This is a genomic window from Priestia endophytica DSM 13796, assembly GCF_900115845.1.
Taxonomy (GTDB): Bacteria; Bacillota; Bacilli; order Bacillales; family Bacillaceae_H; genus Bacillus_I; species Bacillus_I endophytica.
In genome coordinates, this window is sequence record NZ_FOXX01000001.1 from 634,386 (window position 1) to 692,056 (window position 57,671).

Genomic DNA, 57,671 nt, shown 5'->3' on the forward strand with positions numbered 1-57,671 from the left:
GCCATATGTATGAAATGACGGGAATAAGCTCTATTACCTTTAGCCTTGAGCTGCATGAAGGACAGCTTGACGATGGATAAATCAAGGATTTTCCAAGAGGAAGTCTTAATCCAACAACATTAAAAAAAGAGCCTAAAACTAAACCTGAACAAAATAGATAAATCGTAATGATTGTCATTTTTCGATCATCCCATCTAAAGATTTTTAATCTTTCAAATGGAAACCTCATCCGTTTTTCTATTAATTTGAAAACCATTCTCCAATGCTCGGAATTAGAAATGATGCAAATATTGCAAGAATGAAAACAATCACAATAATCCCGAAAAGAGAAAAACCTTGCTCTGTTTTTAAACTCAAACGCTTAAATTTATTCATAAAAAGCATACTCCTTTTTCTTTCTAGTATGCTCTTGTCCACAGCGAGAATTCACAAGAAGAGGAGATTTTATTCAGTATTGTTTACATCCCTCTCTTCTTTTGGACCTCTAACTTCTTTAGAAAAAACAGGAGGGTAATAATCATTGTTCATCACTTCAACAACCTGATCTTCTTTGCCATTTGTTATGTATCGTGCAACTTCAATACTCTCCCCTGGTTTTCCTGTTCGCTCAATACGGGTTTCATTAACATTCAAAAGTGGATCATACTCTACAATTGTTCGAGGAGGATATGTCTCTTTCCTTCTCTCTTTCACTTCAATTTTCTTGTTTAATTGTTTTCCACTTACTGTTGTAATAAGCTTATTATCCACAACTTTAACAGTGATAACATAGGAAGTTGAATGAGGATTTTCGAAGGTTAAGTCTTCTTTCCCAAGTGAAACATAAGCTTCATATCCAAGAGGAACATGATTCTGCCTTGTAGTGCTTATATGTCGTTCTGTGATTGCAAAATCGGTATGTAACATAGCTTCGTAGAGAGAGGAAGTGAGCACTTCCCTACTTTCTTGTAAAAAGCTTTCCTCATATTGAGTCAGAACTGCATAATTAAATGAAAATTCGTCTTTGCTGCCAACTGTCCATGAAGAAGAAGATCCAAATAGTTCCGAAAGATTTTCTTTACTTTCTTTTGATAATGGTCGTTCAACTTCAGCTACTACGGTCTCTTCTAAAGGTTCTGTTTCTTTTATATAGGATTGCAACACAAATAACGTCTTTGTTGCTAAACGTTGGCTTTGATCCGCTATAGTTTTCTCAAGACTTTTTTTATTTACTTTCTTTTGATCTTCAGCTGTGACCTGATTATAAAGCTCTCCATATAACTTATCCTTGTTGATATTAACAATTAAAGACTCATTCTTTTGAGTTTCAGCACGTTTCAGTGATTCTTTAAGATGAAAAACAACGACTGATCGGTCGAGCAGCACTTCTTCCTTATCATATGAAAAAGTAAGATGGCCACTTTGTTGCCACTCCTTAACTTTATTATCAACCTTTTCATATGCTTTCTCATAAGAAAGACCACCAATTGAGATACCTGCTAATTTTGTCCCTTTTGCAAACGATGTGTTTGAACCAGTAATTTTTTCATAAGCCCATACACTTCCCTGTGAAATAACGATGCCCGAAAGAACAAAAAGCAATAAAAATAAAAAGATTTTCCTTCTCTTTTTAGTGAATCTCACTAGAACACCTACCTCTGCCCTATCTCTTTCTTTTTTCAGAATCATTAGTTTTTTCTACATTCACCATGTTGCTCTTTATACATATCTAACAACGTGCATGTAAACCAACAATGCTCCTTACAGCAAAAAGGTCTTTAGACCTAGTTCTATATAACTTGTTTTTTTCCTTTATAACCAAGGCTTCACACCTCCTATTTTATACTAAGCTAGTAAATTTTGAAAGACTCCGATGTAAGTTAATACATAAAAAAAAGAGAGCTCTAAGAAAGAGCTCTCTTTTTTTCCTTATGATAGAAGATAGTTTCGAACTTCTGAAATAAAATAAAGGGAACCTGTTATAAGAAGAAGATCTTTCTCTTTTGTAAGATTTTGTTTCCCTTTTTCAATCGCTTTTTTAAAATCCATTTCTATCACTTTTGAACTATGTTGACTAACAGCCGCTACATGTTCAGGGTTATCTGCTCTTGGAAAATCAAATGTCGTAAATATAATGCTTGTTGCGATTTCCTCAAGTCTTGTAACAAGTTCTATAGCTTCTTTATCTTTTAAACATGAAAACACAACGTGAACATTATATTCCTTATAATGACGTTTCACTGTTGAAACAAGACTCTCAATCCCTTGAATGTTATGAGCACCATCTAGAAAAATAAGTGGATTTTGGCTTATTTGTTCAAAACGTCCAAGCCATGCTGTTCTTTTTAATCCTTCATATATCTTGTTAACTTCTATATTTAAAAGTCCTGCTTGCTTTAAATAGAGAAGTGCCGCAAGGGCTAAAGCTGCATTTTTCACTTGATGAGCACCAAGCATTGACAGCTTAACGTTTGAAAGAACAATATCAAATCCAGAAAATTGAAATCTTTCACTTAACTCTTCAGCTTCTAGAGCAGAAGTGCAAAAATCTCTTTCAAGCACGTAAACAGGTGCATGTTCAACTTTGGCCTTCTGTTGGATGACATCAAGCGCACCTTTTTGCTCAACAGCAGTAAAGAGCGGGATATTTTTTTTAATAATACCTGCTTTTTCTCCTGCAATTTCTTCGATTGTGTTTCCTAAAATATTCATATGATCGAATCCAATGTTTGTAATAATAGTAGCAATCGGATTCACTACATTTGTAGAATCAAGACGTCCCCCAAGACCTGTTTCAAAAATAACAAAGTCTTGTTTATTCACTTTTCCAAAATAGTAAAAAGCCATCACTGTAATAACTTCAAATTCTGTAGCTTCTCCAAAATTTGTCTCATTTAAGCTCTCTACTACATCTTTTACCTCATTTACAAGATGAACAAGCTCTTCGTCTCGTATTGGCTTGCCGTTTACGCTAATCCGTTCATTGAAGGTCTCAATGTATGGAGAAGTGAATGTTCCAACAGTATATCCTCCTGCACAAAGCATCTCACGCAAATAAGAAAGCGTAGAGCCTTTTCCATTTGTACCTGCAATATGCATTGCCTTCAGGTGCTTATGAGGGCTTCCTAGCTTTTCTAACATCCAGCTCATTCTCTCTAAGCCAGGCTTAATGCCAAACTGAAGTCTTCCATGAATCCAGCTCCGTGCTTCATCATATGTAGAAATCATTCTCTTCTGTCCTTTCATGTATAGGAAAGACGAATCTTAAAAAAGATTCGTCTTCTGATTATCCCTTAATTTCTTCAATACGTTTTTTCACAATTTCTCTTTTCTCTACATAGTCTTTCTCTTTTTGGCGTTCTTCTTCTACAACTTGTTCTGGCGCCTTGCTCACGAAACGCTCATTGCTTAATTTCTTTTGAACGCGATCTACTTCTTTATTAAGCTTTTCTAGCTCTTTTTCTAAACGAGCAATTTCTTCTTCAATGTTAATAAGTCCTTCAAGCGGCAAAATAAGCTCTGCCCCTGTCACAACAGCTGTCATTGCTTTATCAGGAGCTGTTAAGTCTACATCAATTGTAAGCTCACTTGGGTTACAGAAACGCTCAATATACGCCTTATTTTTTGAAAGTTTCTCTTTAACGTCTGCACTATTTGCTTTAATAAGCAGCTTAATTTGTTTGCTCATTGGCGTATTTACTTCAGCACGGATATTACGAACAGAACGAATAATATCAACAAGAAGATTCATTTCCCCAGCAGCTTCTTTGTTTGTTAACTCCTCTTTTACTGTAGGCCAGCTTGCTGTTGTAATTGATTCGCCTTCATGCGGCAAGTTCTGCCAAATTTCCTCGGTAATAAACGGCATAAACGGATGAAGAAGGCGCATTGTTTGATCTAATACATACGCTAAAACAGAACGAGTTGTTTTCTTAGCCTCTTCATCTTCTCCGTAAAGCGGAAGCTTCGCCATTTCAATATACCAATCACAGAAATCATCCCAAATAAAGTTATATAATGCACGGCCAACTTCACCAAATTCGTAGCGATCAGCAAGGTTTGTCACACTCTCAATTGTTTCATTTAAGCGTGTTAAGATCCATTTATCCGCTACTGATTTTTCGCCTGATAAATCCAGTTCTTCATATTTAATTCCGTTCATATTCATTAGAGCAAAACGTGATGCATTCCAAATTTTATTTGCAAAGTTCCACGTTGATTCTACTTTTTCAAAGCTAAAACGTAAGTCTTGGCCAGGGGAACTTCCTGTTGAAAGGAAGAAGCGAAGTGAATCTGCTCCGTATTTCGCAATAACGTCCATTGGATCAACGCCATTACCTAATGACTTACTCATTTTGCGCCCTTCAGCATCACGTACAAGACCGTGAATAAGAACATCTTTAAATGGACGCTCGCCTGTGAACTCTACACCTTGGAAAATCATACGAGATACCCAGAAGAAAATAATATCATAGCCCGTTACAAGCGCTGCTGTTGGATAGTAACGCTTAAAGTCCTCTGTTTCTTCTGGCCAACCCATTGTTGAGAAAGGCCAAAGAGCAGAAGAAAACCATGTATCTAATACGTCGTTATCTTGTTCCCAGTTTTCAATATCTGCTGGAGCTTCTTCTCCAACATATACTTCGCCTGTTTCTTTATGATACCAAGCTGGAATGCGGTGTCCCCACCAAAGCTGACGTGAAATACACCAATCACGAATATTTTCCATCCAGCGTAAATATGTTTTTTCAAAACGGTTTGGCACAAAGTTTACTTTGTTTTCTTTCTCTTGAAGTTCTACAGCTGCATCTGCTAAAGGCTGCATTTTTACAAACCATTGTGTTGAAAGATATGGTTCAACAACTGCTCCACTTCTTTCACTATGACCTACAGAGTGAAGATGCTCTTCAATTTCAAATAGAACGCCTTCTTCTTGGAGATCTTTTACGATTGCTTTTCGACACTCAAAGCGGTCCATTCCTTCATACTTCAAAGCTTTCTCATTCATCGTACCATCTTGATTCATAACAAGAATGCGTTCAAGATTATGACGGTTTCCAATTTCAAAGTCGTTCGGATCGTGTGCAGGTGTAATTTTAACAGCTCCTGAACCAAACTCCATGTCAACATAATCATCGCCAACAATTTCAATCTCACGGCCTACAATTGGTAGAATCGCTTTTTTACCAATAAGATGCTTATAGCGTTCGTCTTCAGGATGAACAGCAATTGCTGTATCACCAAGCATTGTTTCCGGACGAGTTGTTGCAATTTCAATATGCCCAGAACCATCTGCAAGAGGATAACGCATATGATAAAACGCACCTTGTACATCTTTATAAATGACTTCAATATCTGAAAGAGCCGTTTTTGTTGCAGGATCCCAGTTGATAATATATTCCCCGCGGTAAATAAGTCCTTTATTATAAAGGCTAACAAACACTTGACGAACAGCTTTTGATAAACCTTCATCTAATGTAAATCGCTCTTTAGAGTAGTCTAAACCAAGCCCTAATTTTGACCATTGTGTACGAATATGTGTTGCGTATTCTTCCTTCCATTTCCACGTTTCTTCTACGAATTTCTCACGTCCTAAATCATAGCGAGACTTGCCTTCTTCACGTAGCTTCGCTTCCACTTTAGCTTGTGTCGCAATTCCGGCATGGTCCATCCCTGGAAGCCATAGCACATCATAACCTTGCATTCTTTTCATACGTGTTAAAATATCTTGTAATGTTGTATCCCATGCATGACCTAAATGAAGCTTTCCTGTTACGTTTGGCGGTGGAATGACAATTGTGTATGGTGGCTTATTCTTGTCATCTTTTGCTTCAAAAAACTTTCCTTCTAACCAGTATTGATAACGGCCTTCTTCGATCTTTTGCGGATCATACTTTGTCGGCATCGTGTTTTCTTGTTCTGACATCTTATTCCCTCCAGCTAAAGTAAAATAAATAGTATGCAAAAATGCATACAAAAAACTCCTTCCATCTTGAAAAGGACGAAAGGAGTGAAGTTCGCGGTACCACCTTTTTTCAAAAAACGCCACACTTTGGGCGCTTTTGCACTTGAAAAGATAACGGCTTTTCGCCGACTTTTTCTAATAGGACAGAGCCGTTCAAAAAAGCAACTTGCAGGTGACTTTCTAACGCGATTGCTTAAGAAACTTCTCAGCATATAGTCTCTCTCTCTTGAAGCATCTTTCGTTATACTCTTCCTGCGCACTGTATTAGCATTAATTTCGTTTACTTCTATATACTATACAAAAAAATTATAAATCGTCAATAAGCTTCTCCATCTTTTTTCACTTTTATTCCTCATTTTTCACTTTTCTTCTTTAGGCACATTGCCTAAGTGTTCAACATATAGTGTAAAAACATATGTTATCGTAAGGAGATGAGAAATTTGAAGCAGCGTTTCAATTCTTATTCATTAAAGAAATGGGCCCAGAATGCAGGAGCTGTTTGCTCTCAATTTATTATTCCACTCACTGTTTTTCAAGCAGTACGTACAATTGTTTTTCCATCTATCCTAGACGTTTTTCTTCTGCTGATTTTCATAGCTATTCTATTATCCATTTATTTTGAATGGATTTAAAAAAGAACTAGCCCTCTTGTTCAGAGGCTAGTTCTGCCATTTCTTTTTGTTTTTCAACTTCTACAATCTTTGTGACAAGTGTTTCAACATTTTTCATATGCCAGTAGCTTTCCATAAGCATCTTGACGTGATATTGCTCATTATTACTGTTCTGCTGATACCTTTCAAATGCTTTGTAGAAACGTTCAGGGAAAGCTAAATATGCACAAAATAGCCGTTTTTCTGTCTCATTTAAAGGAAAGTGATTTTCATAGTTTTCAAACCACTCATAAACATCTAAATTTTGAAGAGGATATGTTTTTAAAGAGCGATAATAGAAATCTGCTAAATCATACACAGGTGATCCTTCTCTCGCTTCTTCAAAGTTAATAAAATAACCATTTTCATTCTCATCATAAACAAAATGTTTTGTAGAAACCTTACCATGATTAATTACTAAACGGGTTTTTTCTTCCTCTTTTGCGGTCTCATACCATTTCTCAAATTGTTCTTTTGCAAATGTAAGCGACCTTGTCATTTCGTAGTAAAAGGTACAAAAATACAGCTGAAAAGGAGACATGTATACTTCCTTTTCACTTTGTTCTACATATGTTGCCATAGCTGTTTCTCTTTCGTTCCATCGTGAGACAAGCTCTTCATAATGTTTTTCTTTTTCTTTTATATCGATTTTCTCTTCATAAGATGAAAAGGCATGAAGCTCAGCAAGCTCTCGAAACAGCTTATATGGCAATGAATCCTGTTCTTCTCTCCGTTCGTTCAGAAACCAATGTGTCAAATAAAACTGTTCCGACACTCCTTTGGAAAAGTACTGGCCTTCTAACGTTGGATAAACAGGCACAAGCTTTGTAAACCCATTTTTGTATAGCTTTTTCATCTTCTGAACAAAATGGGGATTACGCCAAGAGGAGGATAGCCTTTTAAGCGCAAATACTCCTTTTGGCGTAAATACTTTTTTCACTTTGCCATAGTCTTCAATATAGTTTGCCTGTAAGCCATATTGCTGTAGAAGGGGCCCATATGCTCTTAGACTATTTTCCATTCTTGCCCCACTCTCTTTCCTCCTTTAATTCACTCAGACAGGAATTGTTAAAACCTGACCTTCTGTTACGTCTTGTTCATCTTCTAGATTGTTTGCCTGTACAAGCTGATGAACAGGCAGATCGTAACGCCCTGCAATTTGCTCAAGTGAATCTCCTTCTTGAACAATACACATTTTAACGCACGTTTTCGTTTCCTGCTCTTCTCTGTCAAACAGCTCTGTTAAATAAAGCGTATTTTCTTTCCGGTGAGCTTTCTGTTCTTTTGTCTCATCTTCTTCCATTGCAGATGTAACAACCGTCGGTGAACTACTTTCAACAACTTCCTTCTCTTCCACTTTCTCAAATGAAACCGATTCTGAAAGTGGTCTTTCTTCATCTAGGTCTGCTAAGTGCAACGCATTGTCCTTACGATGAGTTTCCGGCTCTTTCTTCTCAACTTCTTCCCTTGCAGATGTAACAGCCACTGGTGAACTACTTTCAATGTTTTCGGTTTCCTTCTTCTCTTCCACCTTTTCAGAGGAAACCGGTTCTGAAGAGGAAGCTGGTCTTTCTTGATCAGGTTCCTCTTCAGAAGGGGAATCTTCTTTGTTCAACTGCAAAGGCTCAAATACAGGAGCTTCTTCTTTTTCCTCTGTTTTTTCTCTCTTTACTTCTACTTCAAATGGTTCCTCAATTTCACTTATATCTTCTTCCTCTTCTTCTCGTTCATCTTCTGGAATTTGATAAGGATTCTGAATAGATCGTGAGCTATTTGTAATTCTCTCTGTCCATTCATCCTCTTCTTTTTCTACTTCCTCTTCGCTTGGAGCAGCACGGTACATTGGCTCATATACAAGCTCATCATCTAATTTGCTCTCCTCCTCCAAACTCCCCTCATCTTGCAGAGCTGACTGCTGTGGTTCTTCCGCGGCATCCTCAATGCCTATAATGCAAATATCGGCTGTTAGCTTTAAAGAACGTTGATCAAACAAATCATAATCAAAACTTTCAACATCAACATAAAGCTCTTCTAAGCTCGATATTCTATCTCGTGGAATCGTAATGTCAATTGGAAAACGATGAGCAAATGTTGTAATGCCATCTTCTCTTAACTCAATGGCTTCAATTATTCGCCCTTCTGCTTGGTCACGAATAGAGCTTTCCCCTTCTTTTTGTACATATTCTCCTACAAGCATTAGTGCTCCGTAAATGGATACTTGATCTCCAAGTTCATTAGTTGCTACATCAGGAGATAAGGAAATAGATAAAAGCTGATCTACTTCCTGATCAGAACGAAAATAAACAGATTCCTCTACAGAAAAACGTAGGCAAGACAGATTGTCCTTTGACAATGTCTGTTCCTCCTTTCAATTCCCCATTCAATAAGATAAAAGCCATACGGCTCGTTTCACCATTTGATACTTTCCTTGTTGCTATTTCACGCTTCTTAGCGCATAAGATGAAAATCATTTGTCTTTATAGATGTATGAGTAAAAGGTATATTTATGACTAAAAGATACCCCTCACCCTTCCGCTGCTCTTTTTTCACATAAAAAGAAGCCCTTTTCGTAATGAAAACGGCTCTAGTTAAGTTCATGGAAGGTTTTAAGAAATAGGTTGTACATCATAACTGTTCCCGCTTGTCCTCTTTTTAAACATCACAGATCGGAATCCCGTATATTTTCAAAATTCTCTTTTTCATTTCTTTTTCGGTAATCAACCCTATCATTCTGGCATGAATCAAATCCTTTTCTCTTTCGGTTAGTTCATTGTTTTTTATGTTAAATTCTTTCTTCAATTCAATTATTATATTTTCTATTTTTTGTTTGTCCATTTCGATCACCCTTTATAAAAAATTTACGTATAGACTTGATTTATCCTTTACTTTTGTTTAACATTCACATGACGTTTTCTTTTAATGACATAGTTTAAGATTAAGAAGATAATAGTTATCACTGGTCGTATCCGTTTAGAATACTCCTTTGATCTTAGTAATTTTACCCTTATCGGGAGAAACTAACCTAAAAAAAGAAGGGAGTGTTTTATGATGTGGGCAGAATTTAAAAAGTTCGCTTTAAAAGGAAATGTACTAGACCTAGCTGTTGCTGTTGTAATTGGAGCTGCTTTTGGGAAGATTGTTTCTTCTCTTGTAGATAGCATTATTATGCCACTTGTAGGAATCGTCTTGGGCGGCTATGACTTTAAAGGGTTAAGTGTAAAGATTGGTGATGCCACTGTAGCCTATGGGGTATTTATTCAAAATGTTGTAGATTTCTTTATTGTTGCGTTTGCTATTTTTCTTTTTGTTAAAGGTATTGAGCGGTTTAAAAAGAAAAAGGAGGAAGAGCCTGCTCCTGCTCCAGAGCCTGACAGAAAAGAAGAGCTCTTACAAGAAATTCTCATTACACTGCAAAAATCAAAACAAAAGGACAGCCTATAAGGCCGTCCTTTTGTCTTTTATCCACGAATGCGTGAAAATGCTTTTTCTGCTGCTTCAATTGTTTTTTCAATGTCTCCATCGCTATGTGCTGTTGATAAAAACATTCCTTCGAACTGAGAAGGAGGAAGGAAGACACCTTCATTTGCCATTTCTCTATAATATGTTGCAAAATACTCAAGATTAGACGTTTTAGCCGTTTCGTAGTTAATAACTTCTTCATTTGTGAAGAAAAAGCCAATCATTGAGCCTGCACGGTTTGCTGTAAAAGGAATGTCATACTTTTTAGCAGCGCTCACAAGACCTTCTTCAAGACGATCTGCTTTGCGATTAAATTGTTCATATGAAAGAGGAGTAAGCTGTGTTAAAGTTTCATAACCACCTGTCATAGCTAATGGATTTCCTGAAAGTGTTCCTGCTTGATAGATTGGACCGCTCGGAGCTACTCTTTCCATAATCTCAGCTTTCCCACCATATGCACCAACAGGCAGACCTCCGCCAATTACTTTTCCAAGACAAGTCAAATCAGGTGTTACACCATAATACCCTTGAGCACAATTATAATCAACCCGGAATCCTGTCATAACTTCATCAAAAATTAAAAGGGAGCTATATTCATTTGTAATATTACGAAGCCCTTCTAAAAAGCCTTCAACAGGAGGAACAACGCCCATATTTCCTGCTACAGGTTCAACAATTACCCCTGCAATATCCTCTCCAAACTGTTCAAATGCATAACGAACGCTTTCTATATCATTATATGGAACAGTGATTGTATTTTGGGCAATACCTTCTGGAACACCAGGACTGTCTGGTAAACCTAACGTTGCTACACCTGAACCTGCTTTAATTAAAAGAGAGTCTCCATGGCCATGATAACAACCTTCAAACTTTAAAATCTTATTTCGATTTGTGTAACCACGTGCTAGACGAAGTGCACTCATTGTTGCTTCTGTTCCTGAACTCACCATACGCACAATTTCAATCGATGGCACGCGCTCAATCACAACTTTTGCAAGCTCATTTTCCACAAGCGTTGGTGCACCAAAGCTTGTCCCTGCTTCAGTTACTTTCTTTAAAGCTTCAATAACACGATCGTTTGAATGACCATGAATTAAAGGCCCCCATGATAACACATAATCAATATATTCGTTACCATCAATATCATAAATTTTCGAGCCTTTTCCACGTTCTATAAAAATCGGATCCATGTTTACTGATTTAAACGCACGTACAGGACTGTTCACCCCGCCAGGCATAAGTTGCTGAGCTTCTAAAAATGCAGCTTTTGATTTTTCATAACTTCTCATTTAATGTGCTCTCCCTTCAATTCACTAGTTTTTTTCACGCAACCATTTTGATGCATCTTTTGCATGATACGTAACAATTAAGTCTGCTCCTGCTCGCTTCATACTAATCAGCTTTTCAAGTACAATATCGCGTTCATTTACCCAGCCGTTTGCAGCAGCAGCTTTGACCATTGAGTACTCACCGCTTACATTGTACGCTACAACAGGTACGTTAAATCTTTCTCTTACATCACGGACAATATCTAAGTAAGATAACGCTGGCTTAACAATAAGGAAATCTGCATCCTCATCAACATCTGACTGAGCTTCACGAATAGCTTCTGTACGATTTGCTGGATCCATTTGATATGTTTTACGGTCGCCAAATTGTGGTGTAGAATGCGCCGCATCACGGAATGGACCGTAAAAAGCAGAAGAGTATTTTACAGCATATGACATGATTGGCACATCTTCAAATCCTTCTTCATCAAGGCCATGGCGGATTGCTGCTACAAATCCGTCCATCATATTTGATGGTGCAATAATATCTGCTCCTGCTTTTGCTTGGCTAACAGCCGTTCTTGCTAAAAGATCAAGCGTTGGATCATTTAAAATTTTCCCGCCTTCAATAACGCCACAATGTCCGTGATCTGTATATTGACAAAGACAAGTATCTGCAATAACAACCATTTCAGGGAAGTTTTCTTTAATTTGAGAAATAGCTTTTTGAACAATTCCGTGCTCATCATATGCTTGTGAGCCAACTTCATCTTTATGAGCTGGAACTCCAAAAACCATTACAGATAAAACACCAAGTTCAACAAGTTCCTCTATTTCTTTGTTTAAATGATCAAGAGAAACATGGTACACGTCAGGCATTGAAGAAACTTCACTTCTAATGTTTTCTCCTTCTACAACAAAAATGGGATAAATAAAATCTTCTGGACGAAGATGATTTTCACGAACTAAAGCTCGCATATTTTCTGAACTACGTAAACGACGATGACGATCAAACATAAGCTGTTCCACGTCTAGTCACTCCTTTTTTTTGAAAAATAGTGTATTAATACTTTCATCATACCATCTACAGAAGCCCTGTGCGCAATATGGCGCTCAGAAAAACCGCATGCTTCTGCTCTTTTCCCTGTTACATCTCCAACACACACAAGCGGCAGGTTCCGTCCGTTTTCCTTTTGTGAATATGGAACCAATTCACAAAACGCGTTGACGGCTGATGGGCTCATAAAAGTAATAGCATCCATTTGCTCCTCTTTCACAAGAAAATCAAGCTCTTTCTGCTTGTCCTTGTCAGCCACTGTTTCATATACTGTTATGGTCTCTACTTCTAATCCTTGCTCTTTTAGTCCTTTAGGGATAGTGTCTTTCGCTAGATTTCCGCGAACAAAGAGAATTTTCTCTTCCTTTGGCACAACTTTTAAAAGTTCTTCTAAAAGAGCTTCTCCTGTAAACACAGAAGGTTTTAAAATGGAAGAATATCCATGTTCTTTTAGTACCTTTTCTGTCTTGTCTCCAACTACCGCTATCTTTGCTGTACTCTTTACTTTTTTGTTAACAGATGGATCTTTTAACAAATCAAAAAAAATGGAGACTCCATTTTGGCTTGTAAAAACAAGCCATTGATATTCATGTACATGTCTTAGCGTTTCTTTTACTTTTTCTTTATTTCTTACATGGCGAATTTTTAAAAGAGGCACTACAAGTGGTGTTCCCCCATATTGTTCAATTAACCGAACAAATGAAGTACTCTGCTCTTTTGGGCGCGTAATTAAAATACGTTTACCAAAAAGAGGAGCTGAGTCCATCACGACTCACTAAGCTCCTCTTTGACTTTATCAATTAACTTTTTGGCACCTTGACTTGATAAAATGCGAGCAGCTTCATGTCCTACCTCTGTTGGATTATTACCGACAACACGCTCTTTATACATTTGTTTTCCGTCTGGTGAAGCAACAAGAGCTGTTAATACAACTTCTTCGCCTTCAAGTATAGCGTAACCTGCAATCGGAACTTGACAGCCGCCTTCCATCTTATGAAGAAAAGCACGCTCTGCTGTAACTGTTACACTTGTTTTATAATCATCTAGCTTGTGAAGGAGATCCATTAGTTCTTGATCATCTTCTCGACATTCAATCGCTAAAGCACCTTGACCAATTGCCGGAACACAAACTTCCTCATCCATATATTCACTTACAACATCATCAGACCAACCCATACGCTTTAATCCTGCTGCAGCAAGCACAATTGCATCATAGTCTTCACTTTCTAGCTTTCCTAACCGCGTATCAATATTTCCGCGAATCCATTTAATTTCAAGGTCTGGACGATATGATAAAATTTGGGCTCCGCGTCTTAAGCTACTTGTGCCGATGATAGCTTTTTCTTTAATATTTGCTAGTCCTTCGCCAGTTTTTGAAATGAATGCATCACGATGGTCTTCACGAACCGGAATGCAGCCAATTGTAAGTCCATCTGGGAGAACAGCTGGCATGTCCTTCATACTATGAACAGCAAAATCAATTTCTTTATTTAACATTGATTGCTCAATTTCTTTCACAAAAAGACCTTTTCCACCTACTTTAGATAATGTTACATCTAAAATTTGGTCACCTCGTGTTACAATCTCTTTAATTTCAAAGTCATAGTTTCCACCAAGCTTTTTCAGCTGTTCAATCACCCATTTTGTTTGTGTTAATGCTAATTTACTTTTTCTTGAGCCAACAACAATTTTCCGCATAAAATCCTCCTACTACGAGTTCCAAAAATGAAAGTTAGATAAACTTCCAAATAAAAAGAAGTTTATTAGTAAAATTAAAAATGAAGCCATATTCCAAAAGGCCATTGATTTTCCTTGCTGTCCCCTACTTATTCTTACATAAAGATAGACACTATAGACAATAAGTACAAGAAAAGAACCAAGTACTTTTACGTCATACCAATGAAACTGATCAAGTTTCATATAGGCCCACATAACGCCTAAAAGAAGAGAGAGGAGCAAGAGCGGAAGAGCGACAACATTTAAAAGATAAGAGAGATAATCAAGTCTTGATAAATCTCCAAGTCTTATTAGCCGTTTCCCCCACTTTTTCTTTTTCAAGAGATGATATTGCAGAACATAAAGTGATGAAAAAACAAAAGAAATCGAGAATGCCCCATACGACAAAATTGCCATTGTAATATGAAAAATTAATAACTCAGAAACTAGGCGTTCTCCTTGAACAGTAGAATAGTCTTGCATAGGTACAAAAGTATGTAATGCCATCACAAAAAAACCAATTACATTTGTGAAGAACACAAGAAAATCCACCCTCAAAAAGCGATTGATAAGAAGAGAGAGTGTAATAAGTACCCACGCATAAAAATAGATCCCTTCAAATATCGTTAAGATGGGAAATCTTCCTGTTTCTATCATTCTGAACAGGAGAAAAAACGTTTGTAATACCCAGACAATAGCAAGCAACCAGAAGGCAGTTCGATTCGCCTTCCGGTTGTTAAGTAAAAAATCGATAAAATATAATAGCACGCTTATAGCATAAAGTACGACAACAAGCTCATAAATTCTTGTTAAATTGATTTCTACCATTTAACAATCCTTTCTTATGACGGATGTACAATTTCATGAGCAAGGGGCGTTTTTTCTACCTTCTTTTCAATAGTACGTTCATCTCGTACCATATGTTCAATATCAAAAATCTTCATAAATAACTGAAGTGATTGTTCTGCATCTTTCTGACCAGCAAGCTCTTTCGCACTTAAAATGGGATCTTTCAGCAGTTGGTTAATAATGCTTTTTGTATGTTTATTTAATACTTTTCGTTCACGTTCTGTCAAATTTGGAAGCTTTCGCTCAATGCTTTTCATTGTTTCATTTTGAATATTAAGCGCTTTTTGACGAAGTGCTGAAATGACAGGAACAACACCAAGCGTTCCAATCCATGTTTTAAATTCTACAACAGCTGCTTCAATCATAATCTCAATTGTCTCAGCTGCCTTCTGACGTTCTTGTAGATTTGCTTCCACAATTCCTTCTAAATCATCAATATCATATAAGAAAACGGTTTCTAGTTCACTAAGAGATGGATCTAAATCACGCGGAACAGCAATATCTACCATAAAAATTGGTCGACCTTTGCGCAACTTTTCTACTTCTTTCATCGTCTCTTTAGTAATAACATATTCTGTTGCTGATGTTGAACTAATGACGATATCCGCTTCAAGCAAGGCACCTGCAAGGTCTTCAAAACTTCTTGCATTTCCTTCAAAACGCTGTGCTAAGGCTTCTGCTTTTTCCTTTGTACGATTAATAACTGTCACATTGCCAACCCCACTGCCAGATAAGTTTTTAGCAGCAAGCTCGCCCATTTTACCAGCACCTAAAATAAGGACGTGCTTTTGTGACAGATTACCAAATATCTTTTTCCCAAGTTCAACAGCTGCATAACTAACAGACACAGCATTTGCACCGATATCTGTGTAGTGATGTGCTCGTTTTGCAAGTGTCACAGCTTCTTTAAAAAGCTGATTAAATACCGTTCCTGTTGCTCCCTGTCCTTGAGCTGTTAAAAAGCTTGAACGAACTTGACCAAGAATTTGAGTTTCACCTAATACCATTGAATCTAACCCGCTAACAACACGATATAAATGCTCAATCGCAGCATCATGCTCGTATATTGTTAAATATGGAGAAAGTTCCTCTTTACTTATATTAAACCATTCAGCTAAAAAAGCTTTTACATAATAACGCCCTGTATGCAACTGATCAACAACTGCATAGATTTCTGTCCGATTGCATGTTGAAACAATTACGTTTTCTAAAACGCTCTTTTGCTCTTTAAGAACACGCATCGCTTCAGACAGTTCACTATCGTTAAAACTTACCTTTTCGCGAATTTCAACAGGGGCTGTTCGATAATTTAAGCCGATCGCAATAATGTGCATTCTTTTCTGTACCCCCTTAACGTAATGCTCGTATTATCCTTTACTTATTATAACATGTTTCCTTTAGCTCTTTTCATACAAAATGTGAACATTATTTAAAATGATTATAAAGTAATATTTCTTATTATGTAATTAGTTTAGCACACTTTCTTAAATTCTCAACTTTTTTGATTGTTAATAGAAAGCGCTAGCATTTATGAGAAGCTTCGTTACTATCTTCTTCGCCTAGCATTATTTTTCCTTTTTCTTTATTGTTTTACAAAAGAAAAAAATTATACAAGAGACCCTTTAATTTTCTAAAGGGTCTCTTGTATAATATAAAATTTCATCACATAATATGCTTGTTTTCTCGTAAAAGCAGACGGTTTTATAGAAAGCTTTTAATAGCATTCCAAGCCGTGTCTTTTCCTTGAGCCGTTTCCGAAGAGAATAAAATCATTTCATCGCCCTCTTCAAGCTCCAACGTTTCTTTTACGATTTTTAAATGCTTTTGCCACTTTCCTTTTGGTATCTTATCAGCTTTTGTAGCAATGATAATAACGGAAAGTCCAAAATGCTTTAGAAAATCATACATCATAATATCATCTTGAGTTGGCTTGTGACGTACATCTACGATAAGTACAACAGCTTTAAGTTGTTCTCGGTTTGTTAGATACGTTTCAATCATTTTGCCCCATGCTGCGCGCTCTGTTTTCGAAACGCGAGCATATCCATAACCTGGCACATCTACAAAATGTAGAATGTCATCAATATTATAGAAATTTAACGTTTGAGTTTTACCTGGCTTTGAAGACGTACGCGCTAAATTTTTGCGATTCAGCATTTTATTGATAAAAGATGATTTCCCCACATTTGAACGCCCTGCAAGTGCAATCTCAGGAAGATGACCAACGGGGTACTGTGCTGGTTTTACAGCACTTATCACAATCTCTGCGTTTTTTACTTTCATAAACTCTCTCCTACTAATGCGTGCTTTAGCACCTCATCCAAATGAGAAACTGGAACAATTTCAAGGTGCTCCCGCACGCTTTCTGGAATTTCCTCAATGTCCTTCTCATTATCACGTGGAATCAATACTTTTGTCAAACCGGCTCTATGGGCACTGAGCGTTTTTTCCTTTAAACCTCCGATTGGAAGTACGCGTCCTCGAAGTGTAATCTCACCTGTCATTCCTACTTCTTTTCTAACAGGATTGTCTGTTAAAGCTGAAATGAGAGCAGTAGCCATCGTAATACCTGCTGAAGGACCATCCTTTGGCACAGCTCCTTCTGGAACGTGAACATGAATATCTAATTTTTCATGAAATGAAGGGTCAACTCCTAGCTCGTCTGCTCGTGAGCGAATGTAGCTAAAAGCAGCTTGTGCCGATTCTTTCATTACATCGCCAAGCTTCCCTGTTAAAATTAATTTTCCTTTACCAGGAGCAACACTTACTTCAATAGAAAGTGTATCTCCGCCAACCGTTGTGTAAGCAAGACCTGTTGCAACGCCAACTTGGTCTTCTTCTTCAATCTGTCCATAGCGGAAACGTGGTTTTCCTAAGAAATCCTCAAGCGTTTTTGACGTAACCGTAATTCTTTTTCTTTCTTCTCCAACAATTTGTTTTGCTGCTTTTCGGCAAATAGAGGCTAATGTTCGCTCAAGACTACGAACTCCCGCTTCTCTCGTATACATACGAATAATTTTTAGAAAAGCTTCATCTTTTATATTAAGCTGGGTTTTTCCTAATCCGTGCTCTTTTAGTTGTTTTGGGAAGAGATGACGCTTCGCAATTTCTAACTTTTCTAACTCTGTATAACCAGCAATATCAATAATTTCCATTCGATCACGAAGCGGACCTGGAATTGTTGCTAAATTATTTGCTGTAGCAATGAAAAGGACATTAGATAAATCATAAGTTTCCTCAATATAGTGATCACTGAACGTATTATTTTGCTCAGGATCCAGTACTTCTAAAAGAGCTGATGAAGGATCGCCACGGAAGTCATTCGACATTTTGTCAATTTCATCGAGCAAGAAAACCGGGTTAATTGTTCCTGCTTTCTTCATCCCTTGAATAATACGACCAGGCATTGCTCCAACATATGTGCGACGATGACCCCTAATTTCTGACTCATCACGTACACCGCCAAGAGAGGCTCTAACAAACTGACGGTTAAGAGAAGTAGCGATTGATCTAGCAAGCGATGTTTTCCCAACTCCAGGCGGTCCTGATAAGCAAAGAATTGGACCTCTTAATGATTTTGTCAATTGCTGAACAGCCAAGTATTCCAGCACGCGTTCTTTCACTTTTTCAAGTCCATAATGCTCGTCATCTAATATTTTTTCTGCTCGTTTGATATTTAAAATATCTTCTGTTTCTTTTGTCCAAGGTAGCGAAATGAGCCATTCAATATAGTTTCTAATCACAGAGCTTTCAGCAGAACTTGCAGGTACTTTTTCATATCGATCAAGCTCTTTTAAAGCAACCTCTTTAATATGATCTGTCATACCGGCTTTTTCAATTTTCTCAAGCAGTGAAGACACTTCAGCCGTCTTGCCGTCCTTATCTCCAAGTTCCTTTTGAATTGCCTTCATTTGTTCTCGAAGATAATATTCCTTTTGAGTACGCTCCATTGATTTTTTAACACGCTGACTAATTTTCTTCTCTAGCTGCAAAACTTCTTGTTCATTATTAATATATTCAATGACTTTTTCTAACCGTTCTTTAACGTCAAGCATTTCTAGAATTTCCTGTTTTTGCTCAACTTTAACAGGAAGATGTGACGTGATAATATCAGCAAGACGTCCAGGTTCATCAATATCTGTTACTGTTGCAAGTGTTTCCTGAGATACTTTTTTGGACAATTTTATGTATTGCTCAAAATACTGTAGCAATGTTCTCATTAAAGCTTCGTCTTCTGAAGTTTTTTCATGCTCCTCAGTGTACTGCTCAATATCTACAGAAAACATCTTTTCTTCTTGCTTAAAAGACACAATTTTCGCTCTGTTTAATCCTTCTACGAGAACGCGCATCGTTCCATTTGGGAGTTTTAACATTTGCTTAATTTTTGCTAGTGTTCCTGTATGATAAAAATCTTCTTCTGTTGGTTCATCAATACCCATTTCCTTTTGTGAAACAAGAAAAATGAGGTGATCTTCTATCATTGCTGTTTCTAAAGCTTGCACAGATTTATCTCGACCTACATCTAAATGCAGAACCATTGTTGGATATACAAGCAAGCCTCTTAGTGGCAGAAGCGGAACTGTTGTTGTTTGTTTGATTGCCACTTTTCTACACCTCCATCTAAGCTATTCGGTTAAAGGGGAGTCTTGTATTATAGGAAGAAAGCCTTCACTTTATTCCACTATTTACTACATTATTGTAATAAAAAATATTTTTTCTCCATAAAATTAACCGAAAATTCAATACGTATAGTCTTTCAACAATTCTATCTTATTTAAAAAACATTGTCTAATCTAAAACATTGTCTCTTCCTTATTGTGAGCCTTTCTTATAGAGAACATGTAAAAACATCTTCTCTTATTTTCAGAAAAACAGGCTTTATCCTTTTAGGGACAAAGCCTGTTTTTTTACATTGATTCACGTTTTGGAAGTGACACATCTTCTTCACGATTCAAAAGAGGGTGAGCCGTTTTAACTAATGTTAGAGCTAGAACTTCTTTAATGTGGGTAACAGGGATAATTTCAATCCCCTTTATTTCTTCTAAAAGTGAGTTCATGTTTTCCTTTGGAATAATGACTGTTTCGACTCCTGCCTGCTTTGCGGCTTTCACTTTTGCTACAACGCCACCAATTGGCTTTACTTTCCCGTGAAGACCAATTTCTCCTGTCATTGCTATCGTATGCTTAACAGGGACATTGTAAATGGCCGAATAGATTCCCGTAGCCATCGCAATACCAGCTGAAGGACCATCAATAGGAATTCCTCCCGGAAAGTTTACATGAATATCGTATTCACTTTCTTCCATACCCATTGTACGGAGAACAGTAATAACATTTTCAATGGAACTTCTCGCCATACTTTTGCGACGGATCGATTTTCCGCTTCCCCCAATGCTTTCTTCTTCTACAATTCCTGTAATATTGATTTTTCCTTTATCTTTGCTTTTTAGTGCCGTCACTTCAATGTCTAACAAAGCACCAGAATTTGGACCGTACACTGCAAGTCCATTCACAATTCCAACTTGCTCTTTTTGCCCTATCTTTGGATCAAGGCGTGGGGACATTTGACTTGAATGAATAACCCATTCCATATCGCTATCTTCAATTTCTTTCTTATCAGCAGAAATAGCCACCCCTGCTGCAATTTGAATCATATTAACAGCTTCACGCCCGTTTCTTGCATATGTAGCTAGTAGCGATAAGGAATATTCACTAATTGGCATCCCAACTTTATCTGCGGCCTTTTTGGCTACAGTTTCAACTTCACTTTTTTCAAGTTCTCTAAAGAAAATCTCTAAACAGCGAGAACGTATTGCCGGAGGAATCTCATCAGGAGTTCTAGTTGTTGCTCCAACTAGACGAAAGTCAGCCGGTAATCCATTTTGAAAGATATCATGGATATGTGTTGGAATTTGATTATTTTCTTCACTATAATACGCACTTTCTAAAAAGACTTTTCGATCTTCCAGCACTTTTAGCATTTTATTCATTTGAATTGAATGAAGTTCCCCAATCTCATCAATGAACAACATACCTCCGTGAGCGTGTGTAACGGCTCCTTGTTTTGGTTGAGGAATCCCCGCTTGTCCCATCGCCCCTGCTCCTTGATAAATGGGGTCATGAACAGAACCAATAAGAGGATCTGCAATTCCCCGCTCGTCAAAACGTGCTGTTGTGGCATCAAGTTCAACGAAAACAGCATCTTGCTTGAACGGTGACTTTATATTCTTTTTTGCTTCTTCTAATACGAGACGAGCCGCAGCCGTTTTCCCCACTCCAGGAGGACCATATATAATAACATGCTGTGGATTTGGACCGCATAGTGCAGCTTTCAGTGAACGAATGCCGTCTTCTTGACCAACAATGTCTTTAAAAGTAGCAGGTCTTACTCGTTCTGCTAGCGGTTCTGTTAAAGAAATAGAGCGGAGTCTCCTTAACTGTTCCATTTCTTTTTTGGATTCCCGATCAATGGACACTTTTTGTGTACGTTGATTGCGCAATAAGCTCCAAAAGTACAGCCCAATAATAATGCCAAAAAACAGCTGTACAAGGATAATGATATTTGTCCAACTCATAAAGTGACCTCCTGCATGTTTTGTAAGTTTACATGCTAGTATCTCCTTGTCAAAGTTGGAATAAACCGTTTAAATTGAAAAAAAGAAGAGGAATTCCAAATGAGTTGGAATTCCTCTTCTTCGTTTTAGAACAGAAAAGTAAGCTAAAAAGCTTTCTTCTCTTTATTAAGCTGATGTTTTGCTACCTTTTTGAACTGTTGAACCATCCTTTAAAACAAGTTTTGGCTCAGCTTCTTCACGAACAGCTTCACCTGTAATGACACATTTATCAATGTCTTCACGTGAAGGAAGGTCAAACATTACATCAAGCATTAAGCCTTCAATAATTGAACGAAGTCCACGAGCACCTGTTTTACGTTCAATTGCTTTGCGAGCAATTTCTTTCAATGCTTCATCTTCGAACTCAAGGTTAACATGATCAAGTTCAAGCATTTTTTGATACTGCTTAACAAGAGCATTTTTCGGCTTTGTTAAAATTTCAACTAGCGCGCCTTCATCAAGTTGTTCAAGACTTGCAATAACTGGAAGACGACCGATAAATTCTGGAATTAATCCAAATTTCAGTAAATCTTCTGGCAATACGCTTGTTAGAAGATCTTTTTGTTCTGCTTCAGGTTTTTTCGCTTCAGAACCGAATCCAATAACTTTCTTGCCTAAACGACGCTTAATAATTGGTTCAATTCCGTCAAATGCACCACCACAGATGAAAAGGATATTTGTTGTATCAATTTGAATGAACTCTTGGTGTGGATGCTTACGGCCACCTTGTGGTGGAACGCTCGCAACTGTGCCTTCTAAGATTTTAAGAAGAGCTTGTTGTACACCTTCACCAGATACGTCCCGTGTAATTGATGGATTTTCTGATTTACGAGCTACTTTATCAATTTCATCGATATAGATGATTCCTTTTTCAGCACGCTCAACGTCATAGTCAGCTGCTTGGATAAGTTTTAGTAAGATGTTTTCTACATCTTCCCCTACATATCCAGCTTCTGTTAATGATGTTGCATCAGCAATTGCAAATGGAACATTTAAAATACGAGCAAGCGTTTGTGCTAGAAGTGTTTTACCACTTCCTGTTGGACCAATCATTGCAATATTACTTTTAGCAAGTTCGATGTCATCAATCTTGCTATTTGAATTTACTCGTTTATAGTGATTGTAAACGGCTACAGATAAAGAACGTTTCGCAGCATCTTGGCCGATTACATATTCGTCTAAAATATCGCAAATCTCTTTCGGTTTTGGAACATCTTTGAACTCTACTTCTTCTTCCGTGCCTAGCTCTTCTTCCACGATTTCAGTACAAAGTTCAATACATTCGTCACAAATGTAAACTCCAGGACCTGCAACAAGCTTACGAACTTGGTCTTGTGTTTTACCACAGAAAGAGCATTTTAGTTGTCCCTTTTCTTCGTTAAACTTAAACATCGTGTCACCCCTTATATTGTTTAATAAACACACCTTCCAGCTTCCGAGCCTTCTGCGCTATGTACGCACTGTAACACACGTGTGAGTAAAATGCGAGAAATAAGTTTTAAGAAGCCTAAAGAACAAACAGAAGGATAAACCCATTTCTTAGCTGACTAAAAGACAACTTTTGCTGCTAGTGAGAGTTTTTACTGCATTTTACCATAAAACTCTGCAGTTTGAATACAAAAACACTCGTTATGTAAGTAATTATTAGACTTTCCTAATCAGACCTCTGATATGTAGCATGTTGATAATTTTGTTAACGTTATGATATGCGTATGGATTCCTTCTTATTGCTAAAAGTTCTTTAAAAGGGTCTTTATTTTTATAAAGCAAGGCACGAGAAAATCGTGCCTTGCTTTTACTTACTTCTTATTATGCAACAGTTTTGCTGTTTTCTACAAGGAAATCGATCGCTTTACGGATTTGAAGATCTTGTTTTAAACCTTCAGTTGATCCACCAAGCATGTTTTTGATGTTTTCAGCAGGCATGTTGTAGCTTTCAGCCATTGTATTGATTTCTTTTTCTACTTCTTCGTCTGATACTTCAAGGTTTTCAGCTTTTGCGATTGCTTCTAATGTTAAGTTCATTTTTACGCGTTTTTCAGCATCAGCTTTCATTTGCTCACGAAGAGCTTGTTCATCTTGACCAGAGAATTGGTAGTAAAGGTCAAGGTTTAAACCTTGCATTTGAAGACGTTGTTCGAATTCTTGCATCATGCGACCAAGTTCTGTTTCGAACATTGCTTCTGGAATGTCAACTTCTGCATTGTCTGCAGCTTTTTCTACTAACGTATCACGAACAGTTGCTTCTGCTTCGTTTTTCTTTTGCTCAGCAAGATTTTCTTTTGTTTTGTCTTTAAGTTGTTGAAGTGATTCAACTTCTTCATCAACGTCTTTAGCAAACTCATCATCAAGCTCTGGAAGTTCTTTTGCTTTGATTTCGTGAACTTTCACTTTGAAAGTTGCTTCTTTACCAGCTAAATCTTCAGCATGGTACTCTTCTGGGAACGTTACTTTAACGTCTTTTTCTGCTCCAGCTTCAAGACCAACTAATTGCTCTTCAAAGCCAGGAATGAATGAACCAGAACCGATTTCAAGTGAATAGTTTTCACCTTTTCCACCTTCAAATGCTTCGTCATTAACGAAACCTTCGAAATCGATAACAGCTGTATCGCCTTCTTCAATTTTTCCTTCTTCTTTCACTACAAGCTCAGCTTGGCGTTCTTGAAGAGTTTTGATTTCAGCATCTACATCTTCATCAGTAACTTCTGTATCCACTTTTTCTACTTCAAGACCTTTGTAGTCTCCAAGTTTCACTTCTGGTTTTACAGTTACGTTTGCTTTAAAGATTAATGCTTGACCTTTACCAATTTGGTCAACATCGATTTCTGGGCGATCTACAGGCTCAATTCCTGTTTCTTCGATCGCGCTTCCGTATGCTTCTGGTAAAATGATATCTAAAGCATCTTGATAAAGAGATTCAACACCAAAGCGTTGTTCGAAAAGACTACGAGGTACTTTTCCTTTACGGAATCCAGGAATGTTTACCTGTTTCACAACTTTTTGGAATGCTTTATCAAGTGCAGCATTGAATTGGTCAGCTTCAACTTCAACAGTTAAAACTCCTAGATTTCCTTCTTGTTTTTCCCATTTTGCAGACATGTATGTTTCCCTCCAAAGCTTATTTTCATTTCATTAAAGTAGACAGTAGGCTGTCTATTCCTCACTGTCTAGCGAATATCCTACAGAATGTATGGTAGGAACTTTCAAAAGTTTAAATCTATACGTTAAATAGATGTACACTTTACGACCACTATATTATACCATAGGATATTATGGTTTCAACATTATTCTACCGTTGTGTAGGTTTCCACTTCTTTCAAATGATTCATAATCTTTTTCAAGTCCAGTTCATTTACATTATAAAGCTCCATTACTTCTTCCTTTGCGGTCTCAACGTTGCCAATCTCTAGAAGAAGCAAATGAAGGCCACATGCCCAGAGATCTTCTTTATCTGTCGGAATAAACGGAAAAACCACAAAAAGATATCGTTTCCAGACATCTGTAACCATCTGATACAATGTCGGATTATGGTGAAAAAGTTCATCTTCAAGTCTCTTTTCTACTTCTCCAATAAAAGGATGACGGAGCAAGTTCTCTAAATCTTTTGTATCATATGTATTTTGATGTGAAAACTTTTGTACCTTCCACTTTCCTTGAACCTTTTGATTCACAATTTCATTTAACAAAGCACTTTTCACATATGGATGAACACTGCTGTGTATTAAAGCTTCATTAAGCTCTTTTTCAAAGTAGGCAAGGTTCATTCCTTTAATCTCTTGAAGAAGCAAAAGTTGTTTTTCTTCCTTATATAATGAAAGGTTTGGGAAAACTTCAGATTGTGCAGTATTTGTCGTTGTCTCTGCGCCGTTCATTTGAGCCTCACAAAACGACATTAAATGTTTGAAGTGTTGGGCATATGGGGTAGGAACATCCTGTTCTTGTAAAAGAGCTTCAACAAAAGAAAAAGCTTCTGCATAGTCACTTTGTTGAACAAGGATTGTTAAATAAATTTGTAAAACTTCATAATAATTGTCCGTAGCTCCATGAAGAAGCTTCTTACAATATGACTTAGCTTCTGTTAAGTTCCCCATTTCAAAAAAGCATACAACTGCACCGTACTGCATTTGCTCATTCTCTTCTTCAAGTTCTAATCCTTGCAAGAAAAGCGATAGCGCAGCTTGAAAATCTTCTTCCTTCATTAAAGAAGTGGCTTTTTCAATTAATCGCTCTGTTAAATTAGGAAACAAAATCATTTTGTCTTCATCAGGTGATTTCATGGATCTATCCATTCCTCGCTTTATAAAATTTATTCCGTTACATAGAAGTGATAAGCAGTTGCTTATCACTTCATTTAAGCTAGTTCTACTTTTTGTTTATTTTACAGTAGAAAGCGTTACTTTATGTAACAGTGTAGCAAGGAACAATAAAAAGAACAAATGAAAGCTGTTTAACGACTTTCTTCAAAAGCTGAAATTTTCTCTTCAAGTAAAAGCGTATGGTCAATCTCATCCCAACCGTTAATCAACATCTTCTTCCAGTGAGAGTCAATGTCAAACGCTGCTTTAAACCCTTTATTATCGTAGATTGTTTGCTGTTCTAAATCAACTGTACACGTATAGTCCGCATTGTTAGATTCCTCAAGTAAATACTCTGTTTCTTCTACTGTAAGTGGAATTGGTACAATACCGTTTTTTAAACAGTTTTGATAAAAGATATCAGCAAAAGACGGGGCTACGACTACTTTATATCCATAATCAAGAAGGGCCCATGGTGCGTGCTCACGGGAAGATCCGCATCCAAAGTTTTCATGAGAAACTAAAATGCTTGTTCCTTCATTATGTGGCTGGTTAAGCTCAAAGTCTGGATTTAAAGAACCGTCTCGGTTGTAACGCCAGTCAAAGAAAGCAAACTGTCCAAAACCACTGCGTTCAATACGTTTTAAAAATTGTTTAGGAATAATTTGATCTGTATCAACGTTTGCTCGATTAAGACCAGCTACTTTTCCTTCATGTGTTGTAAATGGGTTCATCGTTTTCTCCTCCTTATACTAATGCTTCTTCTCTTAGATTTCTCACGTCAACAAAACGACCATGAAGAGCTGCGGCAGCTGCCATTTCAGGGCTGACTAAGTGTGTTCTTGCATTCTTACCTTGACGACCTTCAAAGTTACGGTTTGATGTTGAAGCACAGTGCTCTCCTTCTGGAACAAGGTCTGGGTTCATACCTAAGCACATGCTACAGCCTGACTCTCTCCATTCAAAACCTGCCTCTTTAAAAACCTTATCTAATCCCTCTTGTTCTGCTGCTTCCTTTACTTTTTGTGATCCAGGGACAACAATTGCCGTAACCTGATCAGACACTTTCTTTCCTTTAATAAGGTTTGCAGCCTGTCTTAAATCTGACAAGCGAGAGTTCGTACAGGAGCCGATAAAAACGTGCTGAACCGGAATATCTGTAATTGGCATACCTGGTGTTAATCCCATATATTCAAGAGCTCTTCTTAAGTTTTCACGTTCATTTTCATTTGCAACCTCTTCAAGCTTCGGTACGTTGCCTGTTACAAACGAGCTCATTGCTGGGTTTGTTCCCCATGTTACAACAGGTTCAAGGCTTGGTGCATCAAGCTCAATTGTGTCATCATATACTGCTCCTTCATCAGAAGCTAATGAAAGCCACTCTTCGGCTACCTTTTCAAACTCTTCTCCTTCTGGGCAATATGGACGTCCACGAAGATATTCAACCGTTGTTTCATCAGGACTAATTAAACCTGCTTTTGCTCCAGCTTCAATGGACATATTGCAGATTGTCATACGCTCTTCCATTGAAAGCCCCTTAATTGCTTCTCCAGTGAATTCAATAATATAACCTGTACCAAAACGAACGCCGTATTTTTGAATAATAGCTAAAATAATATCTTTTGCAGATACAGCTGCTGGTTTTGGTCCTTTCACATGGACGTTAAGCGTTTTAGGTTTCTTTTGCCATAAAGATTGGGTTGCTAAAACGTGCTCAACTTCACTTGTTCCAATACCAAAGGCAAGAGCTCCAAATGCTCCATGTGTTGAGGTATGACTATCTCCACATACAATTGTTTTACCTGGCTGTGTTAAGCCAAGCTCTGGACCAATAACGTGAACAATTCCTTGGTCTTTACTTTTTAAATCGGCAAGACGAATACCGAACTCTTTACAGTTAGAAGCTAGCGTATCAATTTGCTTTTTCGCAATTTCATCTGTAATGTTGAAACGATTGACAGTTGGGACATTATGATCCATTGTGGCAAATGTTCGCTCAGGGCGACGCACCTTGCGTCCTGTTAATCTTAATCCCTCAAAAGCTTGTGGGGAAGTAACTTCGTGGATTAAATGTAGATCGATATAAAGAAGAGCTGGATTGTTTCCTTCTTGATGTACAACATGGTTATTCCAAACTTTATCAATAATCGTTTGTGGTGTCATAATTTTCATCTCCTTAACATCTTTTTGAAAAACGTTTCCTACTATAATGGTAGGAAACGTTTTATAAAAGATTATTCTTTTTAATTTGCTACTGGGGCTTGAATTGCCTCAATAATGACTTCGACCATTTTGTCTGTTGAGACACTTTCTTCACCATCTGCAATATCAGATGTTCGATAGCCTTGTGCTAACACGCTCTCAACAGCATCTTCAATTTTGTCTGCTTCTTGATGAAGGTCAAATGAATGACGAAGAAGCATTGCTGCAGATAAAATAGCGGCAATTGGATTTGCTTTATTTTGGCCTGCAATATCAGGAGCTGAACCATGGACAGGTTCATAAATTGAAGCTCCATCACTCGAAAGACTAGCTGATGGTAACATTCCTAGTGAACCAGCAAGCATTGAAGCTTCATCACTCAAAATGTCGCCAAACAGATTTTCTGTTACAAGAACATCAAAATGTTTTGGATTACGAATAAGCTGCATTGCTGCTGCATCGACAAGCATATGTTCAAGCTTTACATCTTCATAATCTTTTGCGACCTCTTCTGCGACTTCTCTCCACAAACGACTTGATTCAAGCACGTTTGCTTTATCCACTGATGTTACACGACCATTTCTCTTTTGAGCCATTTCAAAAGCACTGCGTAAAATACGCTCAATTTCGCTACGTTTATAAAAGAGCGTATCAACTACTGCTTCTTCTCCATCTCGCTCAACTCTTTCACTCGGACGGCCAAAGTATAAGCCACCTGTTAGCTCTCTTACAATCATGCAGTCTACGCCTTCTACGTACTCACGCTTCAATGGTGAGCTGTCTGCTAGAGCCCCTTGAACTGTCACAGGACGAAGATTTGCATAAACATCAAGCTCTTTTCTAATTTTTAACAACCCTTGTTCAGGACGAAGATGGCGTGGAATACTGTTCCACTTTTCGCCCCCAACTGCGCCTAGCAAAATAGCATCAGAGTTTTTACAAAGAGTAATTGTCTCATCTGGAAGTGGAACACCTTGTTGATCAATAGCTTCCCCTCCGATTAGCCCGTATTCAAAGTGAAACTCATGATCAAACCGATCAGCAATCACCTTTAATACATTTACTGCTCCTGCTGTTACTTCTTTTCCAACACCGTCTCCTTGCAAAACAGCGATTGTCTTTTTCACGGCAGTTCCTCCCTTCCTGTTCCTACATTACTTCTTGTTTTGTTTCTTTTCGATATTCTTGAATCGCAATCATGCGATTAATTGCATTTAAGTAAGCTTTTGCAGATGATTCTAATACGTCATATGCAAGACCACGTCCGCTTGCTTCAACACCGTTTCCTTCAATTTTAACGAAAACTTCTGCAAGAGCATCAGGTCCGCCATTGATAGATTGAAGACGATAGTCAAGCAGTTTTAATTCACTATCAATACATCGGTTAAGAGTATTATAGATGGCTTCAACACTTCCGCTTCCTGTTGCAGCTTCCTGAACAGATTCCCCATCATTCTTCGTCAGCGTAATCGTAGCTGTTGGGATGTTGTGGCTTCCATATTGTACTTGCAGTGAATCTAGTTTATAAAGTTCATCACTGTTCACTGTTTTTTGTAGTACAAGAGAGAACAAGTCATCATCTGTTACATCTTTCTTCTTATCCGCTAAGTCTTTGAACTTTTCGAACAAGCTATCAATCTGGTTATCTTGTAGCGTAAAGCCAAGATCCATCAGATGTGTTCTAAATGCATGACGGCCAGAATGTTTGCCAAGTACTACTTCTTTTTGCTGTACGCCAACAAGCTCTGGAGAAATAATCTCGTACGTTGAACGATTTTTCAAGAAGCCATCTTGGTGAATACCAGATTCATGTGCAAAAGCATTTCGACCAACAACAGCTTTGTTAGCAGGAATAGCCATCCCTGTCAGCTTACTTACCAAATCACTTGTGCGTTTCGTCTCAGAAAGCGTAATATTAGTATAAGATTGATAGAAATCTTTACGTGTATGAAGAGCAACTGCTACTTCTTCAATTGCTGCATTTCCAGCTCTTTCACCAATCCCATTAATTGCTCCCTCAATTTGTGTAGCACCATTCTCAACGGCAGCTAATGAATTGGCAACTGCCATTCCTAAATCATCGTGACAGTGTGTTGAAAGATCTACTTTATGGATGTTTGGTACGTTTTCTTTTAAATATGAAAACATTGCTCCATATTCTTTCGGTGTTGTATAACCAACTGTATCAGGAAGGTTAACAACGTTTGCTCCTGCTTTAATAACTTTCTCTGTAATATGAGCCAAAAACGGAAGCTCACTTCTAGAAGCATCTTCAGCTGACCACTGAATAACAGGGAAGAATTTCGAAGCATATTTCACCATCTCAATGGCAATCTCAACAATTTCTTCTGGCTTCTTATTAAACTTGTAAGCCATATGGATAGGAGAGGTTGCAATAAAAACATGCAACCTTGGCTCCTCACTGCCCTTTAGTGCTTCCCAAGCTGTGTCAATATCACTTTTCACAGCTCGAGCTAGCCCTGTTACAGAACAACCTTTAATTGTATTAGCAATCTCGCGAACAGATTGAAAGTCACCTTTCGAAGCAGCTGGAAAACCAGCCTCAATAATATCAACACCGTATTTCTCTAGCTGGCGAGCAATTTCCATTTTTTCTTGGAAGTTTAAATTTACGCCTGGTGACTGCTCTCCGTCTCGAAGTGTTGTATCAAAGATTTTAATTTTGTTCACTTGTCATCACCGCTTCTTTTCGTTTTTGTGATTGCTTAACAAATGGCATCATATCACGAAGTTTTGCGCCAACCTCCTCGATGAGATGTTCGTTTTCACGACGATTTGTTGAGTTAAATACAGCACGGTTTGATTGATTTTCTAGGATCCACTCTCTTGCAAATTTACCAGATTGAATGTCTTCAAGAACTTTTTTCATTTCACCTTTTACACGCTCATCAACAATACGTGGTCCTGTTACAAAGTCACCCCATTGTGCTGTATCAGAGATTGAGTAGCGCATACCTTCTAATCCACCTTCATACATAAGGTCAACAATTAGTTTTAACTCATGTAGACACTCGAAGTATGCTACTTCTGGTTGGTATCCAGCTTCTACTAGTGTTTCAAATCCAGCTTTTACAAGAGCTGTTAGCCCTCCGCAAAGAACAGCTTGCTCACCGAAAAGATCTGTTTCTGTTTCTTCTTGGAACGTTGTTTCAAGAACGCCTGCACGAGCAGCTCCAATTCCTTTTGCATATGCAAGAGCTACGTCTTTTGCTTGACCTGTTACATCTTGCCAAACTGCAATTAACCCAGGAACTCCAGCGCCTTCTGTATACGTACGACGAACAAGATGACCAGGTCCTTTTGGTGCAGCAAGAGCTACGTCTACATAGCTTGGTGGTACGATTTGAGTGAAGTGAACATTAAATCCATGAGCAAAAAATAGGCTTTGTCCTTCACGTAATACTGGAGCAATTTCTTCATTATATACTTTTGGTTGAAGTTCATCTGGAAGAAGAATCATGATTAAATCAGCTTGATCTGCTGCTTCTCTTACAGAGTAAACGTTAAAGCCATCTTCAACTGCTTGATCCCATGATTTCCCTTGGCGTAAACCAATAACTACGTCAATACCGCTGTCGCGTAAGTTTTGTGCATGTGCATGGCCTTGTGAACCATACCCGATGATTGCTACTTTTTTACCTTGTAATAATTGATCGTTTGCGTCTCCATTGTAATAAACTTTAGTCATTTGAAATCTCTCCTCTAATTTTTATATTTTGTATAGTAATCATTAATAGATTTATACATTACAAGATTGATGTAACTTTTTCTGACGAAGAAGTTTTTTGCGTTCCTCGTTTTAAGGCGATTGTCCCTGTTCTTGTTACTTCTTTTACGCCGTATGGCTTCAAGAGATCAATAATCGCTTCGATTTTTTCAGATGTTCCTGTTGCTTGAATAATGACACTGTCACGGCTCACATCAATAATCGTGGCCCTGAAAGGCTCAATTAAAGCGTACATCTCGTTTCGCATTGCTACTGGAGATGTTACTTTAATGAGAGCAAGCTCTCTTGCAACAGCAGCTTGATTTGTAATGTCATGTACTTTTAGCACATCAATTTGCTTGTGCAGCTGCTTTGTTACTTGTTCTGCTGCTTTATCATCTTCAACATGAACCACAAATGTCATCCGTGAAATGTCACTTGTTTCGGTATGCCCAACAGAAATACTCTCAATATTGAAATTTCTTTTTGTAAATAACCCTGTAATACGATTTAATACACCAGCTCTGTTTAATACAGTTGTTGTAATGATTCTTTTCATGGTTTCACACCTACCATTTCATGAAGTCCTTTTCCAGGCGCTACCATTGGATAAACATTCTCGCCAGGAGCAATATGAATGTTTAATACAGCTGGTTCATCGTGTGAAAAAGCTTCTTGCAATACTTTTGCCGCTTCTTCCTCTGTTGATGCTTCGTAACCTTTAATATCATAAGCTTCAGCAAGTTTTACAATGTTTGGCTGATTCGGAATAAGCGAGTGTGAATATCTTTCCTCGTAAAAGATTTCCTGCCACTGTCTTACCATTCCTAGTGATTTGTTATTTAAAATAATGACTTTTACAGGAAGGTTTAATTCACGAATTACACCAAGTTCCTGTAGCGTCATTTGAAAACCACCATCACCTAGAAAAGCAACAACCGTTGTATCTTTTTCTGCAAGCTGTGCTCCAATTGCTGCTGGTAATCCGAAGCCCATTGTTCCAAGACCACCTGAAGTTACAAGACGATTTGGTTTTTTAAATGGATAAAACTGTGCCGCCCACATCTGATGCTGACCAACATCTGTTGTAACAATAGCATCGCCATTCGTTATTTCATGAACCATTTCGATTACTTTTTGTGGTTTTAGATCATCTTTACTTTCTTCATACCAAAGTGGATTCTCAATTTGTCGTTCCCTCAAACAGGCAAACCATTCTGTGTAATCGCCTTTTTTCCCCTGCTGTGCAAGCAGTTCTTGCAGAACAGCTTTAGCGTCGCCAACAATTGGGATTTTCGTTGGCACATTTTTTCCAATTTCAGCTGGATCAATATCGATATGAGCAACCGTTGCATTTGGAGCGAAATGATTTAAGTTTCCTGTTACACGGTCATCAAATCGTGCTCCAATGCTAATGAGTAAGTCACTTTCATAGATTGCCATGTTCGCTGTATAGTTCCCATGCATTCCGGCCCAACCAAGACTTAACTTATGATCAAAAGGGAAACCTCCTAAACCAAGCAACGTATGAATTACAGGTAATTCATACTTTTCTGCAAATTCTAACAATTCTTGATTTGCTCTTGCATGTAAAACTCCTGCACCAGCTAAGATAACGGGCTTTTTCGCAGATTCAATTGCGTCCAATAGCTTTCTCACTTGAAAAGCATTTGGTTCATATGTTGGTTGATAACCAGGTAAATTAAGTGGTTCATCTTCTTCCATTTGAGCTATAGCTGTATTCATGTCTTTTGGAATGTCAATGAGCACTGGCCCTGGTCGACCTGTTGTCGCAATATGGAAGGCTTCTTTCACAATTCTTGGAAAGTCTTTTGGATCTCGCACTTGATAGCTGTACTTTGTAATTGGCATTGTGATTCCCAACACGTCTGCTTCTTGGAAAGCATCCGATCCAATTACAGTCGAAGCAACTTGCCCTGTGAAAACAACGAGCGGTAATGAATCGATCATTGCATCCGCAAGCCCTGTCACAATATTTGTTGCCCCAGGTCCTGATGTTGCAATTACAACTCCTGGTTTTCCGGATACTCTTGCATATCCTTCAGCAGCATGAATTCCTCCTTGCTCATGTTTTGCTAAAACGTGAAAGAGACCAGAATCGTAAAGTTTGTCGTATAGAGGAAGTACTGCACCACCAGGATATCCAAAAAGAACTTCCACATTTTCTTTTTTTAAGGCTTCAATAAGCAGTTCTGCACCCGTCATTTCTGCTTTTAAGCTTACTGGTTCTTGCATTCTCATGTCGGCTCCCACTTTTCCCCATCCTTTCCAAACAATAATTGAATTTTAAAGTTTTAGATAAAATAAAAAAGCCTTTTCATCCCCAATATAAGCCTTCCCTACAAGGCTTAAGGGGCGAAAAGACTTTACTTTACGCGGTACCACCCTTATTTACAGCAAATTTGCGCTGCCTCATGAATGCTTCTTTCAAGCATTCGTTTTAATAACGAGTGTCTGTGTGTCAACCACCCGGTTAGCCTTACTCTAACTATTTCAGACTAACACTCTGAGGTGAGTTCATCTTAAGTAAATCTACCGGCTTCCAGCTACCCCGGCTCTCTGTGAAAGATTCTCTCTTAAGATTACTTATCCTCTTCGTCGCTTTATATATGTTAGTTTTCAATTCGCCAACTATTAAGCTAATTGAAAACTTTCTGAATTCTTTATTTGAACTATATACTACGCCCTATTTTAAGAAGCGTCAAGGTGTTTTCATGAATTTTTTTCACACCTTTTCTACCGATCAACCATTGTATCCGTTTACATTACTGTGCTATTAGTAATCTTAATTTTTAAAAATATCTTATAAATCCTTTGTTTTAATTGATAAAACCAGTGCATATTTACCATATTTTTATTTTTTATGTCTCTAATTGGTAAAAAAAGCTCGACATTTCAATATAACTAAGATATATATTTTTATAAATGCTTACCGAATATGTCTTAAAAATAGTAAGTAACCACTCTTATTAAGAAGAGTGGTTTGCATTGCATTCTTAATGCTTTCGCCTCTCCATGAACACTAACAGAAACTTAGAAAAGAAAATACCTTCTCAATTTTTTCTCACCATATGCGGAGTTTACCTTTTCATATAGCTTTTATTTGTTTTCTTCATAGGGATTATAAGATTCTTTCTGCTTCATCTCGTTTCTAAGCGATGTATCATGCATAATCCTTAATATAGGGCGGCTACCAAGTAAAACACTTCCACAGATATAGAGTAATTTTCCATATATAGATGTGGCGGTGAATAAATTAAGCACACTCCCTACTACAAAAAATAAACCAATTAAAAGATCATTTACTGTAGTGATAAGTTTATAGCGTTTATGAAAGTAAATCCGAAATCGCCCTGCCTTTATATCTAAGTAATCTTCAGTGTGTTTCACCTTTGGTCTAGGCACTTATTTCCCTCCTATTTTTTATGATTTTAGTATATTTATTACCACCAAAAAAAAGAGGGAAAACTAAAAATTCCAGCAAAACCACTGTGAGAAAATGATTTCAATTTGCTGAAAAAAGTTAAACTCTTGCTAAGATAAAAAGCAGCGGATTTCCTCTTTCTCATTTTTCTGCTCCTTGTCTCTCTTTTATCTCACAGTAAAATCCTCCATATCAAAATTGATATGGAGGATTTATTATCCCTTCAACAAAGAGAATTAACTGTTGTTATTCTCACGATTCTCACGATTGGCTTTTCCACCTTTTTCACCAATCTCTTGATAGAATTCTTTATCATGATTTTGTGATGTAGCTTTTCCACCTTTTTCTCCAATTTCTTGGAAGAACTCTTTATCATGATTCTGGGCTGTCTTTTCTCCGCCTTTACGCCCTGCTTCTTCATAAGACATTTTATTGTTGCTGTTATTTTGATTGTTCTTTTGATTATCTGCCATTTGTAACGCCTCCTCTATAGATTAAAAATATTTAATATTTTTATATCACTATAATGTTGCGTACTTATTAGCTATTTTGAGAATTGTTGTTGTCACGATTGTCACGATTAGCTTTTCCGCCTTTTTCACCAATCTCTTGATAAAATTCTTTATCATGATTTTCCTTTGTGGCTTTTCCACCTTTTTCACCGATCTCTTGGAAAAACTCTTTATCATGATTTTGGGCTGTCTTTTCTCCGCCTTTGCGACCTGCTTCTTCATAAGACATTTTGTTATTATTGTTGTTGTTATTTTGATTATTGTTTTTGTCTGCCATTTGTAACGCCTCCTCTATAGATTAAAGATACTTAATATTTTATATCACTATAATGTTGCGTACTTATTAGCTATTTTGAGAATTGTTGTCACGATTGTCACGATTAGCTTTTCCGCCTTTTTCACCAATCTCTTGGAAAAACTCTTTATCATGATTTTGGGCTGTCTTTTCTCCGCCTTTGCGACCTGCTTCTTCATAAGACATTTTGTTATTATTGTTGTTGTTATTTTGATTATTGTTTTTGTCTGCCATTTGTAATTCCTCCCTATTAATTGTTATATGATAGTTCGATATTTTTCAAATAAATAAACAGAATATTTTGTTTTTTTGACATAATGTGATAGAATTACTTTAACCTTTTCTAATAACAGCTAATCTTTTTAAGATCTGAAGATTAGTTGTTATTTTTATTATTGTCGCGATTGGCTTTTCCACCTTTTTCACCAATTTCTTGATAAAATTCTTTATCATGATTTTCCTTTGTAGCTTGTCCACCTTTTTCACCAATCTCTTGGTAAAATTCTTTGTCGTGATTCTGTGCTGTTTTTTCTCCGCCTTTACGACCCGCTTCTTCGTAAGACATTTTGTTATTGTTGCTATTCTTATTGTTGTTATTGTTGTCTGCCATTTGTAATTCCTCCCTTTATTTTTCTTCAAAATGTAGTAGTTTCTCACTTATCTTTGTTGTACCCACTGTTTTTATTGTTAAACGGGATATTTAGTTTAATTTGTTTTTTTAATAATTTTTAGAAAATCAATTGTTGTTGTCGCTGTTTGCTTTCCCGCCCTTTTCACCGATTTCTTTATAAAACTCTTTGCTATGGTTTTCTCTTGTAGCTTGTCCACCTTTTTCACCAATCTCTTGGTAAAATTCTTTATCATGATTTTGTGCTGTTTTCTCTCCGCCTTTGCGACCTGCTTCTTCATAAGACATTTTGTTATTGTTGTTTTTGTCTGCCATTTGTAATTCCTCCTTTTGTTTCTTTCAATTCTTTTACTATTTTCTTACTTATTTGTTTTGTACCCGATGCAACATCCAGTAAACAAAAAATTACACTTTCATCCGATAGTCCTGAATCTTAGAAAATCCGCACAAAAAAAGCACTTTTTTACTAGTCGTTAATAACTAATAAAAAAGTGCTTTTTGCGTTTTAAAAACAAGTAGACATCCCAGGAGAGATTCGAACTCCCGACCGACGCCTTAGAAGGGCGTTGCTCTATCCAGCTGAGCTACTGGGACATATTATAGTATGTATTGAACTCTTAAGACAAGTTTTATTATACTCTCTAAAAAATATAAAGTCAACCATTATTTTAAATTTTTAGAGAGAGAAAAATTAATTATTTCTCTCCCTAATTATACTATAAAGAAAACGAATTTGTTAAGTCTTTTACTTCATTTCCTTCGTGATCGTAAAAATTTACAGTTGCCTTATTTTCTTCATAATGGAGGATGGCATACGTACGCTCTTTTCTTCGATTCGGTAGGCGAATACTCCCTGGATTAATAAATAACGTCTGATCAATCTTCTCGGCTCCTGCAATATGAGAATGTCCAAAGCAGACAACTTTAGCATCCCGCTCTTTAGCTCGGTATGTTAAATTCATAAGCGTCATTTTCACATTATATAGATGACCATGTGTTACATAAAGAAGATCTTCTCCTATATTTAACGTTTCTTCATTCTCATATCGTTCGTCATAATCACAATTTCCGCGTACAGCAAGAAATCCTTCCATTTCACTTGAATCTGCTTGAAGTTCAGAATCCCCACAGTGAACCAAAGCATCGACATCTTTGTGACGATTTTTAATTGTATGCAGTTCCTCTGTTAGGCTATGACTATCGCTTACGATAAGCACACGCATGTTTTCTCTCCTCCTCTACAATATTCCATCTATTACTCCTTCTAGCTTTTGAAGTGCCTTTGCTCGATGACTTATTTTATTTTTTTCTTCTTTTGGGAGTTCTGCAAGCGTTTTTTGAAGAGAGGGTACATAAAATATTGGATCATAACCAAATCCCTGCTCCCCTACTCTTTCATGCGTAATAATGCCTTCGCAATTCCCTCTCACAACAACGGTATCTTTTCCTGGCAAAGCAAGTGCTAGGGCACATTGAAAACGTGCTGTTCGCTCTGAATCAGGTATACCTTCTAATTTTTCTAATACTTTATCAATGTTTTTCTCATCACTTTTTTCAAGTCCTGCATAGCGTGCTGAATATACTCCTGGTTCTCCGTTTAAAGCATCAACTTCAAGTCCAGAGTCGTCAGCAACAACAGGACAATCCAATAATTTTGAAATCTCTTCAGCTTTTAAAATCGCATTTTCTTCAAAGGTTACGCCTGTTTCCTCAACATCAAGGTCTCCTTCTAAATCGAGAAGAGATTGCACAGTGTAGCCTTTCTTTTCGAAAAGAGCAGCAAATTCGGCCACTTTTCCTTTATTTTTTGTAGCAATTAAAATTTTTTTCATACCTCTTCACCTTCACTTTCTAGAAGATGTGAAAACTCACTTAACGCTTCTTTCTGTACTGCAACAAGATCAGAAATTCCTTTTGAAGCAAGTTCAAGCATTTCATCAAACTGCTCTTTTGAAAAAGTTGCTTCTTCTCCTGTTCCTTGAAGCTCTACAAATTGGCCTTTGCTTGTCATAACAATATTCATATCAACCTCAATATTGGAATCTTCTTCATAGTTTAAATCTAAAATTGTTCCATGTTCAACGTCAACTCCAACAGACGTCGCCGCTAAATAATCACGGATTGGATAATTGGTAAGTTTCTCTTCTTCAACAGCTCGTCCAAGGGCTAAAGCCATTGCCACAAACGCACCTGTAATCGAAGCTGTTCTTGTTCCACCATCTGCTTGAATAACGTCACAGTCAAGCCACACTGTACGCTCGCCTAATTTTTCTAAATCGACGACCGCTCGCAAAGCTCGTCCAATTAAACGCTGTATTTCCATTGTACGACCTGAGACTTTTCCTTTTGAGGATTCACGGATATTGCGCTGATTTGTTGCTCGTGGAAGCATAGCATACTCCGCATTAATCCATCCTTTTCCTTTTCCTCTCATAAAAGGAGGTACTCTATCATCAATTGTAGCTGAACAAATTACTTTCGTATCGCCAACGCTAATAAGTACAGACCCTTCTGGATGCTTTATGTAATCTTTCTCAATTTTAACTTCTCTTATTTCGTCTTTCGCCCTTCCGTCAATACGCAAGATGTTTCCTCCTTTAAAATCTATGTAAAAGGGTAATCCCCTTCAAAATTAAAAAGTAAAAGAGGCCTCTAAAGACCTCTTTTTTATTACAGTATATCAAAAACTATTCTTAACACGAAATCATATTTAAAATGCCTCTGCATTTATATTTTCAGGACGGGAAACTTCTTCTGTTAATTTTTGACCAGAATCCACTGTTATATTCTTTTGTCCTTTTACTTCAATCGAGACATTTTCAACCCCTTTTTGTTCTGTAAGGGAAAGAGCTAGGGCATCTACCACATGTTTAGAAAGCTGGCTCTTTTCTGCAGAATTTAAAAGAGCTTTATTAAATGTTAGCGTTACTGTTCCATCTTCGTACTCCGGCTTCGCTACAAGCGCTGCTTCATTATTAAAATCGCCAACAAGCCCTTTTGGTACCTCATTTATTAAACTATCAACAACAGCTGTAAAACGCTCCTCATCTGTCTTCCCTAGATCAAGACGCTTTGTTACTGGAACATAATATGTTCCATCAGCATTTTGTGATAAATAGTAAAGAGTAGCAGAAGATGTGCTTGTCATATCTGTAATTCCTTCTGTTTGCATGTTAATGCCGTCCGCTCTTGTCAATTCCTCACTAATAGGGGTCTTATTAACAGGCATTTCTTTTTGATCATAGCCATTAATCTGAAGCTGCACATTCTTAACAGCATCAAACTGTGTTAGCGTCCATGTTAAAGACTGCAAAATCCGGCTTTCATCTTCTGCTTTATACTCCTTAAATTCTGGAGAGAAGTCCACAACAAGCGTACCGTTTTCTTTCAAGTTTACGCTCTTAACTTCTGTTCCAGCAGGGAGAACAGCTCTAAAACCGTTTGGAAGCATTTGATCAATTGGTCCTCCTACAACAAGATATTCTATAATTTCAGCAGCTGCTGCATCTGCTTTTGGCACATCAATTGTTTGAGGAACAACAAAACCATTTTTGTCGATTAAATACACTTCTCTTGTTAAGGTTTCTTCTGCTTTTTTACTCTTCTCTTCTTTAGTTGTTTCTTTTCCTTCTTCTTTTATTTTTTGATTGTCTTTCGTGTACTCGACATCTTGTGGTGGATCAATTTCCTCTGCTACATCTTCTCCTCCAAACAAGCCGCACCCCGTTAAAAGCATTGATGTCGCAAGCATAGTAGAAACCGCCGTTATTTTTATTTTGGACATACCTTTCCCTCCTAAGACAGTTTGTACTATTATGTATACGAGCTGCTAATCAAATTAGACCGCTCACTTTTTTCTTTTTTCAAAGAAAAAAGTGAACTAATCATTAGTTCACTTTCATTAAATCTATATGTTGAACGTTTTGAATAGGATGATCAAACCATTTTGACGCAATAAGCTCAAAAAGGGAAGCATTCCCTGTCGTAAAAAATACATGTTCTTTTTCACGTTTTTCCGTGTGGAGTTCATTACGAAATGACAAAATAGTGCTTACCTCAATTGCTGTCTCTTCTCCAGAACTGATAAGTGCAACGCGATCTCCCATCGCTTCTTTAATGAGCTCCTTTAAAATTGGATAATGTGTACAGCCTAAAATCAATATATCAATTTTCGTCTGATAGAGAGGCTTTAACGTTTGAAAAACAATTTCCCTTGCTTCATTTCCTTCGAAATCCCCACTTTCAACAAGGGGCACAAATAAAGGACATGCTAAGCTTTTCACATGTACGTTATGATGAAGCCTTTTTAAAGCTTGTTCATAAGCTTTACTTTTTACTGTCCCATTTGTTCCAATAACACCGATATTATGATTGCTTGTTGCTTTTAACGCAGCACGAGCTCCTGGTTCAATAACGCCGATAACGGGAATACTTAGAGTCTCGCTAATCTCCTTTAACACAACTGCTGTTGCTGTATTGCAGGCAATAACGAGCATTTTAATATCAAATTGAAGTAAATAATTTGTCAGTTCCCATGTAAAAGCACGCACTTCCTCTTCAGGTCGAGGACCATACGGACATCGAGCTGTATCTCCCATATAAATAATTTGCTCTTTCGGTAACTGTCTCATAATTTCTTTTGCAACTGTTAATCCACCAACTCCTGAATCTATTACCCCAATTGGCCGATTCATTCGCTACTCATCTCCTTATGAAGCTTCTGCAAATTTTCACAAAGAAGCTCAACTTCAGCGCGATCATACTCCCAAACAACCTCCGCTAAGTAATTTTGCCTTTTCGCTATCACTTCTTCAATGAGCTTCTTACCTCGTTCAAGCAGGACAACGCGAACAATACGCCGGTCTTGTTCATCTTTTGCTCTTGTGACAAGACCTGTTTTCTCCATTCGGTCAATTAAGTCTGTCGTTGTACTGCATGCTAAATACATTTTGCTAGAAAGATCTCCGATTGTCATTTCACCGGAATCAAACAGCCACTGAAGAGCCACAAATTGCGGAGGAGTGATGTTGTAGTCGTTTAAGATTTCACGACCTTTTTGCTTAATAATAACAGACATATATCGAAGAGACCGCTCTAGTTCAGCTATTGTCTCATGATGTTTCCTTCGTTTAGTCATAGACGTTGCCTCGCTTATCAAAAAGATTATGATGAAAATGTTAACGCAGTTCATTAGAAATGTCTATTGTTTCTACAATAATCCCTTTCTTTTGACCTACAATTTCCTTTTCATAAAAAAACAAGCTCTAGTTTCCTATGAGAAACTAGAGCCTTCTTCAAAATTCAAGCCCTTTAACAGCTGGAATTCCTTCTTCATAGTAGTGCTTTATCGGTTTAATTTCGCTGACCAAATCGGCAGCTTCAATCACTTCTTTACGAGCTGAACGACCTGTTAAGATAAGATGCATGCCTTGTGGTCGATTTTCTATAAGCTCAAGCACCTCTTGAAGTGGTAAAACATCATCAATCGGAAACTTCGTAATAGAAAGGGCATTATGAATTTCATCAAGAATGACAACATCATATTGTTCTGACATGACTTTTTCTTTCGTAAAAGCCCATGCTTTCTTTAAAGCCTCTCTATGCTCTTCTGGAGTTTTCGTCCATGTGAATCCCACACCTGTTTGATGCATTTCAATTCCAAGCTTATCAAAGATAATCTTTTCTCCATACGTACGCTGAGGAGATTTAATAAATTGAATCATCAACACACGCTGACCTCGGCCTGTTGCACGCACAGCAAGTCCTAAAGAAGCTGTTGTTTTCCCTTTTCCATCCCCTGTATAAACAAGGCATAAGCCTCTTTCCTTTGAAGCCATAAAACTCCTCCTTACAACCAAACGGTTTTCTCAGAATAGTCTGTTCGCTTTTTATCTTTCATCTTACCAAGCGATTCTTCTGTTGGATAGCCAATAAAAAGGTTGCCTACAATTTGTTTTCCTTCAGGTGCTCCAATAAACTCGTAAAGTCGTTCGTCACGAATAAGGCCTACGCCTCTTGTTCTCCATACAAAACCTAAACCAAGCTCTTCCGCTGCTAACCACATTGAATTAATTGCGCAACATACTCCATATACGTTGTCACCAGTTGCTTCTTCATCTCCTTCAACAACGTCTGCTGTTACAACAATATGAACAGGTGTGTTTTTAACACTCTTCATTGAACTTTCCACAAGATGAGGTTTTGTTGGAAAACGCTCTTCTAAATATGTATGCGCAAGCTCTTCATATCTCTTTTTCGCTTCCCCTTTAATAACATAAAATGTCCATGGCTCACGCATGCGGTCATTAGGAGCCCATGTTGCAGCTTCCAAAATCTTTTCAAGCTTTTCCTCTTCAACAGGACGACCATCGTGATCGCGGAGTGCACGTCTTTTCTGTAAGTTATCAAATAGTGTTGTCATAAGTTGTTTTCTCTCCTTTTTCGTTAAACCAATGAATTTTTTCACGAATGTCTACAACATCTCCTACAATAATCATGGAAGGATGCTTCACGTTCTCAACCTTAGCCATTTCTTCTATTGTTGCCAAGGTACCAATAACAGTGCGCTGCTCTTGTGTTGTTCCCTTATGAATAATAGCAACAGGAGTCTCTTTACTCCGTCCATGTTCTGTAAGCTTGTAAACGATGTGTGGTAAGTTACCTACTCCCATGTAAAAGGCAATCGTATCTATCCCTTTTGCGAGCGCCTCCCAATTTAGGGTATCCTGCCCTTTTTCTTCTCGTCCATGACCTGTAACAATAGCAAACGACGTTGCTTTATCTTTGTATGTGACCGGAATTCCTGCATAAGCAGGAGCTGCAATACCTGACGTAATACCAGGAATAATTTTAAAAGGGATATCTCTTTTAGCAAGTACTTCTGCCTCTTCTCCCCCGCGTCCAAAAATAAAGGGATCGCCGCCTTTTAAACGTGTGACAGTCTTTCCTTGCTCTGCCTTCTCAACTAAAGTTCGATGAATATCATCTTGAATTTTTCCATGTTTCCCTGGGAGCTTACCACAGAAGATGAGCTCTGCTCCTTCTTTTGCATGTTTTAGAAGCTCTTCACTAACTAAACGATCATATAAAATGACATCAGCTTTTTGGATGCACTCTAATCCATGAATTGTAATAAGCTTCGGATCTCCAGGTCCTGCTCCAACAAGGTAAACAGTACCAACACTCATAGTTTTTCCTCCTTACATTTGCTGTTACATCAAATTATACCGAAAACTTCTCTGAATTCGTTTCTTTTTGAGAAAATTCGACCATTTTACACTGAATGTATTCCATGTTCACGTGCTTTCGCACATGATCAGCAAGTAAGTCAAAAGCTTCTTCTCTCATTTTATTAAACGACGGTCGCTCTAAGAGAGGAGGATGTCCTTTTTGTGCTCGTATACTATTTAATAAAGCTGTTCTAAAAGAATCGTTATGAAAAATGCCGTGAAAATACGTTCCAATGATTTTTTCTTCTTCAAAATAACAACCATCTTCTCCATTTTCTAATTGAATGAGACAATCCACTTCTCTTGTAAACGTGGATGTGCCCATATGAATCTCATATCCTTTTACAGACATTTTTTCACGTTGAAAATTTAGCATTCCTTCTGAAAGAACTGTTTTCTTTTCTTCTCTAATTGTTGTATGAAGAGGAATAAAACCAAGTGACGTAACTTCCTCATGAGGGGATTCAACATGGAAGGGATCAAAGATTTTCTCGCCAAGCATTTGATATCCTCCACAAATCCCAACAATAACTGCTTCATTTCTTGCAAAGAGCTCTTTTAAGCGACCCGAAAGACCCGTTTCTTCTAGAAACAGATAGTCCTCAACCGTATTTTTACTGCCTGGTAAGATAATAAGGTCTGGATTCTGAAGCTGTTCAAGTTTTGTTACAAACCGAACGTGGCAGTCTTCCTCAACAAAAAAAGGATCTACGTCTGTAAAATTTGAGATTCTTGGATATTGAATAACTGCAATATCAATTACTTTTTCGAGGTTTTTCACCTGAGAATAACGAGAGAGAACAACAGAATCTTCCGCATCAATATTTAGGTTAGGCATATATGGAATAACGCCTAGAACAGGGGTTCCTGTATATTCTTCAAACCATTCAAGACCAGGAGTAAGCAGTGATACATCACCTCTGAACTTGTTAATTACAACACCAATAACCCGTTCACGGTCTTTCTCACTTAAAAGTTGGAGTGTTCCAACAAGACTTGCAAATACTCCTCCCTTTTCGATATCGCCGATAAGCACAACAGGAGATTCTGCAATGGCTGCAACACGCATGTTCACAAGCTCTCGATCATTTAAATTAACTTCAGCCGGACTTCCAGCTCCTTCAATCACAATTCTTTCATAGGTTCCTTTTAAACTTTTAAATGACTCTTTAATTAATCCAAGGCCTGTCTCGAAAAACTCTTGTCTATATGCCATTGCTTTCATATTTTTATACGGTTTTCCATGTACAACAATTTGCGATTCAGAATCTCTCGTTGGTTTGATTAAAATAGGATTCATATCTGTTGTTGCAGTAACTCCTGCAGCTTCTGCTTGTACGCCTTGAGCTCGACCAATTTCCTTACCATCTACTGTTATATAAGAATTCAAGGCCATATTTTGAGACTTAAAGGGAGCTGTTTTATATCCGTCTTGCAAAAAGATTCGACAAAAAGCAGTTGCAATTGCGCTTTTGCCTGCATCTGAATGAGTTCCTTGAAACATAATGGAAAGAGCATTTTTATTCATCCTTTGTACCCCTCGCATTTTGCAATCCATTTTTTAACCACCTGAGGGCATGACCCAAAATGAAAATGAGTGTATCCGGCAAGTAGATTCCCTTTCATATATCCCTCTTTTTTAACACCTCTCATTCCTTTTGTTTCATAAGCTGGAGTAAATTCTTCATCACCTTCAAATGTTGAGTAATGAAACTCGTGTCCTTTTGCTTCAAGACCCCCATCTAATAGATAATTCCCTTCACTTCCCTTAATCTCCCGATAACCAAGTGCTGCTCGTTTCTTTTGCATTTTGACACGCCCAGGAACAACACCAACCATCTTATGTATTTCTCCGCTCGTTGTTTCAATTGAATCTGCTAGAAACATAAACCCTCCACACTCAGCAAGCGTTGGCATTCCTGAGCTTATCGCGTCTTTGAAGGACTCTTTTACCTTCTCTTGTGAAGAAAGCTCGTTTGCAAACTCTTCCGGAAAGCCTCCGCCAATATAAAGTCCTTGAACATTGCTTGGAACGCTCTCTCCGTTTAACGGTGAGAATTCTATGATTTCTGCTCCATTTGCTTTTAACAGTTCCAAGTTTTCTTCATAATAAAAATTAAAAGCTTTATCTCTTGCAACTGCAATTTTCACTACAGGATCTTTTGCTAATAGTTTAGGATTTTCTACATCTAGCACTTCTGTTTCTGCTAATTTATATAATGCTTCCAAATTAACTGTTTCAGAAATTAAGTCTCCAAGCTCATTAAAGTAAGAATGAAGCTCTCCTCTTTCAATAGACGGCACAAGTCCTAGGTGCCGCTCTGGGATAGATAAGCTTTCATTTCGCTTCACATATCCAACCACCGGAATTCCACACTCTTGCTCAATTGCTTTTTTTACTAACTTATAGTGACCTTCACTTCCAACATTGTTAGCGATAACGCTGACGATGTTTGGTTCTTCCCACATCATTTGAAAACCCTTCACAATAGCTGCAGCACTTCTTGCCATACTTGCACAGTTTACAACAAGTAAAACAGGACTATTTGTTAAAACACTAATCTCAGCCGTTGTGCCTCTATTATCAAGGGGACTTTTTCCATCATAAAAGCCCATTACTCCTTCAATAATTGAAATATCAGCATCCTCGCTATTGCGTTTTACAATTTCTTTCACTGTGTCATGGGGAAGCATCCAACTATCAATATTTCGTGATACTCTCCTCGTTACAGCTGTATGGTACGTTGGATCAATATAATCAGGACCACACTTGAAACCTTGTACAGTGTAACCTTTCTTTTTAAATGCTGACATAAGGCCGATTGTAAGCGTCGTTTTCCCAACTCCACTTCCTGTACCTGCCACAACAAGTCGGCGCTGTACCATGTTGTTTCCCCCTCTTAGTTATATGGGATAACGGCAACAGATATCGTAACGTTCCCACTTTTTTTCTTTTCAAGATACAGCTCAGATGCTCCGCTTTTTAGAAGAGCTGCAGGTTCACTTACTCCATATGCACCCGTATATTTAAAAACTGTTTCAGAAGGATTCTTAATTTCCACTTCGTTTAATTCTTCTGGTGTGTAGTATGAAAACTCTAATCCATATTTTTTGGCTACTTGAAGTAATCCTTCTTCATCTTTTTTTAGATCAATTGTGCTAATAGCTTTTACACTTTTCACTGAAAATTGTAGTTCTTCAAGCGTTTCTAACATAACGCTCTCAATTTCAGAAGCAGAAGTGCCTCTGTTGCACCCCATGCCAAGCACAATATTTTTAGGTCTATAAAGAACCCCATTATCTAATACATGTTTTTCCTCTTCTTTTAATAAGCGATGTGTTACAACAAGAGCAGCTTGAAAACCGTCCTTTTTCGCTTCCTCAATTGAAGAGTAGGAGTTAATATTTTCAGGAATTGGTGTATCGTAATGCCACCATCTTTTTTCCCCACTCTCTTGAATTACAGCTACCTTTTCTTCATTTACAACAGAGGCGCTAACAGGCGTTAACTTCTCAGCTGAATCCCACACCCAGCCAAAACGTTTCCCAAACAAGTCAACAGGAATTGTTTTTTGTACGTCAGATGCGGTTGTAATAACAGGATGAGCTTTTAATAATGCTGCAATCTCTCTTGTTAACTCATTTGCTCCTCCGATATGACCGGAAAGAACGCTGATGACGTTTTCTCCTTTATCATCTACAACAACAACACCTGGGTCGGTTTTTTTATCTTTTAAAAGAGGCGCAATCATGCGAACAACTGCACCAAGTGAGATAATAATAATAATCCCTTTGTATTGTTGAAAAAGAGCTGGAAGTAACAAGCGAACGCTTCCTGAGAAAAGCTGAATGCCTTTATCTTCTTCATCCCCTTTTTCAAACTTGCTCATATAGTACACGTCAGAATTTTGAAAAGAAGAGCCGAGCTTTCGAGCAAGCTCAACTCCGTGCTTTGTGATGGCAACAACAGCATAATCTCCTTGTTGTGTGACAGCTGGTACTTCACCTTCTTGCAATGCAATCATGATGGAAGCCCCTTTCTAAATCCATGTGTAAATGTCTTATCGTAAAGCTTTGAACGATAATCTTTTTTATGAATATGTTCATCTAAAGCCCAGCCAGCTAAAATCATAGCTTGCTTACGAATTCCATTTTTCTTCATGTCTTCATCAAGATTAACAAGTGTTGTGCGTACGATCTTTTGGTCTGGCCATGTTGCTTTATATACAACAGCAACAGGAGTATCTTCGCTCCATCCAGCGCTAAGCAACTCTTTAATCACTTTCTTTGTTAATGTAGCACTTAAAAATAACGCAATTGTGCACTGATGCTTTGCTAAATCTTTTAGTTTCTCAAACTCTGGAACTGGGGTTCTTCCTTCTGCTCTTGTGAGGATAACCGTCTGAGTTAAATCTGGGATAGTAAGCTCTGCTCCAACAGCTGCTGCTGAGGCAAATACAGAGCTAACTCCTGGAATGATTTCAACTTCAACATCACGCTCTTTTAATAGTGCAACTTGTTCCATAATTGCTCCATAGACAGCAGGATCTCCTGTATGAACACGAACAACTTTCTTTCCTTCACTTAGTCGATTTACCATAAGGTCAACCATTTCTTCTAGATGCATGCCAGCTGTTTTCAACACTTCTGCGCCTTCTTTTGCCTTGTTTACAAGCTCTTCATTTACAAGCGAATCAGCATAAAGTACAACATCTGCTTCCTGAAGTAGTTTTAAACCTTTTACTGTAATTAAATCCGGATCTCCTGGTCCTGCTCCGATAATAAATAGCTTCATTTTCGCACCACCATTAATGTTAAGTATTCAAGCTCTGCGCCTTCTAATTCTTCAATATTCCACACGATTTCTTCCTCTGACGTTACTTTCGTCACGACAGATGCTTTATGTAATAAATTCAGCTCTTTTAATAACGGAATCATAAAATCAATTACTTTTGCGACTTTAATAAATACAACACAGTCATTTTCAAGAAGCACTTTTTTCATTTCTTCATAGTCTTCTCGAGCAGGAACAATTGCTACATGTTCATCACCATCTGCAAGCGGCAGACCAAGACGTGAAGCTGCACCATTAATAGAAGAGATACCTGGTACTGTTTCAATCTGTACTTCTGGATGGCGTTCTTTCATCAGTTTCATCATATGAATAAATGTACTATATAAAAGAGGATCTCCTTCTGTTACAAAAGCAACGTCCTTTCCTTGCTGAAGTTCAGCAAATACCGTTTCCGTTGTTTCGCTCCATTTCTTCTGAAGAATCTCTTTATCTTTTGTCATTGGAAATACAAGCCCGAGCATTTCTTTTTCACTTGGATTGAAATATGCTTCAACAATGCGATGTGCATAGCTTTTACTTCCTTTTCTTTTCTTCGGATAAGCAATAACATCTGTTTCCTTTAGCTTTCTGAACGCTTTTACTGTAATAAGTTCTGGATCTCCTGGTCCTACACCAAGACCGTATAATGTTCCTATCATCACTTTTCTCCTTCTTCACGACGAGCGCTAATAATATAGATGGGGTTTAGAGCATCGAAACGAGTTAAGTTTAAAATTGGCTTGCTTCTTGAAACTTGAGCAAGTGTAATATCTACGGAGTAGCCATTTTCTTTAAAAGTGGATACAGCTTCTCCTAAATTTTCAATTGTTACAGCATTTAGCACAATCTGACCGCCTTCATTCAGGCGTTCACAACACTGTTTTAAAATACTTTTCATTCCTCCTGCTGTTCCACCAATAAAAACAGCATCAGGATTTTCAAACGTCTCTAAGCCGTTCGGAGCCTTATCGTGGATAACTGTGAAATCTGTACGAAACTTTTTCATATTTTCCAAACAGTTTTGATAATCGCCTTCGTTTTTTTCAATAGCGAATACTTTCCCCTCTTTAGCAATACGAGCAGCTTCAATTGCTACTGAGCCTGTACATGTTCCAATATCCCAAACAATGCTGTCTTTTTTTAGACCAAGAGCACCTAGGCTTAGCGTGCGAATCTCTTTTTTTGTAATTAAACCTTTTTCAGGTTTACGCTGAATAAACTCTTCGTCATGAATTCCAAATGACCAAGATGGTCCTTTTTTCGTTCTTTTTAAAATCACAACGTTTAAAGGGGCAAATTCGGTATCAGTTGCCTCTTCAAGCGTTAAAGTTCTACATCTTTCTTCTTCTCCACCAAGGTGCTCGCCGACAAACATTTCATACTCCGTCATATTAAAAGAGAGCAAATATTTTGCAATTTCAGAAGGAGAATTTTTTTCATCTGTTAAAAGAGCTACAAGGTCTTCACCATCAATCTTTTGTGCAATCCCTAGCATATCTCTCCCATGAACACTTAGAAGTTTTGCATCTTGCCATTTTTCTCCCATTCTTGAGAAAGCAAGCTGAACGGAACTTAAGTATGGATAAATGCTTACGTCTACCTTTTTAGAAAGATAGCCACCAATTCCATAGAAAAGGGGATCTCCTGAAGCGAGCACAACAACTTCTCGTTCCTCACTTTGCAGCATATCAACTAAGTTTTTAAGTCCACCTTTTATCACAACTTTTTCACCGCTATAATCAGGGAAGAATTTAAGCTGTCTTTCGCCTCCAACTAATACAGCACTTTGTTCAATAAATGTTTCATAAAGGGGGGACAAACTTGCTCTCCCTTCATCTCCAATGCCAATAAGCTTTATATTACCTTTCATCATAAACCGCCTTTCCAAGAAACGCTCCTTTGAACGTATAAAGAGAAGTTTCAATCTTCATTCCGCCGCCCACTTCTCTTAAACCCGAGCGACAGCAGTTTTCACATAAACTATCAAAGAAATGAGGTAAATTTCTTTCCACCATGAAATCACCAACTTGAGAAGCCGTGTTTGCATTACGGATGCTTTCTAAGAGCTCTTCATCTCCTCCAACGCGCTCTGCAATATCAGCTAAAAAGTTAAAATCAACAGGAGCACTTTTGGAATGTACCATCATCACACCTTGGGCAACTTTCGAAAACTTCCCCATCATTCCAACCATTGAAACATGCTTAATTCCTTGGCGTTTGCACTGTTTGAGAGTGAATCCAACAAAGTCTCCCATCTCCACAAATGCTTCTTCAGGAAGATCCGGATATTCTTTCATCCCATATTTTTCACTGCGCCCACCTGTTGTAATAACAAGATGATCACATCCACTTGTTTTAGCAACGCTAATGGCTTGTACAATACTTGCTTTGTAAGCAGCTGTTGAAAAAGGAACAACAATTCCTCTTGTTCCTAGAATAGAAATACCTCCAAGGATACCTAGACGACCGTTAAGCGTTTTTTTGGCCATCTCTTCTCCATCAGGAACTGAAATTATGATTTTAATCCCTCTATTTGAACCATGCTCTTTTAAAACTTCCTCCGCTACTCTATAAAGCATTTTACGCGGAACAGGATTAATAGCTGCTTCACCAACTGGGACAGGCAATCCTGGTTTTGTGACTCGTCCAACCCCAACTCCGCCGTCAAGTTCAATGCCTGGTGTGTCTTTCCATGTTACGGTTGATTGGATACGAGCGCCGTGCGTTGCATCTGGGTCATCTCCTGCATCTTTAATAATTTCAGCGAATCCCATATTTTCTTTGACTTCACATTGTTCCATTGAAAAGGTCACAATTCTCCCCATTGGAAGCTTGATTGTTGCCTCTTTTTGCACTTCACCCGTGATAAGAGAAAGAAGGGCCGCTTTTGTTGCAGCTGTTGCACAAGAACCTGTTGTATACCCTTCTCGAAGTGGTTTATCTTCTTTTTTAGCTTTCATCACAATTACACCTGATCTGCTAAAATTGAAATCGCATTTAATGCAGCAACAGTAACTGTACTTCCGCCCTTTCGTCCAATGTTTGTAATGAACGGAATATCAAGTTTTGCAAGCTCCTCTTTGGATTCTGCTGCAGACACAAATCCTACAGGCATTCCGATAACAAGCCCTGGTTTTGCTTCTCCTTCTTTAATAAGACGAATAAGCTCAAGTAAAGCTGTTGGAGCATTTCCGATAGCGAATATGCCGCCTTCAGCATGTTGAATAGCTTTGCGCATTGAAATGATAGCACGCGTTGTATCTAATCGTTTTGCTTCCTCCATAACATCTTCATCAGAAATATAAACGTGCACATCACTTCCAAACTTTTGCAAGCGAGGCTTGTTTGTCCCAACTTGGACCATCTGCACGTCTGCTACAACTTGTTTACCACTTCTGATTGCTGCAACACCTGATCTAACTGCATCTGGATGGAAAAGAACGCTTCTTCCAAGCTCGAAATCTGCTGAAGCGTGAATAATACGTTGAACAATTGGGTATTGTTCCTCTGTGAAATGATGCTCTCCTAACTCTTCTGTAATCATTTCAAAACTTCTTCCTTCAATCATTTGAGGCTGTACTGTAATTGGTTTAAAATCTGTACGAAAGTCCATAATTAATGCTCCTTTAATGTTTTTGTAGTTGAACCGTTTTCTTTAACGCTTCTAGAATACTAGGAAAGTCACTATATACTTCTTTGTACTCAATACGTGGTCTTCGAATCATAATGGTTTCGATTCCAAGCTCTCTTGCAGCACTAAGCTTTTCATCTACAGACCCTACTTTCCCACTCTCTTTTGTCACCATAAGTGTAACGCCATACTGCTTATATAATGCTTGATCAAATTCTTTTGTAAAAGGACCTTGAATGGCAACAATGTTCTTTTGAGGGAGACCAAGCTCTTCACACTTTTCCATATTATCTTTACGAGGCAGCATTCGCGCAATCAAACGAATGTCTTCGATTGGAAGTAGCTTTTTTGTAAAGGTAGCAAGCGTCTTGCTCCCTGTTGTAAGCATTACAACGCCTTTTCTCTTTGCTGCTTCTTCAGCCGCTTCCTCATAATCATTAACAAGCGTTAGCTTGTCATATTGAAATGTTTGGGACTCACGTTCATAGCGAAAGTATGGAATTTGAGCCTCCTCAGCTGCTTGCATTGCGTTTTTAGATGCTTCTTCTGCAAAAGGATGGCTCCCATCGACAATAGCGCTCATCCCTTTTTCTTCTATTAACTGTGCAATCTCAGCTGCATCTAATCTACCTACTTGAACAGATAAGTGCGCCCGCTCTAGTTCAATCGCGGCATTTTCTGTGACAACCGTTGCCAAAAGAGGATAGCCTTCCTCACTGATCCGGATAGCAAGCTCTCTTGCATCACTTGTTCCAGCAATAAATAAAATCATTTTAAAACACCAGCTTTTTCGTCATCTTCATGGTGATGATGGTGATGCTCATGATGGTGGTGATGCCCATGGTCATGGTCATGATGATGGTGGTGATCAATATGCTCCATTGCTTCAATTCTGTAAAGACAGGTATCACAATTCATTTTCACTTCACCTTCAAGCGCTTCCTCAACTCTATCTTTCAAAATCGTTTGAAGCTTTGGATGAAGGCCAAAATATTGAGCAAGCTTAAATTCAACTTCTGGATATTTTTCTTTAAATCCTTCAACAAGTTTTTCAAGACGTTTAATTAAAATTCCTGTAAAAAGGAAGTATGGAAGCACAACAATTTTTTTTGCTCCAAGCTTAATACAGCGTTCTACTCCTTGTTCAATCAAAGGATCTGTCACACCTATAAAAGATGTTTCAACAAGTTTATAGTTTGTTTTCTCCCAAAGAAGACGTGTAATTTTATAAAGCTCGCTGTTCGCGTCAGCATCGCTTCCACCGCGCCCAAGTAAGATAACCGCTGTTTCTTCTCCAGGACTTTCTAAATTTTCCCCAGACTCTTCTAATCTTGTATTTAAAATTTCAAACGTTTCTTCATGAATACCAATTGGTCTACCATATGTAAATTTCGTGTTTGGATACTTTTCTTTTGCTTCATCAATCGCTCCTGGAATATGAATTTTAGAATGCCCAGCAGGAAGAAGCATGATTGGAATTAAAATAACATGATGCGCCCCTTTTTCTATACATGTATCAATTCCATCTCCAATTGTTGGACGCTCAAATTCTAAGAAGCTTGTTTCTACCAACAACGTCTCTGGCAAAAGAGTCCTCATTTTCTCTACAAATTGACGTACTTCTTCATTTCCTTCAAAGTCACGGCTTCCGTGTCCAATAAATAATACAGCTTCCATTTGTTTTCCTCCTCTATTTTCCTAATCTCCACAAGGTGTTGGCTCAATTTTAATTTTTGGTGTTACGTCTTGATAAACAAAACCACCGACTTCTTTTACACGTTTAAAGAATTTAAAGAACGACTCATTAGGATGACCCTTTTCTCTATACTCATCAACAATTCCTTCAACAACATCAACAATCTTTTCAGGAGAAATTCCTTCTGCAACAGGCTGTCCAGAATGTGCTGATCGGCCTACTGTTTTCGCTCCAAGAAACAAATCAAACTTTCCTTTTCGATATACAATTCCGATGTCATCTTGTACAGCTCTGTAGCAAGCCATACCGCAGCCGTTGAAGCCGATTTTTGTAACTTTTGGCATATTCACTCCGCCGAGTCGTTCTTGAAGTTCTTCTGCATATGGAATGGAATCTTTTTTCTCCCCATCGCAGAAGTCACACGCCTTCATTGTTAAAACGTCTCCAACAGGAGCAAGGAGTAGCCCTACTTCGCTAAGTCTCTTTGTTACTTTTTCTGGTTCAGCAGTCGGTACTTCAAGACGAATTTGATGATCTGGTGTATATTCAATTGACCCTTTTTCGCCTGCAATTTCAGCAATTGTGGTGAGCTGAACTGGTGTGAATTTTTTACTTACAAGTCCTGGGCTTACAGCAAGTTCGAAGATGGATTCCATCTTCGCCGTTACTTTTTCAAATGTTGTTTGCTCTTCTTTTCCTGTCACAAGACTAAGAGCTTTTTCCGCGATTTCTCTTGAAGAAATTTTCTCTACTTCTTTAACTTTTTCTTCTTCCTTCTCTTCCACTGCTGGGGCTGCTTCTTCTTGTGAAAGTGCCCATGGCTCTGCCTCTTTTTTCAAACGTTGATGAGGTTTTAGCGGCTGTTTTGTTTCATTTAGCGTATATTTACGTTGATAGCCGCGTGGGGTAATCATCAAGTCATCATAGAGAAATGTTGAAGAGTTTCCAATAATAACAGTTGTTAGCATTCCAATTTCATGTTCAAGCATCTCTTTTAAATTGGTAATTACAATATTCTGACGGTCTCGATATGCACTTTTCACAAGGCCAACGGGAGTATCTGGTGATCTATATTGAAGCAGGATACGCTGTGCTTCAGCAATTTGACGGGTTCTTCTTCCGCTTTTCGGGTTATAAAGAGCAATCACGAAATCAGCAGATGCCGCAGCTTCAATCCGTTTTTCAATAAGTGTCCATGGTGTTAAATGGTCACTTAAGCTTATTGTGCATGCATCATGCATAACAGGAGCTCCTAACAATGAAGCACAAGAGTTAATAGCAGAGATACCAGGAATAATCTCAATTTCCACTCCATCTTTTCTTGACCAACCTTTTTCAACAAGCACTTCATACACAAGACCAGCCATTCCATACACTCCTGCATCTCCACTCGAGATAACAGCCACTTTTTTTCCTTGCTCAGCTTGCTTCACTGCTTCTTGGGCTCTTGTCACTTCCTCAGTCATTCCAGTACTAATAACCTGTTGATTTGACAACAATCCTTGGATAAGTTCCACATATGTTTTGTAGCCAATAATCATGTCACTTTCTTGAAGTGCCTCTTTCGCTCGCTCTGTAATATGTTCAAAATTTCCTGGACCAAATCCGACGATAAGCAATTTACCACTCATATTTTTTCCTCCTACCACGAGTTTTTCGAATGATGCGATTCTTTCGAAAACAGTTATTTCACTTTCTCTTTTGAAATTCCTTTTGGTGACGAGGAATTTTCAGGAGCTTTAAATCCTTCCTCATATGTGTAGATGATAGAGTTTTCAAGCTTATTTCCATCTAAGAGATGCTCTCTTACCATCTCTCTTCCAAGCTCCGGTGTCATTTCCTTATACCAAACTCCTTCAGGGTATACAATTGCTACACATCCGTCTTTACATCGCCCATTACATCGCGTTCTTGTTGTATGAATTTGAGCATCTACCCCAAGCTTTTCAATTTCATCTCGAACAGCAACCGTTACTTCTTCTCCACCCTTTTTCATACACGTTCCACCATTACAAATTAAGACATGGTGCTTTGTTTCATTTAAATTCCACGTTGTCATCCATACCAACTCCCTCGTTAAAATCGTTTTCTCAAAAAACGCATAAAAAAAAACACCTCTACGAGAAAGAGATGTAAAATGCATACCTGTACACGAGTTTGCACAATGGATTAGCACTTCTTCCTATGTCCCGTAGGTTTCAAATGAAGCAAACAGCTAAGGCAGGTCTCCTGACTCAAGGTAATCGTTCTACTACGTCTTCCCAAAAAAAATTCAGTGACACGTTGTAATAGAACTCCCTTTTACAGTGGCGGGCACCGTGCCAGATTTTCACTGGCTTCCCTTTTCAACATAGGGTTAAAGCTATGTACCTTCCTGTTTACAATATGAAATTGTCTTTAAAATGAAAGAAGAACTCTCCCTAACAAAACATACATAGTGGAATCACTATCTCACCCCAAACAAACTTAGCTGTGATGATGACTTCCCTTATGTGCCGTATGCTAGGATAGTTCTCTATCTGCTACTTTTTTGATTTATGTAAAAATTTTTTCTTATATGAGTTTTCTAATTAACTACAATGATAGAGGAAGTTGACTCATTTTTCAATAAAGAATTCAATTGAAGAAAAGGAGAAAGCTTATTATATGGAAGAAGTTGAAATAGGAGAAGCCTCATTCCTTCTCTTATTTCACAACAAGAACGGAACAGGAGGCTTTTTCTATTATTTTAGAACTAACGCTACCAAGCACTACTTTTTGAAATCTATTAAATCCTCTACTTCCTACCACAATAAGTTTAATATCATTCTCATTTGCATGACGAATAATTTCTTCAGCAGGATTTCCAACTCTAAAATGAACCTTATGAGTAATGTTATACTTTGCGGCCATAGTGTCAATTTCACGAAGAAATTCTTGCCTGTCTTCTAGCTTGTTTAAATTAGAACGTTTATGCCAAGATGTTTTAGTTTTATCATCTCCTTCTTTCACATGGAGAATTTGCAGTGGTATACGATAACAAGAAGCAATAGAAAACGCTTTCCGAAGAGCTTCTTTGGCCTGTTTTGAGCCATCTACGGCCGCAAGAATTTTATTGTACATTTCTTTCTCCCCCTATATTTCTTTATTTTTCTAATTCCCTTTTTTGACTGTGATAATCTTTCATTTTGCTAGAAAACAAAACCGACTATCTTTTACTGATAGTCGGCCACATGTTATAACTCGAGTTCTCCCATGCGAAGAAGTTCAACGACAGCTTGAGAACGCCCTTTAACGCCAAGCTTTTGCATTGCGTTAGAAATATGATTGCGAACTGTCTTTTCACTAATAAACAGCTCACTTGCGATCTCTTTCGTTGTTTTGTCCTGTACTAGAAGTTCAAAAACCTCTCGTTCTCTCTTTGTAAGTAACGGTTTAGGTGGAAATTCTTTATCCTTCAATGTAACCCTCCTTGCCTGATCCAGAGTCGAACTATCGGATGGGTGTAAGTTAGTCACGATATACTATGTAAAAAAGGATAAAGCGGTTCCTAGAATTCGCAAGTTATGCTATATTTTATTCACTTTTTTTTCGATTGATAAGGTTTTAATTTCTCAAGTTGCTCCTCTGTCCATGGAACA

At 37.8% G+C, this 57,671-nt stretch carries 54 protein-coding genes, 1 tRNA gene, 5 pseudogenes, 1 riboswitch and 2 other annotated features (2 of these 63 cut by a window edge); of the genes and pseudogenes, 2 read left to right on the forward strand and 58 right to left on the reverse strand.

Annotation, left to right across the window (positions count from 1 at the left end):
• The 5 genes from BM012_RS03290 to BM012_RS03305 form a co-directional block, all read right to left on the reverse strand.
• A protein-coding gene (locus BM012_RS03290) for a prepilin peptidase (protein WP_061802332.1) crosses the window boundary here: on the reverse strand, nt 1–178 show its 5' end (the start). It extends 575 nt beyond the left edge of the window; 178 of the gene's 753 nt are visible here — the first part of the coding sequence; it begins with the start codon at nt 176–178; the stop codon falls past the left edge of the window.
• Between the two features lie 62 nt (nt 179–240).
• A complete protein-coding gene (locus BM012_RS27005; protein WP_264158231.1) occupies nt 241–375 on the reverse strand; it encodes a pilus assembly FimT family protein in 135 nt (44 codons plus the stop codon).
• Nucleotides 376–444: 69 nt separating this feature from the next.
• Nucleotides 445–1,623 (reverse strand): VanW family protein, encoded by a 1,179-nt coding sequence (locus tag BM012_RS03295; RefSeq protein ID WP_161939271.1) that lies wholly within the window; start codon nt 1,621–1,623, stop codon nt 445–447.
• 285 nt (nt 1,624–1,908) lie between these two features.
• Nucleotides 1,909–3,207, reverse strand: a complete 1,299-nt coding sequence (locus tag BM012_RS03300) for a bifunctional folylpolyglutamate synthase/dihydrofolate synthase (protein WP_061802116.1) — start codon at nt 3,205–3,207, stop codon at nt 1,909–1,911.
• 58 nt (nt 3,208–3,265) lie between these two features.
• Nucleotides 3,266–5,905 (reverse strand): valine--tRNA ligase, encoded by a 2,640-nt coding sequence (locus tag BM012_RS03305; RefSeq protein WP_061802117.1) that lies wholly within the window; start codon nt 5,903–5,905, stop codon nt 3,266–3,268.
• A gap of 68 nt (nt 5,906–5,973) precedes the next feature.
• Nucleotides 5,974–6,213: a binding site (T-box leader), on the reverse strand.
• 162 nt (nt 6,214–6,375) lie between these two features.
• Here BM012_RS03305 and BM012_RS03310 point away from each other — a divergent pair.
• Nucleotides 6,376–6,576 (forward strand): hypothetical protein, encoded by a 201-nt coding sequence (locus tag BM012_RS03310; RefSeq protein ID WP_040056863.1) that lies wholly within the window; start codon nt 6,376–6,378, stop codon nt 6,574–6,576.
• Between the two features lie 7 nt (nt 6,577–6,583).
• Here the strand turns inward: BM012_RS03310 and ysxE are convergent, their stop codons facing one another.
• From ysxE to BM012_RS03325, 3 genes are all read right to left on the reverse strand, one after another.
• Nucleotides 6,584–7,615, reverse strand: a complete 1,032-nt coding sequence (ysxE, locus tag BM012_RS03315) for a spore coat protein YsxE (protein ID WP_061802118.1) — start codon at nt 7,613–7,615, stop codon at nt 6,584–6,586.
• 33 nt (nt 7,616–7,648) lie between these two features.
• Nucleotides 7,649–8,947: a LysM peptidoglycan-binding domain-containing protein gene (locus BM012_RS03320; RefSeq protein ID WP_061802119.1), complete on the reverse strand. Its 1,299-nt coding sequence runs from the start codon at nt 8,945–8,947 to the stop codon at nt 7,649–7,651.
• Between the two features lie 299 nt (nt 8,948–9,246).
• Complete coding sequence (locus BM012_RS03325; protein ID WP_061802120.1) at nt 9,247–9,429, reverse strand: hypothetical protein; 183 nt, start codon at nt 9,427–9,429, stop codon at nt 9,247–9,249.
• 213 nt (nt 9,430–9,642) lie between these two features.
• On the opposite strand from BM012_RS03325, the gene mscL reads away from it, so the two are divergent.
• Nucleotides 9,643–10,035, forward strand: coding sequence for a large conductance mechanosensitive channel protein MscL (gene mscL, locus BM012_RS03330; protein ID WP_061802333.1), 393 nt, complete (start codon nt 9,643–9,645; stop codon nt 10,033–10,035).
• 17 nt (nt 10,036–10,052) lie between these two features.
• On the opposite strand, the gene hemL is transcribed toward mscL, so the two are convergent.
• From hemL to BM012_RS03570, 50 genes and pseudogenes are all read right to left on the reverse strand, one after another.
• Nucleotides 10,053–11,342, reverse strand: coding sequence for a glutamate-1-semialdehyde 2,1-aminomutase (gene hemL / locus BM012_RS03335; protein WP_061802121.1), 1,290 nt, complete (start codon nt 11,340–11,342; stop codon nt 10,053–10,055).
• A 24-nt stretch (nt 11,343–11,366) separates the two neighbouring features.
• Nucleotides 11,367–12,338 carry a porphobilinogen synthase gene (hemB, locus tag BM012_RS03340; RefSeq protein ID WP_061802334.1) on the reverse strand — a complete coding sequence of 324 codons (972 nt, stop codon included), beginning with the start codon at nt 12,336–12,338 and terminating at the stop codon, nt 11,367–11,369.
• A gap of 14 nt (nt 12,339–12,352) precedes the next feature.
• Nucleotides 12,353–13,144, reverse strand: a complete 792-nt coding sequence (locus BM012_RS03345) for a uroporphyrinogen-III synthase (protein ID WP_061802122.1) — start codon at nt 13,142–13,144, stop codon at nt 12,353–12,355.
• Nucleotides 13,144–14,076 (reverse strand): hydroxymethylbilane synthase, encoded by a 933-nt coding sequence (hemC, locus tag BM012_RS03350; protein ID WP_061802123.1) that lies wholly within the window; start codon nt 14,074–14,076, stop codon nt 13,144–13,146. Before hemC ends, BM012_RS03345 begins: the two co-directional genes overlap by 1 nt.
• 12 nt (nt 14,077–14,088) lie before the next feature.
• Nucleotides 14,089–14,922 carry a cytochrome C assembly family protein gene (locus tag BM012_RS03355; RefSeq protein ID WP_019391306.1) on the reverse strand — a complete coding sequence of 278 codons (834 nt, stop codon included), beginning with the start codon at nt 14,920–14,922 and terminating at the stop codon, nt 14,089–14,091.
• 14 nt (nt 14,923–14,936) lie between these two features.
• On the reverse strand, nt 14,937–16,277 hold the full coding sequence (hemA, locus tag BM012_RS03360; protein WP_061802124.1) for a glutamyl-tRNA reductase: 1,341 nt from the start codon (nt 16,275–16,277) through the stop codon (nt 14,937–14,939).
• A 367-nt stretch (nt 16,278–16,644) separates the two neighbouring features.
• Nucleotides 16,645–17,226, reverse strand: coding sequence for a ribosome biogenesis GTP-binding protein YihA/YsxC (gene yihA, locus BM012_RS03365; RefSeq protein WP_019391304.1), 582 nt, complete (start codon nt 17,224–17,226; stop codon nt 16,645–16,647).
• Nucleotides 17,223–19,481, reverse strand: coding sequence for an endopeptidase La (gene lon / locus BM012_RS03370; protein ID WP_235606100.1), 2,259 nt, complete (start codon nt 19,479–19,481; stop codon nt 17,223–17,225). The genes yihA and lon overlap by 4 nt, the downstream gene beginning before the upstream one ends.
• Before the next feature lie 369 nt (nt 19,482–19,850).
• The gene (gene lonB, locus BM012_RS03375) at nt 19,851–21,518 is read right to left on the reverse strand and encodes an ATP-dependent protease LonB (RefSeq protein WP_061802126.1); all 1,668 of its coding nucleotides are present in this window, start codon (nt 21,516–21,518) and stop codon (nt 19,851–19,853) included.
• Nucleotides 21,519–21,683: 165 nt separating this feature from the next.
• A complete protein-coding gene (clpX, locus tag BM012_RS03380; protein WP_061802127.1) occupies nt 21,684–22,949 on the reverse strand; it encodes an ATP-dependent protease ATP-binding subunit ClpX in 1,266 nt (421 codons plus the stop codon).
• A 417-nt stretch (nt 22,950–23,366) separates the two neighbouring features.
• A complete protein-coding gene (gene tig / locus BM012_RS03385) occupies nt 23,367–24,656 on the reverse strand; it encodes a trigger factor (RefSeq protein WP_061802128.1) in 1,290 nt (429 codons plus the stop codon).
• 185 nt (nt 24,657–24,841) lie between these two features.
• Nucleotides 24,842–25,834 (reverse strand): tetratricopeptide repeat protein, encoded by a 993-nt coding sequence (locus tag BM012_RS03390; protein WP_061802129.1) that lies wholly within the window; start codon nt 25,832–25,834, stop codon nt 24,842–24,844.
• 170 nt (nt 25,835–26,004) lie between these two features.
• Nucleotides 26,005–26,586, reverse strand: coding sequence for a 3-isopropylmalate dehydratase small subunit (gene leuD / locus BM012_RS03395; protein WP_061802130.1), 582 nt, complete (start codon nt 26,584–26,586; stop codon nt 26,005–26,007).
• A 13-nt stretch (nt 26,587–26,599) separates the two neighbouring features.
• The gene (gene leuC / locus BM012_RS03400) at nt 26,600–28,015 is read right to left on the reverse strand and encodes a 3-isopropylmalate dehydratase large subunit (RefSeq protein ID WP_061802131.1); all 1,416 of its coding nucleotides are present in this window, start codon (nt 28,013–28,015) and stop codon (nt 26,600–26,602) included.
• An 80-nt stretch (nt 28,016–28,095) separates the two neighbouring features.
• Nucleotides 28,096–29,181, reverse strand: a complete 1,086-nt coding sequence (gene leuB, locus BM012_RS03405; protein ID WP_061802132.1) for a 3-isopropylmalate dehydrogenase — start codon at nt 29,179–29,181, stop codon at nt 28,096–28,098.
• 22 nt (nt 29,182–29,203) lie between these two features.
• The gene (locus tag BM012_RS03410; protein ID WP_061802133.1) at nt 29,204–30,745 is read right to left on the reverse strand and encodes a 2-isopropylmalate synthase; all 1,542 of its coding nucleotides are present in this window, start codon (nt 30,743–30,745) and stop codon (nt 29,204–29,206) included.
• Entirely contained in the window at nt 30,732–31,763 is a 1,032-nt protein-coding gene (gene ilvC, locus BM012_RS03415) for a ketol-acid reductoisomerase (RefSeq protein ID WP_061802134.1), read from the reverse strand. Before ilvC ends, BM012_RS03410 begins: the two co-directional genes overlap by 14 nt.
• A gap of 58 nt (nt 31,764–31,821) precedes the next feature.
• Nucleotides 31,822–32,340: an acetolactate synthase small subunit gene (gene ilvN, locus BM012_RS03420; protein ID WP_019391293.1), complete on the reverse strand. Its 519-nt coding sequence runs from the start codon at nt 32,338–32,340 to the stop codon at nt 31,822–31,824.
• Nucleotides 32,337–34,043: an acetolactate synthase large subunit gene (gene ilvB / locus BM012_RS03425; RefSeq protein WP_206765286.1), complete on the reverse strand. Its 1,707-nt coding sequence runs from the start codon at nt 34,041–34,043 to the stop codon at nt 32,337–32,339. Before ilvB ends, ilvN begins: the two co-directional genes overlap by 4 nt.
• A 107-nt stretch (nt 34,044–34,150) precedes the next feature.
• Nucleotides 34,151–34,410: a binding site (T-box leader), on the reverse strand.
• 491 nt (nt 34,411–34,901) lie between these two features.
• Nucleotides 34,902–35,207 carry a YrhK family protein gene (locus BM012_RS03430; RefSeq protein ID WP_061802136.1) on the reverse strand — a complete coding sequence of 102 codons (306 nt, stop codon included), beginning with the start codon at nt 35,205–35,207 and terminating at the stop codon, nt 34,902–34,904.
• A 270-nt stretch (nt 35,208–35,477) separates the two neighbouring features.
• Nucleotides 35,478–35,699: pseudogene (locus tag BM012_RS27330) on the reverse strand (KGG domain-containing protein); the annotation flags it as partial.
• Nucleotides 35,700–35,790: 91 nt separating this feature from the next.
• Nucleotides 35,791–36,015: pseudogene (locus tag BM012_RS27335) on the reverse strand (KGG domain-containing protein); the annotation flags it as partial.
• Nucleotides 36,016–36,102: 87 nt separating this feature from the next.
• Nucleotides 36,103–36,267 (reverse strand): annotated as a pseudogene (locus BM012_RS27155) (KGG domain-containing protein); the annotation flags it as partial.
• A gap of 157 nt (nt 36,268–36,424) precedes the next feature.
• Nucleotides 36,425–36,643: pseudogene (locus tag BM012_RS26665) on the reverse strand (KGG domain-containing protein); the annotation flags it as partial.
• 129 nt (nt 36,644–36,772) lie between these two features.
• A pseudogene (locus BM012_RS26670) lies at nt 36,773–36,976 on the reverse strand (KGG domain-containing protein); the annotation flags it as partial.
• Between the two features lie 205 nt (nt 36,977–37,181).
• Nucleotides 37,182–37,255, reverse strand: a tRNA-Arg gene (locus BM012_RS03450).
• Nucleotides 37,256–37,377: 122 nt separating this feature from the next.
• The gene (locus BM012_RS03455) at nt 37,378–37,884 is read right to left on the reverse strand and encodes a metallophosphoesterase family protein (RefSeq protein WP_061802142.1); all 507 of its coding nucleotides are present in this window, start codon (nt 37,882–37,884) and stop codon (nt 37,378–37,380) included.
• A gap of 15 nt (nt 37,885–37,899) precedes the next feature.
• A complete protein-coding gene (locus tag BM012_RS03460) occupies nt 37,900–38,493 on the reverse strand; it encodes an XTP/dITP diphosphatase (protein WP_061802143.1) in 594 nt (197 codons plus the stop codon).
• Nucleotides 38,490–39,245: a ribonuclease PH gene (gene rph / locus BM012_RS03465; protein WP_061802144.1), complete on the reverse strand. Its 756-nt coding sequence runs from the start codon at nt 39,243–39,245 to the stop codon at nt 38,490–38,492. The genes BM012_RS03460 and rph overlap by 4 nt, the downstream gene beginning before the upstream one ends.
• 126 nt (nt 39,246–39,371) lie before the next feature.
• Nucleotides 39,372–40,445, reverse strand: a complete 1,074-nt coding sequence (locus tag BM012_RS03470; protein WP_061802145.1) for a GerMN domain-containing protein — start codon at nt 40,443–40,445, stop codon at nt 39,372–39,374.
• 103 nt (nt 40,446–40,548) lie between these two features.
• On the reverse strand, nt 40,549–41,355 hold the full coding sequence (gene racE / locus BM012_RS03475) for a glutamate racemase (protein ID WP_061802146.1): 807 nt from the start codon (nt 41,353–41,355) through the stop codon (nt 40,549–40,551).
• Complete coding sequence (locus tag BM012_RS03480) at nt 41,352–41,798, reverse strand: MarR family winged helix-turn-helix transcriptional regulator (protein ID WP_061802147.1); 447 nt, start codon at nt 41,796–41,798, stop codon at nt 41,352–41,354. The genes racE and BM012_RS03480 overlap by 4 nt, the downstream gene beginning before the upstream one ends.
• A gap of 157 nt (nt 41,799–41,955) precedes the next feature.
• Complete coding sequence (gene cobO, locus BM012_RS03485) at nt 41,956–42,498, reverse strand: cob(I)yrinic acid a,c-diamide adenosyltransferase (RefSeq protein ID WP_061802148.1); 543 nt, start codon at nt 42,496–42,498, stop codon at nt 41,956–41,958.
• Nucleotides 42,499–42,509: 11 nt separating this feature from the next.
• A complete protein-coding gene (locus BM012_RS03490; RefSeq protein ID WP_061802149.1) occupies nt 42,510–43,082 on the reverse strand; it encodes a nitroreductase family protein in 573 nt (190 codons plus the stop codon).
• Nucleotides 43,066–43,848 carry a uroporphyrinogen-III C-methyltransferase gene (gene cobA, locus BM012_RS03495; protein ID WP_061802150.1) on the reverse strand — a complete coding sequence of 261 codons (783 nt, stop codon included), beginning with the start codon at nt 43,846–43,848 and terminating at the stop codon, nt 43,066–43,068. The genes BM012_RS03490 and cobA overlap by 17 nt, the downstream gene beginning before the upstream one ends.
• Before the next feature lie 34 nt (nt 43,849–43,882).
• Nucleotides 43,883–45,418 carry a cobyric acid synthase gene (locus tag BM012_RS03500; RefSeq protein WP_061802151.1) on the reverse strand — a complete coding sequence of 512 codons (1,536 nt, stop codon included), beginning with the start codon at nt 45,416–45,418 and terminating at the stop codon, nt 43,883–43,885.
• Nucleotides 45,415–46,776, reverse strand: a complete 1,362-nt coding sequence (locus BM012_RS03505; protein ID WP_061802152.1) for a cobyrinic acid a,c-diamide synthase CobB — start codon at nt 46,774–46,776, stop codon at nt 45,415–45,417. Before BM012_RS03505 ends, BM012_RS03500 begins: the two co-directional genes overlap by 4 nt.
• Nucleotides 46,777–46,790: 14 nt before the next feature.
• Nucleotides 46,791–47,915, reverse strand: coding sequence for a cobalt-precorrin 5A hydrolase (locus BM012_RS03510; protein ID WP_061802153.1), 1,125 nt, complete (start codon nt 47,913–47,915; stop codon nt 46,791–46,793).
• A complete protein-coding gene (gene cobM / locus BM012_RS03515) occupies nt 47,912–48,685 on the reverse strand; it encodes a precorrin-4 C(11)-methyltransferase (protein WP_061802154.1) in 774 nt (257 codons plus the stop codon). Before cobM ends, BM012_RS03510 begins: the two co-directional genes overlap by 4 nt.
• A complete protein-coding gene (gene cobI / locus BM012_RS03520; RefSeq protein WP_061802155.1) occupies nt 48,682–49,383 on the reverse strand; it encodes a precorrin-2 C(20)-methyltransferase in 702 nt (233 codons plus the stop codon). Before cobI ends, cobM begins: the two co-directional genes overlap by 4 nt.
• The gene (locus BM012_RS03525) at nt 49,383–50,594 is read right to left on the reverse strand and encodes a bifunctional cobalt-precorrin-7 (C(5))-methyltransferase/cobalt-precorrin-6B (C(15))-methyltransferase (protein WP_061802156.1); all 1,212 of its coding nucleotides are present in this window, start codon (nt 50,592–50,594) and stop codon (nt 49,383–49,385) included. The genes cobI and BM012_RS03525 overlap by 1 nt, the downstream gene beginning before the upstream one ends.
• Entirely contained in the window at nt 50,584–51,684 is a 1,101-nt protein-coding gene (locus BM012_RS03530) for a cobalt-precorrin-5B (C(1))-methyltransferase (RefSeq protein ID WP_061802157.1), read from the reverse strand. The genes BM012_RS03525 and BM012_RS03530 overlap by 11 nt, the downstream gene beginning before the upstream one ends.
• Nucleotides 51,685–51,689: 5 nt before the next feature.
• Complete coding sequence (locus tag BM012_RS03535; protein WP_061802158.1) at nt 51,690–52,337, reverse strand: precorrin-8X methylmutase; 648 nt, start codon at nt 52,335–52,337, stop codon at nt 51,690–51,692.
• Between the two features lie 13 nt (nt 52,338–52,350).
• Nucleotides 52,351–53,127 carry a precorrin-6A reductase gene (gene cobK / locus BM012_RS03540; protein ID WP_061802159.1) on the reverse strand — a complete coding sequence of 259 codons (777 nt, stop codon included), beginning with the start codon at nt 53,125–53,127 and terminating at the stop codon, nt 52,351–52,353.
• Entirely contained in the window at nt 53,124–54,032 is a 909-nt protein-coding gene (locus tag BM012_RS03545) for a sirohydrochlorin chelatase (protein WP_061802160.1), read from the reverse strand. Before BM012_RS03545 ends, cobK begins: the two co-directional genes overlap by 4 nt.
• A 21-nt stretch (nt 54,033–54,053) precedes the next feature.
• Nucleotides 54,054–55,682 (reverse strand): precorrin-3B C(17)-methyltransferase, encoded by a 1,629-nt coding sequence (gene cobJ / locus BM012_RS03550; RefSeq protein WP_061802161.1) that lies wholly within the window; start codon nt 55,680–55,682, stop codon nt 54,054–54,056.
• Nucleotides 55,683–55,735: 53 nt separating this feature from the next.
• Nucleotides 55,736–56,110, reverse strand: a complete 375-nt coding sequence (locus BM012_RS03555) for a (2Fe-2S) ferredoxin domain-containing protein (RefSeq protein WP_061802162.1) — start codon at nt 56,108–56,110, stop codon at nt 55,736–55,738.
• A gap of 143 nt (nt 56,111–56,253) precedes the next feature.
• A riboswitch (cobalamin riboswitch) is annotated at nt 56,254–56,440 on the reverse strand.
• 296 nt (nt 56,441–56,736) lie between these two features.
• Complete coding sequence (locus BM012_RS03560) at nt 56,737–57,153, reverse strand: universal stress protein (RefSeq protein ID WP_061802163.1); 417 nt, start codon at nt 57,151–57,153, stop codon at nt 56,737–56,739.
• 113 nt (nt 57,154–57,266) lie between these two features.
• Nucleotides 57,267–57,491, reverse strand: coding sequence for a spore germination transcription factor GerE (gene gerE, locus BM012_RS03565; protein WP_019391263.1), 225 nt, complete (start codon nt 57,489–57,491; stop codon nt 57,267–57,269).
• A 119-nt stretch (nt 57,492–57,610) separates the two neighbouring features.
• Nucleotides 57,611–57,671: the final stretch of an acyl-CoA thioesterase gene (locus BM012_RS03570; RefSeq protein ID WP_061802164.1), read on the reverse strand. Its footprint extends 404 nt past the window's final position; only the last 61 of its 465 coding nucleotides appear in the window; the start codon falls outside the window, past its right edge; it ends in the stop codon at nt 57,611–57,613.

Excerpts from the sequence above, each read along its gene's own strand:
- BM012_RS03460 (WP_061802143.1), bottom strand. The coding sequence starts at position 38,493 with ATGAAAAAAATTTTAATTGCTACAAAAAATAAAGGAAAAGTGGCCGAA.
- racE (WP_061802146.1), bottom strand. The coding sequence starts at position 41,355 with ATGAATCGGCCAATTGGGGTAATAGATTCAGGAGTTGGTGGATTAACA.
- BM012_RS03500 (WP_061802151.1), bottom strand. The coding sequence starts at position 45,418 with ATGAATAAAAATGCTCTTTCCATTATGTTTCAAGGAACTCATTCAGAT.
- mscL (WP_061802333.1), top strand. The coding sequence starts at position 9,643 with ATGTGGGCAGAATTTAAAAAGTTCGCTTTAAAAGGAAATGTACTAGAC.
- BM012_RS27005 (WP_264158231.1), bottom strand. The coding sequence starts at position 375 with ATGAATAAATTTAAGCGTTTGAGTTTAAAAACAGAGCAAGGTTTTTCT.
- BM012_RS03310 (WP_040056863.1), top strand. The coding sequence starts at position 6,376 with ATGAGAAATTTGAAGCAGCGTTTCAATTCTTATTCATTAAAGAAATGG.
- BM012_RS03555 (WP_061802162.1), bottom strand. The coding sequence starts at position 56,110 with ATGACAACGTGGAATTTAAATGAAACAAAGCACCATGTCTTAATTTGT.
- cobM (WP_061802154.1), bottom strand. The coding sequence starts at position 48,685 with ATGAAGCTATTTATTATCGGAGCAGGACCAGGAGATCCGGATTTAATT.
- BM012_RS03480 (WP_061802147.1), bottom strand. The coding sequence starts at position 41,798 with ATGACTAAACGAAGGAAACATCATGAGACAATAGCTGAACTAGAGCGG.
- cobK (WP_061802159.1), bottom strand. The coding sequence starts at position 53,127 with ATGATTTTATTTATTGCTGGAACAAGTGATGCAAGAGAGCTTGCTATC.
- hemB (WP_061802334.1), bottom strand. The coding sequence starts at position 12,338 with ATGTTTGATCGTCATCGTCGTTTACGTAGTTCAGAAAATATGCGAGCT.
- BM012_RS03305 (WP_061802117.1), bottom strand. The coding sequence starts at position 5,905 with ATGTCAGAACAAGAAAACACGATGCCGACAAAGTATGATCCGCAAAAG.
- BM012_RS03510 (WP_061802153.1), bottom strand. The coding sequence starts at position 47,915 with ATGATTGCATTGCAAGAAGGTGAAGTACCAGCTGTCACACAACAAGGA.
- lonB (WP_061802126.1), bottom strand. The coding sequence starts at position 21,518 with ATGAGTTGGACAAATATCATTATCCTTGTACAGCTGTTTTTTGGCATT.
- BM012_RS03530 (WP_061802157.1), bottom strand. The coding sequence starts at position 51,684 with ATGAAAGCTAAAAAAGAAGATAAACCACTTCGAGAAGGGTATACAACA.
- BM012_RS03505 (WP_061802152.1), bottom strand. The coding sequence starts at position 46,776 with ATGGTACAGCGCCGACTTGTTGTGGCAGGTACAGGAAGTGGAGTTGGG.
- BM012_RS03390 (WP_061802129.1), bottom strand. The coding sequence starts at position 25,834 with ATGAAATCACCTGATGAAGACAAAATGATTTTGTTTCCTAATTTAACA.
- BM012_RS03325 (WP_061802120.1), bottom strand. The coding sequence starts at position 9,429 with ATGGACAAACAAAAAATAGAAAATATAATAATTGAATTGAAGAAAGAA.
- cobO (WP_061802148.1), bottom strand. The coding sequence starts at position 42,498 with ATGGCTTCAAAGGAAAGAGGCTTATGCCTTGTTTATACAGGGGATGGA.
- BM012_RS03455 (WP_061802142.1), bottom strand. The coding sequence starts at position 37,884 with ATGCGTGTGCTTATCGTAAGCGATAGTCATAGCCTAACAGAGGAACTG.
- BM012_RS03525 (WP_061802156.1), bottom strand. The coding sequence starts at position 50,594 with ATGAAAGGTAATATAAAGCTTATTGGCATTGGAGATGAAGGGAGAGCA.
- cobI (WP_061802155.1), bottom strand. The coding sequence starts at position 49,383 with ATGATAGGAACATTATACGGTCTTGGTGTAGGACCAGGAGATCCAGAA.
- hemL (WP_061802121.1), bottom strand. The coding sequence starts at position 11,342 with ATGAGAAGTTATGAAAAATCAAAAGCTGCATTTTTAGAAGCTCAGCAA.
- BM012_RS03470 (WP_061802145.1), bottom strand. The coding sequence starts at position 40,445 with ATGTCCAAAATAAAAATAACGGCGGTTTCTACTATGCTTGCGACATCA.
- ilvC (WP_061802134.1), bottom strand. The coding sequence starts at position 31,763 with ATGACTAAAGTTTATTACAATGGAGACGCAAACGATCAATTATTACAA.
- BM012_RS03535 (WP_061802158.1), bottom strand. The coding sequence starts at position 52,337 with ATGGACTTTCGTACAGATTTTAAACCAATTACAGTACAGCCTCAAATG.
- clpX (WP_061802127.1), bottom strand. The coding sequence starts at position 22,949 with ATGTTTAAGTTTAACGAAGAAAAGGGACAACTAAAATGCTCTTTCTGT.
- yihA (WP_019391304.1), bottom strand. The coding sequence starts at position 17,226 with ATGAAAGTAAAAAACGCAGAGATTGTGATAAGTGCTGTAAAACCAGCA.
- hemA (WP_061802124.1), bottom strand. The coding sequence starts at position 16,277 with ATGCACATTATTGCGATCGGCTTAAATTATCGAACAGCCCCTGTTGAA.
- BM012_RS03545 (WP_061802160.1), bottom strand. The coding sequence starts at position 54,032 with ATGGAAGCTGTATTATTTATTGGACACGGAAGCCGTGACTTTGAAGGA.
- hemC (WP_061802123.1), bottom strand. The coding sequence starts at position 14,076 with ATGCGGAAAATTGTTGTTGGCTCAAGAAAAAGTAAATTAGCATTAACA.
- BM012_RS03490 (WP_061802149.1), bottom strand. The coding sequence starts at position 43,082 with ATGACAACACTATTTGATAACTTACAGAAAAGACGTGCACTCCGCGAT.
- BM012_RS03345 (WP_061802122.1), bottom strand. The coding sequence starts at position 13,144 with ATGGACTCAGCTCCTCTTTTTGGTAAACGTATTTTAATTACGCGCCCA.
- tig (WP_061802128.1), bottom strand. The coding sequence starts at position 24,656 with ATGTCTGCAAAATGGGAAAAACAAGAAGGAAATCTAGGAGTTTTAACT.
- lon (WP_235606100.1), bottom strand. The coding sequence starts at position 19,481 with ATGGTTCTGCATTTAGATGTAGGTCGAGATAAATCTGTGCAAGCTTTA.
- leuD (WP_061802130.1), bottom strand. The coding sequence starts at position 26,586 with ATGAACCCATTTACAACACATGAAGGAAAAGTAGCTGGTCTTAATCGA.
- BM012_RS03355 (WP_019391306.1), bottom strand. The coding sequence starts at position 14,922 with ATGGTAGAAATCAATTTAACAAGAATTTATGAGCTTGTTGTCGTACTT.
- cobA (WP_061802150.1), bottom strand. The coding sequence starts at position 43,848 with ATGAGTGTTGGTACTGTTTACCTTGTTGGAGCAGGACCTGGAGATCCG.
- leuC (WP_061802131.1), bottom strand. The coding sequence starts at position 28,015 with ATGACACCACAAACGATTATTGATAAAGTTTGGAATAACCATGTTGTA.
- BM012_RS03300 (WP_061802116.1), bottom strand. The coding sequence starts at position 3,207 with ATGATTTCTACATATGATGAAGCACGGAGCTGGATTCATGGAAGACTT.
- ysxE (WP_061802118.1), bottom strand. The coding sequence starts at position 7,615 with ATGGAAAATAGTCTAAGAGCATATGGGCCCCTTCTACAGCAATATGGC.
- cobJ (WP_061802161.1), bottom strand. The coding sequence starts at position 55,682 with ATGAGTGGTAAATTGCTTATCGTCGGATTTGGTCCAGGAAATTTTGAA.
- ilvN (WP_019391293.1), bottom strand. The coding sequence starts at position 32,340 with ATGAAAAGAATCATTACAACAACTGTATTAAACAGAGCTGGTGTATTA.
- ilvB (WP_206765286.1), bottom strand. The coding sequence starts at position 34,043 with ATGAGAATGCAAGAACCAGTAAGCTTAAAAGCAGAAATGACGGGTGCA.
- BM012_RS03560 (WP_061802163.1), bottom strand. The coding sequence starts at position 57,153 with ATGTACAATAAAATTCTTGCGGCCGTAGATGGCTCAAAACAGGCCAAA.